Origin of the sequence: Actinomadura xylanilytica (genome assembly GCF_030283145.1) — a bacterium.
Lineage (GTDB): Bacteria > Actinomycetota > Actinomycetes > Streptosporangiales > Streptosporangiaceae > Spirillospora > Spirillospora xylanilytica.
On the sequence record NZ_JASNWE010000001.1, the window covers coordinates 912824 to 969356 of the forward strand.

Annotated in this window: 53 protein-coding genes (2 of these 53 cut by a window edge); 24 read left to right on the forward strand and 29 right to left on the reverse strand. The window is 73.0% G+C overall.

Annotated elements, in window-relative coordinates; all coding sequences use genetic code 11:
- Window positions 1–222 carry the end of a M4 family metallopeptidase gene (locus QP090_RS04310; RefSeq protein ID WP_329520003.1) on the forward strand. Its footprint begins 780 nt before the window's first position, so 222 of the gene's 1002 nt are visible here — the last part of the coding sequence; the start codon falls outside the window, past its left edge; its stop codon occupies window positions 220–222.
- A gap of 330 nt (window positions 223–552) precedes the next feature.
- Window positions 553–807, forward strand: coding sequence for a protealysin inhibitor emfourin (locus QP090_RS04315; RefSeq protein ID WP_285937134.1), 255 nt, complete (start codon window positions 553–555; stop codon window positions 805–807).
- A 306-nt stretch (window positions 808–1113) separates the two neighbouring features.
- On the opposite strand, the gene leuA is transcribed toward QP090_RS04315, so the two are convergent.
- Window positions 1114–2820 (reverse strand): 2-isopropylmalate synthase, encoded by a 1707-nt coding sequence (leuA, locus tag QP090_RS04320; RefSeq protein ID WP_285937135.1) that lies wholly within the window; start codon window positions 2818–2820, stop codon window positions 1114–1116.
- Between the two features lie 312 nt (window positions 2821–3132).
- The gene (gene ddaH, locus QP090_RS04325; RefSeq protein ID WP_285937136.1) at window positions 3133–3927 is read right to left on the reverse strand and encodes a dimethylargininase; all 795 of its coding nucleotides are present in this window, start codon (window positions 3925–3927) and stop codon (window positions 3133–3135) included.
- A 213-nt stretch (window positions 3928–4140) separates the two neighbouring features.
- Here ddaH and QP090_RS04330 point away from each other — a divergent pair, with 213 nt between their 5' ends.
- Window positions 4141–4950: a hypothetical protein gene (locus QP090_RS04330; protein WP_285937137.1), complete on the forward strand. Its 810-nt coding sequence runs from the start codon at window positions 4141–4143 to the stop codon at window positions 4948–4950.
- A 7-nt stretch (window positions 4951–4957) separates the two neighbouring features.
- On the opposite strand, the gene era is transcribed toward QP090_RS04330, so the two are convergent.
- Window positions 4958–5893, reverse strand: a complete 936-nt coding sequence (era, locus tag QP090_RS04335) for a GTPase Era (protein ID WP_285937138.1) — start codon at window positions 5891–5893, stop codon at window positions 4958–4960.
- A gap of 301 nt (window positions 5894–6194) precedes the next feature.
- Between era and QP090_RS04340 the strand changes: the two genes are divergently transcribed.
- The gene (locus tag QP090_RS04340; protein WP_285937139.1) at window positions 6195–6530 is read left to right on the forward strand and encodes a cytidine/deoxycytidylate deaminase family protein; all 336 of its coding nucleotides are present in this window, start codon (window positions 6195–6197) and stop codon (window positions 6528–6530) included.
- A 43-nt stretch (window positions 6531–6573) separates the two neighbouring features.
- On the opposite strand, the gene QP090_RS04345 is transcribed toward QP090_RS04340, so the two are convergent.
- The 5 genes from QP090_RS04345 to QP090_RS04365 form a co-directional block, all read right to left on the reverse strand.
- Entirely contained in the window at window positions 6574–7275 is a 702-nt protein-coding gene (locus QP090_RS04345; protein WP_285937140.1) for a hypothetical protein, read from the reverse strand.
- Window positions 7276–7350: 75 nt separating this feature from the next.
- Window positions 7351–8715 (reverse strand): hemolysin family protein, encoded by a 1365-nt coding sequence (locus QP090_RS04350; protein WP_285937141.1) that lies wholly within the window; start codon window positions 8713–8715, stop codon window positions 7351–7353.
- Window positions 8712–9182: an rRNA maturation RNase YbeY gene (gene ybeY / locus QP090_RS04355; protein WP_285937142.1), complete on the reverse strand. Its 471-nt coding sequence runs from the start codon at window positions 9180–9182 to the stop codon at window positions 8712–8714. Before ybeY ends, QP090_RS04350 begins: the two co-directional genes overlap by 4 nt.
- Window positions 9183–10238, reverse strand: coding sequence for a PhoH family protein (locus QP090_RS04360; RefSeq protein ID WP_285937144.1), 1056 nt, complete (start codon window positions 10236–10238; stop codon window positions 9183–9185).
- A 183-nt stretch (window positions 10239–10421) separates the two neighbouring features.
- A complete protein-coding gene (locus QP090_RS04365; RefSeq protein ID WP_285937145.1) occupies window positions 10422–10766 on the reverse strand; it encodes a histidine triad nucleotide-binding protein in 345 nt (114 codons plus the stop codon).
- Window positions 10767–11110: 344 nt separating this feature from the next.
- On the opposite strand from QP090_RS04365, the gene QP090_RS04370 reads away from it, so the two are divergent.
- Window positions 11111–11653 (forward strand): SigE family RNA polymerase sigma factor, encoded by a 543-nt coding sequence (locus tag QP090_RS04370; RefSeq protein WP_285938568.1) that lies wholly within the window; start codon window positions 11111–11113, stop codon window positions 11651–11653.
- Window positions 11650–12339, forward strand: coding sequence for a hypothetical protein (locus tag QP090_RS04375; RefSeq protein WP_285937147.1), 690 nt, complete (start codon window positions 11650–11652; stop codon window positions 12337–12339). The genes QP090_RS04370 and QP090_RS04375 overlap by 4 nt, the downstream gene beginning before the upstream one ends.
- An 18-nt stretch (window positions 12340–12357) precedes the next feature.
- Here the strand turns inward: QP090_RS04375 and QP090_RS04380 are convergent, their stop codons facing one another.
- The 3 genes from QP090_RS04380 to hrcA form a co-directional block, all read right to left on the reverse strand.
- Window positions 12358–13089 (reverse strand): 16S rRNA (uracil(1498)-N(3))-methyltransferase, encoded by a 732-nt coding sequence (locus tag QP090_RS04380; RefSeq protein ID WP_285937148.1) that lies wholly within the window; start codon window positions 13087–13089, stop codon window positions 12358–12360.
- 150 nt (window positions 13090–13239) lie between these two features.
- Window positions 13240–14376, reverse strand: coding sequence for a molecular chaperone DnaJ (gene dnaJ, locus QP090_RS04385; protein ID WP_285937149.1), 1137 nt, complete (start codon window positions 14374–14376; stop codon window positions 13240–13242).
- A complete protein-coding gene (gene hrcA, locus QP090_RS04390) occupies window positions 14377–15390 on the reverse strand; it encodes a heat-inducible transcriptional repressor HrcA (RefSeq protein ID WP_285937150.1) in 1014 nt (337 codons plus the stop codon).
- A 116-nt stretch (window positions 15391–15506) separates the two neighbouring features.
- Between hrcA and QP090_RS04395 the strand changes: the two genes are divergently transcribed.
- Together QP090_RS04395 and QP090_RS04400 are read left to right on the forward strand one after the other, a co-directional pair.
- Window positions 15507–16328 (forward strand): DUF3097 domain-containing protein, encoded by an 822-nt coding sequence (locus tag QP090_RS04395; protein WP_285937152.1) that lies wholly within the window; start codon window positions 15507–15509, stop codon window positions 16326–16328.
- Window positions 16329–16362: 34 nt separating this feature from the next.
- Window positions 16363–16962 carry a DUF4870 domain-containing protein gene (locus tag QP090_RS04400; RefSeq protein WP_285937153.1) on the forward strand — a complete coding sequence of 200 codons (600 nt, stop codon included), beginning with the start codon at window positions 16363–16365 and terminating at the stop codon, window positions 16960–16962.
- On the opposite strand, the gene hemW is transcribed toward QP090_RS04400, so the two are convergent.
- Both hemW and QP090_RS04410 read right to left on the reverse strand, forming a co-directional pair.
- Window positions 16955–18166 (reverse strand): radical SAM family heme chaperone HemW, encoded by a 1212-nt coding sequence (hemW, locus tag QP090_RS04405; RefSeq protein ID WP_285937154.1) that lies wholly within the window; start codon window positions 18164–18166, stop codon window positions 16955–16957. The two genes, QP090_RS04400 and hemW, sit on opposite strands and share 8 nt — an antisense overlap.
- Window positions 18167–18269: 103 nt before the next feature.
- Window positions 18270–18710 (reverse strand): antitoxin YezG family protein, encoded by a 441-nt coding sequence (locus tag QP090_RS04410; protein ID WP_285937156.1) that lies wholly within the window; start codon window positions 18708–18710, stop codon window positions 18270–18272.
- Between the two features lie 308 nt (window positions 18711–19018).
- On the opposite strand from QP090_RS04410, the gene QP090_RS04415 reads away from it, so the two are divergent.
- The 3 genes from QP090_RS04415 (at window position 19019) to QP090_RS04425 (ending at window position 22114) form a co-directional block, all read left to right on the forward strand.
- Complete coding sequence (locus QP090_RS04415) at window positions 19019–19939, forward strand: hypothetical protein (RefSeq protein ID WP_285937157.1); 921 nt, start codon at window positions 19019–19021, stop codon at window positions 19937–19939.
- 99 nt (window positions 19940–20038) lie between these two features.
- On the forward strand, window positions 20039–21463 hold the full coding sequence (locus QP090_RS04420; protein ID WP_285937158.1) for a hypothetical protein: 1425 nt from the start codon (window positions 20039–20041) through the stop codon (window positions 21461–21463).
- A 180-nt stretch (window positions 21464–21643) separates the two neighbouring features.
- Window positions 21644–22114, forward strand: coding sequence for a DUF4870 domain-containing protein (locus QP090_RS04425; protein ID WP_285937159.1), 471 nt, complete (start codon window positions 21644–21646; stop codon window positions 22112–22114).
- 72 nt (window positions 22115–22186) lie between these two features.
- Here the strand turns inward: QP090_RS04425 and lepA are convergent, their stop codons facing one another.
- Window positions 22187–24034, reverse strand: coding sequence for a translation elongation factor 4 (gene lepA, locus QP090_RS04430; protein WP_285937160.1), 1848 nt, complete (start codon window positions 24032–24034; stop codon window positions 22187–22189).
- 259 nt (window positions 24035–24293) lie between these two features.
- Here lepA and rpsT point away from each other — a divergent pair, with 259 nt between their 5' ends.
- Window positions 24294–24563, forward strand: coding sequence for a 30S ribosomal protein S20 (gene rpsT, locus QP090_RS04435; RefSeq protein WP_285937161.1), 270 nt, complete (start codon window positions 24294–24296; stop codon window positions 24561–24563).
- Between the two features lie 90 nt (window positions 24564–24653).
- Window positions 24654–25193, forward strand: a complete 540-nt coding sequence (locus QP090_RS04440) for an RNA 2'-phosphotransferase (protein WP_285938570.1) — start codon at window positions 24654–24656, stop codon at window positions 25191–25193.
- On the opposite strand, the gene QP090_RS04445 is transcribed toward QP090_RS04440, so the two are convergent.
- On the reverse strand, window positions 25138–25677 hold the full coding sequence (locus tag QP090_RS04445) for a hypothetical protein (protein ID WP_285937162.1): 540 nt from the start codon (window positions 25675–25677) through the stop codon (window positions 25138–25140). The two genes, QP090_RS04440 and QP090_RS04445, sit on opposite strands and share 56 nt — an antisense overlap.
- Window positions 25678–25746: 69 nt before the next feature.
- On the opposite strand from QP090_RS04445, the gene QP090_RS04450 reads away from it, so the two are divergent.
- Window positions 25747–26607 carry a LysR family transcriptional regulator gene (locus tag QP090_RS04450; protein WP_285937163.1) on the forward strand — a complete coding sequence of 287 codons (861 nt, stop codon included), beginning with the start codon at window positions 25747–25749 and terminating at the stop codon, window positions 26605–26607.
- 85 nt (window positions 26608–26692) lie between these two features.
- On the opposite strand, the gene holA is transcribed toward QP090_RS04450, so the two are convergent.
- The 6 genes from holA to hflX form a co-directional block, all read right to left on the reverse strand.
- Window positions 26693–27652 (reverse strand): DNA polymerase III subunit delta, encoded by a 960-nt coding sequence (gene holA, locus QP090_RS04455; protein ID WP_285937164.1) that lies wholly within the window; start codon window positions 27650–27652, stop codon window positions 26693–26695.
- Between the two features lie 40 nt (window positions 27653–27692).
- Window positions 27693–29636 (reverse strand): ComEC/Rec2 family competence protein, encoded by a 1944-nt coding sequence (locus tag QP090_RS04460; RefSeq protein WP_285937165.1) that lies wholly within the window; start codon window positions 29634–29636, stop codon window positions 27693–27695.
- A 644-nt stretch (window positions 29637–30280) separates the two neighbouring features.
- Window positions 30281–31114, reverse strand: coding sequence for a ComEA family DNA-binding protein (locus tag QP090_RS04465; protein ID WP_285937166.1), 834 nt, complete (start codon window positions 31112–31114; stop codon window positions 30281–30283).
- Window positions 31115–31216: 102 nt separating this feature from the next.
- A complete protein-coding gene (locus tag QP090_RS04470) occupies window positions 31217–32062 on the reverse strand; it encodes a DegV family protein (protein ID WP_285937167.1) in 846 nt (281 codons plus the stop codon).
- 120 nt (window positions 32063–32182) lie between these two features.
- A complete protein-coding gene (hutI, locus tag QP090_RS04475; protein ID WP_285937168.1) occupies window positions 32183–33397 on the reverse strand; it encodes an imidazolonepropionase in 1215 nt (404 codons plus the stop codon).
- Window positions 33398–33937: 540 nt separating this feature from the next.
- On the reverse strand, window positions 33938–35434 hold the full coding sequence (gene hflX, locus QP090_RS04480) for a GTPase HflX (protein ID WP_432763007.1): 1497 nt from the start codon (window positions 35432–35434) through the stop codon (window positions 33938–33940).
- Between the two features lie 232 nt (window positions 35435–35666).
- Here hflX and aceB point away from each other — a divergent pair, with 232 nt between their 5' ends.
- The 5 genes from aceB (at window position 35667) to QP090_RS04505 (ending at window position 42209) form a co-directional block, all read left to right on the forward strand.
- Entirely contained in the window at window positions 35667–37274 is a 1608-nt protein-coding gene (gene aceB / locus QP090_RS04485; protein ID WP_285937169.1) for a malate synthase A, read from the forward strand.
- Window positions 37275–37318: 44 nt separating this feature from the next.
- Window positions 37319–38767, forward strand: a complete 1449-nt coding sequence (locus QP090_RS04490) for an FAD-linked oxidase C-terminal domain-containing protein (RefSeq protein WP_285937170.1) — start codon at window positions 37319–37321, stop codon at window positions 38765–38767.
- Entirely contained in the window at window positions 38767–39978 is a 1212-nt protein-coding gene (locus QP090_RS04495) for an FAD-binding oxidoreductase (protein WP_285937171.1), read from the forward strand. Before QP090_RS04490 ends, QP090_RS04495 begins: the two co-directional genes overlap by 1 nt.
- Window positions 39978–41366 (forward strand): (Fe-S)-binding protein, encoded by a 1389-nt coding sequence (locus QP090_RS04500; protein WP_285937172.1) that lies wholly within the window; start codon window positions 39978–39980, stop codon window positions 41364–41366. Before QP090_RS04495 ends, QP090_RS04500 begins: the two co-directional genes overlap by 1 nt.
- A gap of 135 nt (window positions 41367–41501) precedes the next feature.
- A complete protein-coding gene (locus tag QP090_RS04505) occupies window positions 41502–42209 on the forward strand; it encodes a hypothetical protein (protein WP_285937173.1) in 708 nt (235 codons plus the stop codon).
- A gap of 288 nt (window positions 42210–42497) precedes the next feature.
- Here the strand turns inward: QP090_RS04505 and QP090_RS04510 are convergent, their stop codons facing one another.
- The 4 genes from QP090_RS04510 to QP090_RS04525 form a co-directional block, all read right to left on the reverse strand.
- Window positions 42498–44255: an ABC transporter family substrate-binding protein gene (locus QP090_RS04510; protein ID WP_285937174.1), complete on the reverse strand. Its 1758-nt coding sequence runs from the start codon at window positions 44253–44255 to the stop codon at window positions 42498–42500.
- Window positions 44252–45133, reverse strand: a complete 882-nt coding sequence (locus QP090_RS04515; RefSeq protein ID WP_285937175.1) for an ABC transporter permease — start codon at window positions 45131–45133, stop codon at window positions 44252–44254. Before QP090_RS04515 ends, QP090_RS04510 begins: the two co-directional genes overlap by 4 nt.
- A complete protein-coding gene (locus tag QP090_RS04520; RefSeq protein WP_285937176.1) occupies window positions 45130–46131 on the reverse strand; it encodes an ABC transporter permease in 1002 nt (333 codons plus the stop codon). Before QP090_RS04520 ends, QP090_RS04515 begins: the two co-directional genes overlap by 4 nt.
- An 85-nt stretch (window positions 46132–46216) precedes the next feature.
- On the reverse strand, window positions 46217–47191 hold the full coding sequence (locus tag QP090_RS04525) for a hypothetical protein (RefSeq protein ID WP_285937177.1): 975 nt from the start codon (window positions 47189–47191) through the stop codon (window positions 46217–46219).
- Between the two features lie 101 nt (window positions 47192–47292).
- Here QP090_RS04525 and QP090_RS04530 point away from each other — a divergent pair, with 101 nt between their 5' ends.
- Window positions 47293–47904 (forward strand): TetR/AcrR family transcriptional regulator, encoded by a 612-nt coding sequence (locus QP090_RS04530; RefSeq protein WP_285937178.1) that lies wholly within the window; start codon window positions 47293–47295, stop codon window positions 47902–47904.
- 503 nt (window positions 47905–48407) lie between these two features.
- Window positions 48408–50369 (forward strand): sensor histidine kinase, encoded by a 1962-nt coding sequence (locus tag QP090_RS04535; protein WP_285937179.1) that lies wholly within the window; start codon window positions 48408–48410, stop codon window positions 50367–50369.
- Between the two features lie 240 nt (window positions 50370–50609).
- Here the strand turns inward: QP090_RS04535 and dapF are convergent, their stop codons facing one another.
- Window positions 50610–51470: a diaminopimelate epimerase gene (dapF, locus tag QP090_RS04540; RefSeq protein WP_285937180.1), complete on the reverse strand. Its 861-nt coding sequence runs from the start codon at window positions 51468–51470 to the stop codon at window positions 50610–50612.
- Between the two features lie 27 nt (window positions 51471–51497).
- Window positions 51498–52439: a tRNA (adenosine(37)-N6)-dimethylallyltransferase MiaA gene (gene miaA, locus QP090_RS04545; protein ID WP_432763008.1), complete on the reverse strand. Its 942-nt coding sequence runs from the start codon at window positions 52437–52439 to the stop codon at window positions 51498–51500.
- A gap of 163 nt (window positions 52440–52602) precedes the next feature.
- On the opposite strand from miaA, the gene QP090_RS04550 reads away from it, so the two are divergent.
- Window positions 52603–52839 (forward strand): antitoxin, encoded by a 237-nt coding sequence (locus QP090_RS04550; protein ID WP_285937181.1) that lies wholly within the window; start codon window positions 52603–52605, stop codon window positions 52837–52839.
- Here the strand turns inward: QP090_RS04550 and QP090_RS04555 are convergent.
- On the reverse strand, window positions 52824–53564 hold the full coding sequence (locus QP090_RS04555; RefSeq protein WP_285937182.1) for a class III extradiol dioxygenase subunit B-like domain-containing protein: 741 nt from the start codon (window positions 53562–53564) through the stop codon (window positions 52824–52826). The two genes, QP090_RS04550 and QP090_RS04555, sit on opposite strands and share 16 nt — an antisense overlap.
- A gap of 58 nt (window positions 53565–53622) precedes the next feature.
- Window positions 53623–55161, reverse strand: coding sequence for a tRNA (N6-isopentenyl adenosine(37)-C2)-methylthiotransferase MiaB (miaB, locus tag QP090_RS04560; protein WP_285937183.1), 1539 nt, complete (start codon window positions 55159–55161; stop codon window positions 53623–53625).
- Window positions 55162–55463: 302 nt separating this feature from the next.
- On the opposite strand from miaB, the gene QP090_RS04565 reads away from it, so the two are divergent.
- Window positions 55464–56186 carry an amino acid ABC transporter ATP-binding protein gene (locus tag QP090_RS04565; protein ID WP_285938574.1) on the forward strand — a complete coding sequence of 241 codons (723 nt, stop codon included), beginning with the start codon at window positions 55464–55466 and terminating at the stop codon, window positions 56184–56186.
- 41 nt (window positions 56187–56227) lie between these two features.
- Window positions 56228–56533, forward strand: the 5' portion of a protein-coding gene (locus QP090_RS04570; protein WP_285937185.1) for a glutamate ABC transporter substrate-binding protein. Its footprint extends 564 nt past the window's final position; 306 of the gene's 870 nt are visible here — the first part of the coding sequence; its start codon is at window positions 56228–56230; its stop codon lies off the right edge, out of view.

The following is a 56533-nucleotide window of genomic DNA, read 5'->3' on the forward strand; positions in this document are numbered from 1 at the left end:
CACGCCTTCTACCTGGCCGCGACCGCGATCGGCGGCAACGCCTGGGAGAAGGCGGGCCGGGTCTGGTACGAGACCCTCACCGGCGGCTCGCTCTCGAAGAACATCGAGTTCACCGCCTTCGCGACCGCGACCGTCAAGACCGCCACCCGCATCTACGGCGCGAAGGGCACCGAGACGAGCGCGGTCCGCGAAGCCTGGGCGGGGGTGGGCCTCAAAGCCTGACCCGGCCCCGGAAGCCCGCCCCGCCGGAGAATGAGTGACACAGTGGCCAGACCGGAGCGGCGCGGCATCCGGCCCGACGACGAAGAAAGGCGACGCCATTCGGCGCCTCGGAGGCGGACCGCCTCCGAGGCGTGGTGGCGATGGGACCCGATGGCGGAGAGGGAAGGCGACGCCTCATGCGATGTAGGCGACATCCTGAGGGCGAGCGGGGAACACTGAGTGAGCCGACGCGGTGCCCTCGGGCGCCGGGAGGCGAGCGGGAACACGGCCCGGGGGCGGGCGGGAACACTTTGGCGCCGGTTGGGCGCCCCGAAGGTGAGCGGGTACAGAGTGAGGGTGACAGTGGTCCGCAGCGGCGGGTTCGCTGGGATCGAGAAGCGGGGCGAGTGCGACAGCACCAGCGATCCGGTGCTGGCCAGGCTCGTCGATCGGGTGGACCTGGGGTCGGTGCCTCCGCCCGGACGCATCCCCGACCAGTTCCTCTATCGGATCGACATCGACGGCAGTGAGACCGCCGTGGGTGAGGCCCAGCTCAACGGGCCGTTGCGGGAGCTCGTGCATTACGTGCTCGGCCGGGCTCGCTGAGGCCCCGCGGCCGAGATCGAGGTCCCGGCCGCGGGGCGGGATCAGAGGAGCCGGGCGGAGCCGTCGGACGGGAGCGTGGCCGCGCCCACGTCGGGGCTGTTCCGGTTGACGCGCGAAGGCCCCGGCCGTGAGGTCGTCACGGCCGGGGCCCGAGCAGCGGTCACCCGGATGGTTCACACCACGGTGACCGGGTCGATCGTCTTCGCGGCGTCGGAAGACACGGTCGGGACCGCGGGCCGAGAGGTTCGGCTCAGGACCCGCGGGTCGGTCGGCCTCGGGGCGTGGGCCGGGAGACTCCGATCGGGCTCAGGCGACGCGGGCCACGCGGTTCACCGCGGAGAGCATCGCCTTGAGGGAGGCGGTGACGATGTTGCCGTCGATGCCCGCGCCCCAGACCGAGATGCCGTTCACGTCGCACTCGACGTAGGCCGCGGCGCGGGCGTCGCCGCCGGCGCTCATGGCGTGCTCGGCGTAGTCGAGCACCCGGACCTGGATGCCCACCGTGGCGAGCGCCGCCTCGAACGCCGAGACCGGGCCGTTGCCCACGCCGGCGATCTCGCGGATCTCCCCGTCGATCCGGACGTCGCAGCTCAGCGCGTCCTTCTCGTCCACCCGGGAGGTCGCGCGGTGCGCCAGCAGCCCGGCGCGGGGGCCGTTGGCCAGGAACTCGGCCTCGAAGATCTCCCACATCCGCTCGGGCGTGACCTCGCCGCCGGCGCTGTCGGTGTGCTCCTGCACCACCCGGGAGAACTCGATCTGGAGCCGGCGCGGCAGCTCCAGGGAGTGCTCGGTCTTCATCACGTAGGCGACGCCGCCCTTGCCGGACTGGCTGTTGACCCGGATGACCGCCTCGTAGGAGCGGCCGACGTCCTTGGGGTCGATCGGCAGGTACGGGACCTCCCAGTGGAACCGCTCCACGGGCACGCCGGCCTCGCGCGCGTCCCGCTCCAGGTGGTCGAAGCCCTTGTTGATCGCGTCCTGGTGCGAGCCGGAGAAGGCGGTGTAGACCAGGTCGCCGCCATAGGGGTGCCGCTCGTGCACCGGCAGCTGGTTGCAGTACTCGACCGTCCGGCGGACCTCGTCGATGTCGGAGAAGTCGATCTGCGGGTCGACGCCCTGGGTGAACAGGTTCAGGCCCAGGGTGACCAGGCAGACGTTCCCGGTGCGCTCGCCGTTGCCGAACAGGCAGCCCTCGATCCGGTCGGCGCCCGCCATGTAGCCGAGCTCGGCGGCGGCGACCCCGGTGCCGCGGTCGTTGTGCGGGTGCAGCGACAGGATGACCGAGTCCCGGTAGGCCAGGTTGCGGTGCATCCACTCGATCTGGTCGGCGTACACGTTCGGGGTGGCCATCTCGACCGTGGCCGGCAGGTTGAGGATGACCTTCCGGTCGGGCGTCGGCCGCCACACGTCGTTGACGGCGTTGCAGACCTCGACGGCGTAGTCCAGCTCGGTGCCGGTGAACGACTCGGGCGAGTACTGGAAGTAGATCTCGGTGTCGCCCATGTCCTCGGCCAGCTTGGCGCACAGCTTGGCGCCCTCGACCGCGATCGCGGTGATGCCGTCGCGGTCCTGCCCGAAGACGACGCGCCGCTGGAGCGTGCTGGTGGAGTTGTACAGGTGCACGATGGCCTGCTTGGCGCCGCGCACCGACTCGAAGGTCCGCTCGATCAGCTCGGGCCGGGCCTGGGTCAGCACCTGGATCACCACGTCATCGGGGACCAGGCCCTCTTCGATGATCTGCCGGACGAAGTCGAAGTCGGTCTGGCTGGCCGCCGGGAAGCCGACCTCGATCTCCTTGTAGCCCATCCCGACCAGGAGCTGGAACATCCGCAGCTTGCGCTGCGGGTCCATCGGATCGATCAGCGCCTGGTTGCCGTCCCGCAGGTCCACCGCGCACCAGCGCGGGGCCTCGGTGATCACGGCGTCCGGCCAGGTGCGGTCGGCCAGCTTGACGGGTGCGAACGGGCTGTAGCGCTCGAAGGGCATGCCCGAGGTCTGCTGTTGCGGATACATCCGGTGGTTTCCCTCTGCTCGATCCTCCGGCCGACGCTCACGGCGTTGTCCCGCAGCGAGGGAGCCGACCTGTTACAGGCCCCCGCTGCGGCCACTAAGGAGGAGCAGCTCACGCAACACGCCTACCAAACTAACAGACGCCATCCGAGCTACGGAAACCGCGTCCCGCATGCTGAGACTCGTGGCCACTCACCCGTCCCATCAACACCCCTGGACCCCCAGGTCATTCCCCTGATCGCGAGGGCGAGCGGGTGCGGAGCCCCGGCGCCGGCCAGGGCCCGACGATCAACGCGGCCGCACCCGCGCGCCGGATCAGGGGACCAGCACCGAGAGGCAGGTGACGCAGCCCTCCAGCGCCTCGAACTCGCTGATGTCCACGCTCGTCACCCGCAGCCCGTCGGCCGCGAGCCGCCGCGCGGTGCGCGGCGCCGAGGCCGACAGCAGCACGTGGTCGGGCCCGAGCACCACTACGTGCGCGCCCGCTGGCTCGGGTGCGACCCGCAGCCCCGGCAGCGCGGACGTGTCGACCAGCTCGGGGACCCCGATCAGCGTCCCGTCCGGCAGTGCGGTCACCGCCGACTTCAGGTGCAGGCAGCCGCGGGTGCCGACCGGCACGACGCGCCGTCCGCCCAGCAGGGTCGCGAGCTGGCAGATCCCGTCGGCGTTGGTACGGGCTCCGTGCCCGACGTAGACGGTGTTCCCGGCCCGCAGCACGTCGCCGCCGTCGAGCGTCCCGGGCGTCTCGATCCGCGCGACCCGCAACCCGAGATCGCGCACCGCGCGCTCCACCCCCGCCACCTCGCCCCGGCGGCCGGCCTCACCGGACCGCGCGAGCACGGCCAGATCGCCGCACACCACCACGGTGTCCTCCACGAACACCCCGTCCGGCGACGGGCTGTCGGGCACCGCGCGGACCCGCCAGCCGGCGGACCGCAGCGCAGTGACGTATGCCCGGTGCTGCCGCGCGGCCAGCCCGGTGTCGACCGGACGGCGCTCGACGTGCGTGACGATCCCCTCGGCCAGGCGCGGCGCGGGGGCGCGGACCAGCGCCGTCCCGGCGTTCCGTAGGGTGCACATGATCTCGCTCCGCTCGGCGGGTGCGGGCATCGGCCGTCCTCCCTTCGACGAGTGCAGCACTCCGGCCGGCCTCGGGTCAGCGCACCGCCGAATCGGTGATGAGGCTCACAGCGGACACCGACACCCTCAAAAACCACGACACCGGACTCCGTCCATCAAAGCGGGCGTCGTTCCGCACCATCGACCAGCGCGCCCCGCCGTGGCCGCCCCGGCGAACCGGACGCGCCCCTCTACGCTGGATCCATGACTGGTGACCTCGGTTCCGTAGGTGAGGGTGCCCACCCGGAGCCGGCCCCGGTGGGCCCGCGTCCCGACTTCCTTCCGCACGTCGACCGGCACCCGCCGCCGCCCGCGTTCGCCCTGGCGGCCGTCCCGGAGCCGCGGCGCCGGGGCACCGGCTGGAGCATCGCGCTGATCGCGGCGGCGGCGGTCCAGCTCGTGTCGGCGTTCCTGCCGTGGGCGCAGGCCCTGGTGGTCGTCGACCTGTTCGGCCGTCCCCTCAGCCGCAACCTCGGCACCGTCGCCGGGATCGACGCCGACGACCTGGTGATCAGCGTGCCCGTGCTGGCGCTGGTGACCATCGCGATGACCTTCTGGGGCTTCGCCGACCCGCGCATCACCGCGCTCGGCGCCATCACCGGCACGCTGACGCTGCTGGCCTGCGGCCTGTTCGTGCTGCGCCTCGGCGACGTCCGCGACCACATGCCGGACGAGGGACTGGGCGTCGGCTACCAGATCGGCCTGCGGTACGGCTGGTACGTGGCGGTGGCGACGTCCCTGCTCGTCATCGGCTTGAGCCTGGCGCACCCCGTCACCAGCCGCCTGACCCGCCGCGGCGTCCCGGCGACGTCCCCCTACCTCGCGCCCCGTCCCGAGGCCGAGCCTGAGGGTCCTCCGGCCGAGCGGCCCGTCCCGGACGAGGCGCCCGCCGCGTCCGATCGCCCGTCCGGCGAGGCCGAGCCCGAACCGGCGCCGCCCTCGGCCGAGGGCGGGAGCCGGACCGGCGAGGAGGGCCGGTCGCAGCCCGAAGGCTGGACGCCGCCCGACGCCTGAGGCGGGATCAGTCGTAGAAGCCGAGGCGGCGGAGCTGCTTGGGGTCGCGCTGCCAGTCCTTGAGGACCTTGATCCGCAGGTCGAGGAAGACCTTGGTGCCGAGCAGGGCCTCGATCTGCTGCCGGGCGCGGGTGCCGACGTCGCGGAGCCGGGCGCCCTTGGTGCCGATGACGATGGCCTTCTGGCTGGGCCGTTCGACGAAGAGGTGGGCGTAGACGTCCATGAGGTCCTCGCGTCCCTCGCGGGGGGCCATCTCGTCGACCACGACGGCGATCGAGTGCGGCAGCTCGTCCCGGACGCCCTCCAGCGCCGCCTCGCGGATCAGCTCCGCCACCAGCGTCTGCTCGGGTTCGTCGGTGAGGTCGCCCTCGGGGTAGAGCGGCATGCCCTCGGGCAGGTGCGAGATCAGCAGGTCGCCGACGAGCCCGACCTGGAACCCGTCGCGCGCCGAGCAGGGCACGATGTCGGCGAACTCGCCCAGCCGGCCGACGGCCAGAAGCTGCTCGGCGACCTGCTCCGGGGGCGTGGTGTCGGTCTTGGTGACGATCGCGACGATCGGGGTCCCCTTGACCCCGGCGAGCTCGCGGGCGATGAACCGGTCGCCGGGCCCGACCGTCTGGTCGGCGGGGACGCAGAAGCCGATCGCGTCGACCTCGGTGAGGGTGGAGCGAACCAGGCTGTCGAGCCGCTCGCCGAGCAGCGTGCGGGGCTTGTGCAGGCCGGGGGTGTCGACGACGATCAGCTGGGCGTCGGGGCGGTGCACGATCCCGCGGATCGCCCGCCGGGTGGTCTGCGGCCGGCTGCTGGTGATCGCCACCTTGGTGCCGACCAGGGCGTTCATCAGGGTCGACTTGCCCACGTTGGGGCGTCCGATGAAGCAGGCGAACCCGGACCGGAAACCCTCGGGCGGTCGTTCGGTCGTCGTGTCTCCCAGCGCTGTCACCCCCCAATTGTCGCCTACCCGACCGATCACATCGGCCATCGGGCCAGCCGGACCGGAGCAGAGCGAGGACCGCCTGGCCCTTCGGCGGGGGTCTGGGGGTCGCCCCCAGGGAGAAACCGGCCAGCCGGACCGGAGCAGAGCGAGGACCGCCTGGCCCTTCGGCGGGGGTCTGGGGGTCGCCCCCAGGGAGAAACCGGCCAGCCGGACCGGAGCAGAGCAAGAACCCTGGCCCTTCGACGGGGGCCTGGGGGGCGCCCACCGCAGCGAAGCGAGGACCGCACGGGGGTTCTAGGCTGGGGGCGTGAGTGAGCTGAGCGGTGAGGACGAGAAGATCATTACGCTGGCGCGGTCCACGCGGGCGCGTACCGGGGCCGCCGAGGGGGCGGCCGTGCGGGACGAGACCGGGCGGACCTACTCGGCGACCAGCGTCGACCTGCCGTCGTTGAAGCTGACCGCCCTCCAGGTGGCGGTGGCCATGGCGGTGTCCAGTGGCGCCGAGGACCTGGAGGCCGCGGCCCTCGTCACGGGCGGTGACGGCGTCGCCGCGTCCGATGTGGCGGCCGTGCGCGACCTGGGTGCCAAGGCCCCGGTCTTCCTCGCCGCTCCCGACGGGACGCTCCGCTCGACCGTCGGCTGACCGCCGGACCCTCGCCGGGCCCGCCTGATCATGGCGCGCGGGGTCATGGCGCGCCGGCCTGTGGCGGGGTCGTCCCGCGCAGGGCGGCGAGCTTGGCGATGGCCTTCGCGGCGATCCCCTCGAAGCCGTGCGCGCCCCCGGCGCCGAGGGCGCCGGGCGCGGCGAGGACGAGCAGGTCGTCAGCCGTCCGCGCCATGATCATGTCGAGGGCGACCGGCTGCGGGCCCGGCCCGGACCAGTAGCGCACCGCGAACGCGTCGGGGACGGCCGCCGGACGCCGCAGCAGCGCCCGGCGCATGCCGATCCCCCGGTAGCCGAACGTGAACGTGAGCCGGGGGCAGCCCGCGACCGCCCTGCGGCCCCTGTCGACGGCCGCGGCGGCCTTCCCGGACGGCAGCCGGAACACGTGCTGGACCAGGGTCGCCTCGGGTTCCAGGCGGTAGAACGCGGCGTGCGCTTCGGGTGAGCCGCCGTCCCCGCCGAAGTCGCGGGCGCGGATGGCGCCGGTGATCCTCAGCAGGCGGGCGCAGTACGGGTCGTCCGGCCGGAGCCCGTCGAAAGGGTGCTGGTCTTCGGCGGGCAGGAACTCCGGCGGGACGTCGCGTCCGGTCAGGACGGCCGCCGCCAGGACCGCGGAACCCGCCCCTGTGCGCGGTGGGGCGCCGCCGCAGTCGGTGAGGGCCGGGCCGGCGACGCCCAGCGCCGCGCAGGCGGCGAACGCGACGTACCGGACGGTGCGCGGCATGAGATCCCCCCGAATCCCTCAACGCGCCAGAACGTTCCCGCCGGGTAATGAAATTAACCCTTCGCGCAAATGCGACTACCGGGCGTGCCCGGTGGCGCCGCGGCGTTCTCCGGAGGTGCGGTCCCCCGCCGCGCTCGCACCCGGCGGGCGCCCGCCGACCCGGCGCACCAGCACGGCGCCGATCCGGTTGCGGCGCCCGGCGATGCTCTCGGCCTTGAGCGACAGCCCCGGCGCGCCGTCCGCGCCGTCCGCGCCGACCTCGGCGGTGGAGCCCTCGATCGGCACCCGGCCGAGCGCGTGCGCCAGCAGCCCGCCCACGGTCTCGACCTCCTCGACATCGAGCTCGACGTCGAACAGCTCGGCCAGATCCTCCACCGGCAGCCGGGCGGTGACCCGGGCCGCGCCGTCCGGGAGCCACTCGACCCGCGGGGCCTCCACGTCGTACTCGTCGGCGATCTCTCCGACGATCTCCTCGAGGATGTCCTCGATGGTGACCAGCCCGGCGGTGCCGCCGTACTCGTCGATCACGATGGCCAGGTGGATCTGCCGGGCCTGCATCTCCCGCAGCAGCTCGTCGATCGGCTTGCTGTCGGGCACGTAGGTGGCCGGGCGCATCACCGACTCGACCGCCTCCACCGACTCGACCTCGCGGTGCTCGTGGCCGCGCCGGACGATGTCCTTGAGGTAGGCGATGCCGACCACGTCGTCCTCGTTCTCGCCGACCACCGGGATCCGCGAGAAGCCGCTGCGCAGGGCCAGCGACATGGCCTGCCGGAGCGTCTTACCGCGCTCGATGAACACGATGTCGGTGCGCGGCACCATCACCTCGCGGACGAGGGTGTCGCCCAGCTCGAACACCGAGTGGATCATCTGCCGCTCGTCCGGCTCGATCAGGCTGCGCTGCTCGGCGAGGTCGACCAGGTCGCGCAGCTCCGCCTCGGACGCGAACGGCCCCTCGCGGAACCCCCGGCCCGGCGTCAGCGCGTTGCCGAGCAGGATCAGCAGCCGGGGCAGCGGCCCGAACACCCGGGTCACCGGGTGGATCACCGCGGCGCCGGTCAGCGCGATCCGCTCGGCGTGCTGGAGGCCGAGGGTGCGGGGGCCGACCCCGATCGCGACGTAGCTGACCACGATCATCAGCACCGCGGCGACGACGTAGGCCCGCCAGGTCTCGTCCAGCCAGGAGATGCACAGATCGGCCACGATCACCGTGGCGACCAGCTCGCAGCCGATCCGCAGCAGCAGCACCATGTTGAGGTAGCGGGCCGGGTCGGCGACGACGTCGGCCAGCCGTCCGGCGCCGCGGCGCCCGTCGCGGACCAGCTCCTCCACCCGGACCCGCGACACCCGGGCCAGCGCGGTCTCGGTGCCGGCGAGCAGCCCGGCGAGGACGACCAGGCCCACCGCCAGGGCCGACAGCCATCCCTGAGCCGTGCTCATCGCCGGGCGGCGTGCCAGGAGTCGAGCAGCTCGGCCTGGAGGCCGAACATCTCCTTGTGCTCGTCGGGCTCGGCGTGGTCGTAGCCGAGCAGGTGCAGGATGCCGTGCGTGCAGAGCAGCTCGAGCTCGTCGCGGGTGCCGTGCCCCGCCGTCCGCGCCTGCCGCTCGGCGACCGCCGGGCACAGCACCACGTCGCCGAGCAGCCCAGGCTCGGCGTCGTCGTCGTCGGAGCCGCCCGGCATGTGGCCGGGCCGCAGCTCGTCCATCGGGAACGACAGCACGTCGGTCGGGCCCGGCTCGTCCATCCACTTCTCGTGCAGCTCGGTCATCGCGTCCTCGTCGACCAGCAGCACCGACAGCTCGGCCAGCGGGTGCACGCGCAGCCCGTCCAGCACGTGCCGGGCCAGGTCGCCGAGCCGCTTCTCCTCGACCGTGACCCCGGACTCGTTCAACACTTCGATGCTCATCTAACGCCCCCGCTTGCGGGACGCGCCGCGTCCCGCCGCCCCCTGCTCGATGCCCGCCACCTGCGACTCGTCGAACCGGCTGTAGGCGTCGACGATGTCGGTCACCAGCTTGTGCCGGACGACGTCGCGGCTGTTCAGCCGGCAGAAGTGGATGTCCTCGACGCCCTCCAGGATGTCCTGGACGACCCGCAGCCCGCTCTTGTTCCCGCTGGGCAGGTCGACCTGGGTGACGTCGCCGGTCACCACCACCTTGGAGCCGAAGCCGAGCCGGGTGAGGAACATCTTCATCTGCTCGGGCGAGGTGTTCTGCGCCTCGTCGAGGATGATGAACGAGTCGTTAAGGGTGCGCCCCCGCATGTAGGCCAGCGGCGCCACCTCGATGGTGCCGGCCGCCATCAGCCGCGGGATCGAGTCGGGGTCGACCATGTCGTGCAGCGCGTCGTACAGCGGGCGCAGGTAGGGGTCGATCTTCTCGTAGAGCGTGCCGGGCAGGAAGCCGAGCCGCTCGCCGGCCTCGACCGCCGGCCGGGTCAGGATGATGCGGTTGACCTTCTTGTCCTGGAGCGCCCGGACCGCCTTGGCCATGGCCAGGTAGGTCTTGCCGGTGCCGGCCGGGCCGATGCCGAACACGATCGTGTGCTTGTCGATCGCGTCGACGTACCGCTTCTGGTTGACCGTCTTCGGGCGGATCGTCCGGCCCCGTCCGGACAGCACGTCGAGGGTCAGCACCTCGGCCGGGCTCTCGCCGTCCCCGCCGCGCAGCATCGCCAGGCTCCGCTCGACCGCGTCGGGGGTGAGCTGGGTGCCGCTCCTGAGCAGGTCGACCAGCTCGGTGAAGAGCCGGGAGATCAGCTCGGACTCGGCCTCGGGGCCGGTCACGGTGATCTCGTTGCCGCGCACGTGGATGTCGCTGCGGAAGGCGTGCTCGATGACGTGCAGCAACTCATCCCGGGAGCCGAGGAGGCTCACCATCGAATGGTCGTCGGGCACCACGATCTTCATCTGGGCGCGCGGGCCACCCGGTCCGCCGCGCTTCGCCTGGGTTGATTCGACCATCAGCGGGCCTTGCGGCCTCTCCGACCTGCCTTCTGTGTGCTCCGGGTGTCCAGCCTCCGTCACATCCATGGTACTGGGCGCCCACGGCGGCACGCCGCCGCATTTCCGCCCGCCCGCCCCGGCCGCCGCCCGCGAAACGGCGGGCGGCCCCAGGGCCGGTGCGGGCGCCCGGTGCGGTGCGGGTCAGCCGGGCGGCCAGTTGAGGCCGCGCCCGGCGAGCACGTGCGCGTGCACGTGGAGCACCGTCTGGCCGGCCTGCGGGCCGGTGTTGAACACCACCCGGTAGCCCGGCTCGGCCGCCCCCTCGTCCGCCGCGACCTGGTGGGCCTCCCCGAGCACCTCGGCCAGCAGCCCGGCGTCGGTGGCGGCGAGCTCCGCGACGGACGGGTGGTGCTCCTTGGGGATGACCAGCACGTGCGTGGGGGCCTGCGGGTTGATGTCGCGGAACGCGAGGACGCGTTCGGTCTCCCGGACGACCTTGGCCGGCACGTCCCCGGAAACGATCTTGCAGAACAGGCAGTCCGTCATCGCTCTCCTCCCAGCGGCCGTGACCGCTCCGGAATCCTATCGAGACCTGGGCGGGACGCGGCCCGCCACGGCCGTGCCGCGGGCCCGAAATCGCTTGATCAACATCCGCTGGATACGCCTCGTCCCGCCCGCTCACTGGCTATGGTTGGCAACTCAGGCGTTCCCCCCGGCCCGTACAGGACGCGCGCCTCGCCTCGGCCGTCGGGGTTCGCCCCTTCGCGCCGCGCCGAAGGCACCGTCCGTCCGGACGGCTGGGGGGCGGCAAAGGCGGCGGACAGGTGACCGAGGCAAGACAGAAGATGCCCTTTCGTAAACCCGACGACGGGGGCGCGCGTCCCACTGATGTGACCGAGACCCTCGTGGCCAGGGGCGCGGCGGGCGCGGTGGCCGTCGCCTGGGACGCCGATCAGGCCGTGACCGCGCTCTACAGCGCCAACTACCGTTCGCTCGTGCGGCTCGCGGCGATGCTCGTCCGCGACTCCGGGACGGCCGAGGAGGTCGTCCAGGACGCGTTCGTGGCGATGCACGGCGGCTGGCGGCGGCTGCGCGACCCCGACAAGGCCCTGTCCTACCTGCGCCAGTCGGTGGTCAACCGCTCCCGGTCGGTGCTGCGGCACCGGGCCGTGGTCGAGAAGTACGCCCCCAAGGGCCTGCCCGACGCGCCCAGCGCCGAGGCCGGGGCCATCGGGGAACTGGAGCGGTCCGCGGTGATCGACGCGCTCGCGGGGCTCCCCGGCCGGCAGCGCGAGGCGCTCGTCCTGCGCTACTACGCCGATCTGTCCGAAGCGGAGATCGCCAACGCGATGGGCATCTCCCGCGGTGCCGTCAAGAGCCACACGGCACGCGGCATGACCGCGCTACGCAACGTCCTGGAGCAGTTCTCATGACCACCCACCCCGACGACGAGCACAGCGAGATCCTGCGCCGTGCCCTGCACGCGGAGGCGGACGAGGTCATCCCCGCGGGCGACGGCCTGGAACGCATCCGGGCCCGCATCGAGCAGAGCGAGCGGCGCCGGGTCGCCCGCTACTGGCTCACCCCCGGCTGGACGCGCCCGGTGCTGGCCGTCGCCGCCGCCGTGGCCATCGCCGGCATCGGCGTGTCCGCGCCGCAGACGATCAGCCTCATCCAGCAGTCGGTGGGCAACAACGGCCCGTCCGGCAAGAGCCACGACGACTCCACCGACGCCGACCGCACCGCCACCACGAGCGGGCCGGACGGTCAGCCGGTCCCCGCGTCCCCGGGCGAGCCCGGGTCCGGCACCCCGAGCGAGCCGCCGTCGTCGGAGCCGGCGACCGCGCCGGGATCGCCGCTGTGCGCCTCCTCGCCCGCCGCCGCGGGGGCGGGCGCCTCGCCGGGCCGCTCGGCCCCGATCCGGGAGCCGGGCGAAGGCGACACGGCCGCCGGCAAGCCCTGCGGGACCGGGCAGACCCCGCCGACGACGCCCTTGCCGTCGCCGACCACGACGACGCCGAAGCCGACCGACCCGGACCCGCCCACCGAGCCGCCGACGGAGGAGCCGCCGACCGAGACCCCGTCGGCCTCCGAGTCCAGCAGCGCGTCCAGCCCGTGACCCCGCCCCGGCGGGGTGTCACCAGCGGCCGGTGGCCGCCAGCAGGACCGACGCGGCGGCCACGCCCGCGGTCGAGGTGCGCAGCACCGTCGGGCCGAGCCGGGTGGCCCGGCCACCGGACGCGGCGAAACGGTCCAGCTCCTCGTCGGTGATGCCGCCCTCGGGGCCCACGACGAGCACGATCTCACCCGTGGCCGGGGGCTCGACGGCGCTGAGCGGCGCGTCGGCCTCCTCATGCAGGATCAGCGCGAGGGACGCGGCGGCGATCCGGCCGGCCACCGCGGGCGTGGCGGCCAGGTCGGCGACCTCGGGCAGCCGGGTGCGGCGGGCTTGCTTGGCCGCCTCGCGGGCGGTGTTGCGCCAGCGCGCGAGGGCCTTGTCGCGGCGTTCGGGCCGCCACTGCGTCACGCAGCGGGACGCGGCCCACGGCACGATCTCGTCGACGCCGACCTCGGTCATGGTCTCGACGGCCAGCTCACCCCGGTCGCCCTTCGGGAGGGCCTGGACGACCACCAGGCGCGGCTCCGGGGGCGGCTGGTGATGCCGGGCCAGCACGTCCAGCGTCAGGGCCGCGCGGCCCGTCTCGACGACGACGCACTCGGCCAGCAGCCCGGCCCCGTCGGTGAGGTCGACGCGCTCGCCCGAGCGCAGCCGCCGCACGGTGGCGGCGTGCCGCCCCTCGGCGCCGCCGAGGACGACGCGGTCGCCCTCCAGCTGGCCGCCGTCTGCGAGGAACACCGGCGGACTCATCGACCCCCCACGGACGGAACCGAGCCCCTTGAGCGGAGCCCGGAGCGGAAGCCCCCGGAACGGAATCCCTGAACGGCGGTCCCGTCGGGGCCTCCGTCACGGCGGGGGATCGCCGTGGCGGCCTTCCTGATAGGCCGCCACGGTGACTCTTCAGTGCTGGTTGAACACGTCCCAGATGCGGGACAGCTTGCCGCGCTGGCCCGGCGCGAACTTGCCCGGGGGCCGCTCCTCACCGCGCAGCTTGGCCAGTCGCCGCAGCAGATCCTCCTGCTCCTCGTCGAGCCGGTGCGGCGTCTCCACGTTCACGTGGATCATCAGGTCGCCGCGACCGCTCTCGTTGAGGTGCCGGACGCCCCGGCCGTACATCGTGATGACCTGGCCGGACTGCGTGCCGGGCTTGATGTCGATGCCCTCGGGGCCGTCGAGGCTCTCGATGGTGACGTTGGTGCCGAGCGCGGCGGCGGTCATCGGGATCTGCACGGTGCAGTGCAGGTCGTCGCCCTCCCGCTCGAAGATCGGGTGCGGCTTCTCGGCGATCTCCAGAAACAGGTCGCCGGGCGGGCCGCCGCCGGGGCCGATCTCGCCCTCGCCCGCGAGCTGGATGTGGATGCCGTTCTCCACCCCGGCGGGGATCTTGACCTTGACCGTCCGGCGGGTGCGGACCCGGCCGTCGCCCGAGCACTCGGGGCAGGGGTTGCGGATCACCGAGCCGAACCCGCCGCACTGCGGGCACGGGCGCGCGGTCATGACCTGGCCGAGGAACGAGCGCTGCACCTGCTGCACCTCGCCCCGCCCGTGGCAGGTGTCGCAGGTGTCGGGGTGAGTGCCCGGCGCGCAGCCGCTGCCCTCGCAGCTCGTGCAGGCGACCGCGGTGTCGATGGACAGCTCGCGGGTGGTACCGAACGCCGTCTCCTGGAGGTCGAGCTCGACCCGCAGGGTGGCGTTGCGCCCGCGCCGCGCCCGGGACCGGGGGCCGCGCGAGGCCGAGGTGCCGAAGAACGCGTCCATGATGTCGCTGAACGGGAACCCGGCCCCGGCGAAGCCGCCCGCGCCCCCACCCCCGCCGCCGGACGCGAACGGGTCGGCGCCGAGGTCGTACATCTCGCGCTTGCGGGGGTCGGAGAGCACCTCGTACGCCTGGGTGATCTCTTTGAACTTCTCCTGGGTCTCCGGGTCCGGGTTGACGTCCGGGTGGAGTTCGCGCGCGAGCCGGCGGTAGGCCTTCTTGACCTCGTCGGCGCCGGCGTCGCGCCGGACGCCGAGGGTCGCGTAGTAGTCGTTGGCCACTTACGACCCCGCCAGGATCTGTCCGACGTAGCGTGCCACTGCCCGTACCGCTCCCATCGTGCTGGGGTAATCCATGCGTGTCGGCCCGAGCACACCGAGCCGGGCCAGGGTGAGGTCGCCGACGCCGTAGTCGGCGGCGACGACCGAGGTCGACCGGAGTCCCTCATCGGGGTTCTCGGTACCGATCCGAACCGTAACTGTAGAGGAGTCGCCGGTCTCACCGAGCAGCCGCATCAGCACCACCTGTTCCTCCAGGGCCTCCAGCACGCCGCGCAGGCTCAGGGAGAAGTCCATCGCGGCCAGGTTGGCCGCGCCGGCGAAAACGATCTTCTCTTCGTGCTTCTCGACGAGCGTCTCCAGCAGCACCGACAGCACCGCCGCGGCGAGCGGGCGCTCGTCCGCACCGACCTGGTCGGGCAGGTCGGCGACCGCGACCGGGACCTCGCCCAGCCCGCATCCGTCGAGGCATGTGTTGAGCAACGCCCGCAGGTGCCCGATCGATTCCTCGGAGACCGTGCCGTGGGTCTCGATGACCCGCTGCTCGACCCGCCCGGTGTTGGTGATCAGGACCAGCAGGAGCCGTTCGGAGGCGACCGGGACCAGCTCGACATGCCGCACCGACGAGCGGGTCAGCGACGGGTACTGCACCACGGCGACCTGCCGGGTGAGCTGGGCGAGCAGCCGGACGGTGCGGCCGACGACGTCGTCGAGGTCGTAGGCGCCGCTCAGGAACGTCTCGATCGCGCGGCGCTCGGCGCCGGAGAGCGGCTTGATGTTGGACAGCCGGTCGACGAACAGCCGGTAGCCCTTGTCGGTAGGGACGCGGCCGGCGCTGGTGTGCGGCTGGGCGATGTAGCCCTGCTCCTCCAGCACCGCCATGTCGTTGCGGATCGTCGCCGACGACACGCCGAGATTGTGCCGGTCCACCAAGGCCTTGGAGCCCACCGGCTCGTTGGTGGAGACGAAGTCCTCGACAATGGCGCGCAGGACCGCGAGTTTCCGGTCGTCGAGCACGTGGTCACCTCCCTGCCCCCGTACTGGCACTCCGTACTTCCGAGTGCCAAGTGTACGGCCAGGCGGGGGCACTCCGGGGGTGCCGGACGGCCTCGCTCTCGTTAGAGTGCCCAACCGTGCGGAGCAAGGACTACGGTGACGACATTCTGGCGGGAGACTGGCGACTACCCCGCAAAGGCCAGATACCGGAGATCCCGGCCGAACCCGGCCTGGTGGCGGAGGACCCCGGAAGCGGCTTCTGCGGCGCGGTCGTCGGCTGCGACAAGTTCGGGGTCACGCTGGAGGACCGGTTCCGCAAGCGCCGGGTCTTCCCGCTCGACAAGTCGGGCTTCCTGATCGACGGACGGCCCGTCACGCTGGTCCGGCCGGACGCGGCCCCGCGCGCGCCCGCCCGCTCGGCCTCCGGGTCGATCGCGGTGCGCGGCCTGCGCGCCCAGGTGGCCAAGGAGAGCCGCATCTACGTGGAGGGCGTCCACGACGCCGAGCTGGTCGAGAAGATCTGGGGCCACGACCTGCGGGTCGAGGGCGTCGTCGTGGAGTACCTGGAGGGCGTGGACGACCTCCCCGCGATCGTCGAGGAGTTCGGCCCCGGCGAGGGCAGGCGCCTCGGCGTGCTGGTCGACCACCTGGTGGAGGGCTCCAAGGAGAGCCGGATCGCCGCGCAGGTCTCGTCCCCCCACGTGCTGATCACCGGCCACCCGTTCATCGACATCTGGGAGGCGGTCAAGCCCGCCGCCGTCGCGATTCCCGCCTGGCCGCGGGTCCCGCGCGGCGTATCGTGGAAGGAGGGTGTGCTCACCGCGCTGGGTTGGGGAGACAACGTGGGCGCCGCCTGGAAGCGGATCCTCGGGTCCGTCGACTCCTTCACCGACCTGGAGCCGGCCCTGCTCGGCCGCGTCGAGGAACTGATCGACTTCGTGACCGTCCCCGATCCCTAGATCCCCGCCGCCGCCCTGGACGAGGAGCAACGCGATGACGCACGGGCCACCCGAGGACCAGCCTGGCCGGGAACGGCCGGAGTACGAGCAGCCCGGGTACGGGCAACCTGGATACGGCCAGTCCGGATACGGACAGCCTGGATATGGGCCCGAGTACGGACAGCCCGGGTACGGACACCCGCCGGAGTACGGGCAGGCCCCCGGGTACGGGCAGCCGGGGTACGGGCAGGCGCCCGGGTACGGCGGACAGATGCAGCCCTACGGACCCGGGGCGTACGGGGCGTACGCCCCGGTGACGCAGGACGAGCGGACCTGGGCGCTGCTGACCCATCTCGGGCAGCTGGTCCTGTGGTTCGTCTCGCTCGGTTTCCTGGCCCCGCTGCTGGTCTTCCTGATCAAGAAGGACGAGTCGCCGTTCCTGCGCCACCACGGCGCGCAGGGCCTCAACTTCACCATCACCCAGATCATCTACTCGGTGATCAACATCGCGCTGATGTTCGTGCTGATCGGCTTCCTGACCGCGATCGCGCTCGGCATCACGCAGATCGTGTTCCTGATCATCGCGGCGGTGGCGGGCAACCGGGGCGACTGGTACAGGTTCCCGGCGTTCATGGCCTGGCCGATGGTCAAGTGAGGTCGCGGACGACGGCGTCGGCGAGGAGCCGGCCGCGGGTGGTGAGGACGGCCCTGCCGCGTTCGCGGTAGGGCCCGGCCTCGATCAGCCCGTCGCCGATCGCGCGGGCCACCGCCGCGTCGTCCAGCAGCGCGGCCGGGCAGCCGTCGGCGAGGCGCAGCTCCAGCATGATCCGTTCGATCCGGCGGTCGGCGTCGTCCAGGACCTCGCGCGCGTGCGCGGGTGTGACGCCCTCGGCCAGCCGGGCCGCGTAGGCGGCGGGATGCTTGACGTTCCACCAGCGGGTACCGCCGACGTGGCTGTGCGCGCCGGGCCCGACGCCCCACCAGTCGGCGCCGGTCCAGTAGAGGAGGTTGTGGCGGCAGGCCGCGCCGGGGCCGGTGGCCCAGTTGGAGATCTCGTACCAGCGCAGGCCATGAGCGCTCAGCATCTCGTCGGCCATCAGGTAGCGGTCGGCCATCGCGTCGTCGTCGGGGGTGGCCAGCTCGCCGCGGCGGACGCGGGCGGCCAGCCGGGTGCCCTCCTCGACGATCAGCGCGTACGCCGACACGTGGTCGGGGCCGGTGGAGAGCGCCGCCTCCAGGGAGAGCCGCCAGTCCTCGTCGCTCTCCCCCGGCGTCCCGTAGATCAGGTCGAGGTTGACGTGCTCGAAGCCGGCCTTCCGGGTCCAGTCCACGACGAGCGGGACGCGCCCGGGGGTGTGCGTGCGGTCGAGGACCTTCAGGACGTGCTCGCGGGCGCTCTGCATGCCGTACGAGACGCGGGTGAACCCGGCCTCGCGCAGGCCCTCCAGGTACGCCTGGTCGACCGACTCGGGGTTGGCCTCGGTGGTGACCTCGGCGCCCGGCGCCAGCCCGAACTCGGCGTCGACGGCCGCGAGGATCCGGCCGAGGTCGTCCGGCGGCAGCAGCGTCGGGGTTCCGCCGCCGACGAACACGGTCTCGACCGGCAGGTCGGCGTCGCCGAGCACCCGCCGCGCCATCCGCACCTCGGCGATCGCGGTGTCGGCATAGGAGTCGCGGCTCGCGCCCGGGCCCAGCTCGGTCGCGGTGTAGGTGTTGAAGTCGCAGTAGCCGCAGCGGGTCACGCAGAACGGGACGTGGACGTAGAAGGCGAACGGGCGGGTGCCCAGCCCCTCCGTGGCGCCGCGGGGCAGCGCGCCGTCGGCGGGAACGGGGTCACCATCGGGAAGGGTCGCGGGCACCCCTCAAGTCTGCCGTGCCCGGACCCGTGCCCAAGCCAGGCGTGTCCCGGGGCACGGGTTCGGGTTCGGGTTCGGGTTCGGCCCTATGGACCTCGTCGCCGCGTCAGGCGTCGCGGAGCTTGGCGCGCAGCCAGGCCGGGATGTGATCGTCGGAGCGCGGGAAGCGGTCGAGGTCGATGACATAGGCGGCCGGGTCGAGCGCCGGGGTGAAGTCGGGCTCGCCGTCGTAGTCGAACTCGGCGCTGAACCGGCCGGACCTCTCGATGTCGAGGCGGGCGGTGAACCACGCGCCCTTCCCCCGGCGGTACATGACGCGGCGCAGCTCGTCCATCTTGCCGATGGCGTGCCCCGGGGGGAAGGCCTGCCGCATCCCGCCCTCGGAGTCGACGACCTCGAACGAGGCGCTGTCGATGCCGACCGTCGCCCGGAACTCGAAGCCGAGCCGTTCCCAGCCGAACGGCGCGGCGGAGCGCAGCGCGCGGACGGCCCCGTCCACCGTTTCCCGCTCTTTCGGGGAACGCAGAACCTGCTCGGAGTGGGTCACGCTCGAACCTCCGGAACCGTCGCGGCCGCTGCCCTCCGACCGTACCGACATAGCGGCCCGGACCAAGCAGCGGCGCCCGTGTCGCGGCGAACCACCGCGACGCCTCTGGGGACCATACGTGACGATCTTGGCTGATCGCCGCGCAGATCCCCCGTCGTCCCGGCGGCCGGCCGAGCGTCCGGCCGCCCGCCCGGACGGACCATCGCCCGTTCGCCCCGTCCGACCGTCGCGCCCCGGTACGTCCCGGTGCGTCCGGTGTGTTCGCAGCGCCCGCGCTGTGGCCGGCGGGGGCGGATAGGCTCGGCCGAATGCGGGACGAGGGGGATGTGGGGGCGGCCGTGTACGGGCGGGTGCCCGCGCGCGTGGTGCTGCGCGGCGAACCGGGTGGCTGGCACTACGTGATCGTCGACAAGGCGTCCACCGAGGAGCGGCACGGGCTCGCCGGACCGGGGGTCCGCTGGCGGACCGGCGGCGGGAACGACCCCGAACCCCCGTGGTGGCGCCGCAGGCTCGCCGACGCGGCCGAGGCCATGCGCGAGACGATCGCCTGGCGGCTCACCGACCGGACCTTCGCCGAGCTGGGCGTGGAGGCCGACATCGCCTGGTTCGCGGTGGACGACCCGGTCTCCTGGGAGGGGCTGGTCACGCTCCGCGACCCCGACCCGGCGCGCTTCCCGGGCCGGGCGGCGCCGTTCCTGATCACCCTGGAGCCCGGACGCGGCGCCCTGCTCCCGGACGCCAGCCTGCTGTTCTCCACGCGGGCCCCGGACGTGTGGGCGACCCTCGCCGCGGTCGCCGAGCGATGTGCGACCGCCCCGCCCACCCCGTCGCCGGTGTGCGGCTGGGCGGGGCACCAGGGGGTGCGGGTCGGCCGGGGGCGGCTCGCGCTGTCCACCGAACGCGGCGCGGACGGCGTCGAGCGGCTCGGCGAGATCTTCGGCACCCGCGGCCCCGGTTGGGGCGGCTCCCCCGAGCTGCGGGTCCGGCTCGACGGCATCGACCTCCTGGACGAGACGGCGGCCGACGTGGTCGCGCTCTTCCGCGAGCTCGGGCATGAGGTGGTCCGGCGAGGCCGGACGGTCCGGCTGCCCGCGCTCGGCCTCATGCTCTCCGAACCCGAACCCGAGCCCACCGCGGACGGGGACGCCGTCCTCGAGGAACGCTTCACCGGGGTGTCGCTCCAGCCGCCGTCCGACGACGCCCCCGCCCCTCGCTGGGCCCGAGGCTGAACGCGGGACGGCTCTCAACCGTCCCGACACTCACGAGGGACCGGTTCTTCACCCGAACGCGACCGCGTCCCTCTAGGTTCGCCGCTCATGAGATGCCGCGTGCGTTACGCCGCCTCCGGCCTCACCGGTGCCCTCGCCGGTGCACTCCTCTACTCCGTCCCCGCCTCCGCAGCCTCCCCGGTCCCCGCAACCCCTGCTGCCTCCGCCAGCACTCTCACCCTCGACCGGGGCGGCCCCGCCCGCTCCCTGTCCTACTCGGCCGGACGGGACGGCGAGGCCGTCATCGCCTTCACCGTCGCCGCGCCCGGCGTCTCCTGGGCTCGTAAGGGAGCCGAGTCCGCAGTGGTGTCGCTGGCCGTGGACGGGCGTCACGTGACCGATCTGGTGGTCCCCTCGTCCGACCCGACACCGCGCAGCCTCGGGCTGGGGCGTCTGCGCCGTGGGAAGCACAAGGTGACTCTGCGCTTCGCCCAAGGCAGCGCCCCGGCCGCACGTCGCGTCGTCCTTACCCGGCCGCAGGTGCGGATGCCGCAGGCGGACCAGCTCGCGCTACGGCACGCGCCCATCGTCGTCGGACGCACCGGCTGGCCGTTCGGCGACCCGTACCAGAACGCGCGCACCGACACCCCGCTGATCGCCTGGCATGAGATCCGGCCCGCCGGCCAGGGCGGGGCCGGCGCCCCTGGCCACCGCGTGCTGGAGTACTCGCTGGTATGGAGCAATGAGGACGGCGGCACCGACACTCCCGCCTTGATGGCCCGCTGGGGACGCACGACCGACATCGAGTGGGTGTACCGCGTCGAGGTGGACGCGTCCGGACGGCGCGTCGCGGACACCAGCGTGTACCAGGCGCCGCAGCATCTGACGCTGAAGTTCACCGGCCGCTACAAGGGCGACCACCCCGTCCTCCAGACCTGCACCGACAACAACAACATGTGCGACGTCGTCAGCCCGGACGCGCCGCTGCGATTCCTGCCGGACGCGTCCGGGACCCGGCCCGCCTCGCGCGCCCGCGAGGTGGTGATGGACCGCGAGCCGTGGACCTACCGGGTCATGGCCCAGGAGATGGTGCGCGAGGCGAAGATCGAGAAGCCGTCCGACCCCGGCACTCGGGAGGTCGGCGACCAGCGCGCCTACCTGTTCATCGAGTTCGCCAAGCGGACCGGCGACGCCGCGGGCGGCGGGTCGGTGCCCGGAGTGACGCTGGGCGTGCGGCTCCGGCGCGATCCGTCCCGCGTCTACCGTTCCGACCACGGTGAACGCACCTGGTCGATCGACCGGGACGGCGCGGTCGCCACCACGGTCGAGTTGCCCGAGGGCACCACCGCCGGCGACATCGCGAGCATCGAGGCCGTCCGGCAGCCGGTGGGGCTCGGCGACAACGGCGCCCCCGCGACGGTCACGTCGGTCGGCCGCGGGTTCTTCCTGCGCGGCGCGTACCTTCCGCAGCGGTCGTTCGTCCAGTGGAAGGGATCGGTGACGCTCACCGCCGCGTCCCCCGTCTCCGTCCTCTGGCGGCCCTGACCCGCCACCGCCGTCCGGGATCGCGGCGTGCCGTCACTGCCCGGCCATTCCCCTGGGCAACTCATTTCGGGACGGCACGCCGCAAACAATCTGAAAGCGGGAACCATCGAACTTCGGGCGCGTCCAAAGAGTCGTACACTTCGCCAACAACTCCAGCCGACACCGGAGAGGACACCCGCCATGGCCTACGGGCCTCCCCCGTCACCCGGCCAGGGCCGGCAGCCCGCCTGGCAGCAGTCCGCCTGGCAGCAGCCCGGGCCTCCGCCCCCTCCTCCGGACCCGCAGGGCCGCGGCACCGCGCAGATGCCCGGCCACTTCGGCCCGGTCAGCCACGACGACACGACCTGGTCGCTGATGGCCTACCTCGGCCAGTTCCTGGTCGGCGCGATCGCCCCGGCGATCGTCTACCTCGGGAAGGCCCGCTCGCCGTTCGTCCGGCGGCACGCCGCGCAGGGGCTCAACATCGGCATCGGCGCGTTCGTCGTCTGGGTCGTCGCCGGGCTGCTCTCGCTCGCCGTGAGCCTTCTCATCTGGGTGCCGATCCTCTACACGGCCGCGGTCATGTTCTTCCTGGTGCACGCGGCCAGAGCGGCCAACCGCGGCGAGTTCCGCAGCACTCCCAAGATCATCGCCTGGCCGCTGGTGAAGTGACCCCCGGGCGCGAGTCCGGGGGGATGCGGGTCCGGCGCGGTGCAGACCGTCACCGCGCCGGCCCGTGCACCGCTACTTCCGGCCCTTGTCGCCCGGGGCCTCGCTGCCGGTGGACAAGGCGGCGACGAACGCCTCCTGCGGGACGTCGACCCGGCCGATCGTCTTCATCCGCTTCTTGCCCTCCTTCTGCTTCTCCAGCAGCTTGCGCTTACGGGAGATGTCGCCGCCGTAGCACTTGGCGAGGACGTCCTTGCGGATGGCGCGGATGTTCTCACGGGCGATGATGCGGGCCCCGATCGCCGCCTGGATCGGCACCTCGTACTGCTGCCGCGGGATGAGCTCCTTGAGCTTGGCCGTCATCCGCAGCCCGTACTCGCGGGACTTCTCCTTGTGCACGATCTGGCTGAACGCGTCGACCGACTCGCCCTGCAAGAGGATGTCGACCTTCACCAGGTCGGACTCCTGCTCGCCGCTCGGCTCGTAGTCGAGCGAGGCGTAGCCGCGGGTGCGCGACTTGAGCTGGTCGAAGAAGTCGAAGATGATCTCGGCGAGCGGCAGCGTGTAGCGGATCTCGACCCGGTCCTCCGACAGGTAGTCCATGCCGAGCAGCACGCCGCGGCGGCCCTGGCACAGCTCCATGATCGCGCCGATGTGCTCGCTCGGGGACAGCAGAGTGGCCCGGACGATCGGCTCGTACACGGTGTCGATCTTGCCCTCGGGGAACTCGCTGGGGTTGGTGACGACGTGCTCGGTGCCGTCCTCCATGACCACCCGGTAGACCACGTTGGGCGCGGTGGAGATCAGCGACAGGTCGAACTCGCGCTCCAGCCGCTCGCGGACGATCTCCATGTGCAGCAGCCCGAGGAACCCGCAGCGGAACCCGAACCCGAGCGCCACCGACGTCTCGGGCTCGTACACCAGCGCGGCGTCGTTGAGCCGCAGCTTGTCGAGCGCGTCGCGCAGCTCGGGGTACTGGTCGCCGTCCACCGGATAGAGGCCGGAGAACACCATCGGCTTGGGGTCCTGGTAGCCGCCGAGGGCCACCGGCGCGGGCCGGGCCGAGGTGGTGACGGTGTCGCCGACGCGCGCCTGGCGCACGTCCTTCACCCCGGTGATCAGATAGCCGACCTCGCCGACGCCGAGGCCCGCAGCGGGCTTGGGCTCCGGGGAGATCACCCCGACCTCCAGGGTGTCGTGCGCCGACCCGGTCGACATCATCATGCTCTTGTCGCGGCGGGACAGGTGCCCGTCGATGATCCGCACGTACGTCACCACGCCGCGGTAGGTGTCGTACACCGAGTCGAAGATCAGCGCGCGGGCCGGGCCGTCGGGGTCGCCGACCGGCGCCGGCACCACCTCGACGATCCGGTGGAGCAGCTCGGTGACGCCCTCGCCGGTCTTGCCGGACACCCGCAGCACGTCGGACGGTTCGCAGCCGATGATCCCGGCCAGCTCCGCGGCGTACTTGTCCGGCTGCGCCGCGGGCAGGTCGATCTTGTTGAGCACCGGGATGATGTCCAGGTCGGCCTCGATCGCCAGATAGAGGTTGGCCAGCGTCTGCGCCTCGATCCCCTGCGCCGCGTCCACCAGCAGCACCGCGCCCTCGCAGGCGGCCAGCGACCGGGACACCTCGTAGGAGAAGTCCACGTGGCCCGGGGTGTCGATCAGGTTGAGCACGTACCCGCGGCCGTCCGCGCCGGTCCACGGCAGCCGGACCGCCTGGCTCTTGATGGTGATGCCGCGCTCGCGCTCGATGTCCATCCGGTCGAGGTACTGGGCGCGCATCTGGCGGTCCTCGACCACCCCGGTCAGCTGCAACATCCGGTCGGCGAGCGTCGACTTGCCATGGTCGATGTGCGCGATGATGCAGAAGTTGCGGATGATCGCGGGGTCGGTCTTGTTGGGCTCTGGCGCTGGCACCGGGGTCCGTTCACAAACTCGCAGGTGGACAGGGAAATGACGGATCTTGCCGTATCCCATGTTCCCATGGCGGCCGGGATGCTCCGTGCACCGGTCCGGGCGCCGGTTTGGGGCCGGGCGGCGGGATTGGTAAGCTGTGCGTCTGCGTGTGGCGTACCGTCGTGCCTCGGGGCATCGACCGCCCCGTTAAACCGTTCGTTGGAGCCTGCCCCGCGCTGAGGGCAGGCGAGGATCGCAACCAAGGCTGAGGCACTACGACGTGGCTAACATCAAGTCCCAGATCAAGCGGAACAAGCAGAACGAGAAGGCTCGGCTGCGCAACAAGGCCGTGAAGTCCGAGCTGAAGACGGCGATCCGCCAGTTCCGCGAGGCCGCTGAGGCGGGCAATGTCGACGACGCCGTCGCCGCGCAGCGGAACGCCGCCCGCAAGCTCGACAAGGCGGTCAGCAAGGGCGTCATCCACAAGAACCAGGCGGCCAACCGCAAGTCGGCGATCGCCAAGCGCGCCGCCGCACTTCAGGCCGGCTGAGACCAACGCGTTTCCGCGACGGAGCCGCTGTCCCTCGGGGCCGCGGCTCCGTCGCGTTGCCCGCGTCCGGTCCGGGGTGACGCGGTGAGCATGGACCGGCGCCGCCTGGTGAAGATCTCCAAGTATCTCGCCAAGCACCTGCGGCACCGGCCGGAGCGGATCGGCCTCACCCTCGACGGCGGCGGCTGGGCCGACGTCGACGAGCTGCTGCGCCGCGCCGCCGCGCACGGCTTCCCCTTCACCCGCGCCGAGCTCGAGCACGTCGTCGCCCGCAACGACAAGCGGCGGTACGCCTTCGACGCCGCGGGCCTCCGGATCCGCGCCAGCCAGGGCCATTCCGTGGCCGTCGAGCTGGACCTCCCGCCGAGCCCGCCCCCGCCGCTCCTCTATCACGGCACCGTCCAGGAGGCGCTGGAGGCGATCCACCGCGACGGCCTGCGCCGCATGGACCGTCACGCCGTCCACCTGTCCCCCGACCGGGAGACGGCGCGGCGCGTCGGCGCCCGCCGCGGACGCCCCGTCGTGCTCGTCGTGGACGCCGCCGGGATGGCCGCCGCGGGGCACCGGTTCCAGGTCAGCGCGAACGGCGTGTGGCTGGTGGACGCGGTGCCGGCCGAATATCTGCGCTGATCAGCTCCCCGGCCTCCGCCCACGTCCGGGGTTTGCGCACCCAGTCCGGCGCCGGACGCTTCTGCGGGCCGAAGAGGTACCGGTACGGGACGATCTCCCGGATCGCCCGGTGCACGTCCACCCGGTCGTCGATCATGTGGGTGATGCCGAGCCCGGCGCAGTGCCCGGCCTTCTCCGCCCGCTTGCGGCAGAACCGCACGTTGCCGCGCGGGATCCCGGTCCGCGCGTAGAAGTCGTGGTGGTCGAGCCAGGCCAGCGTCCGCCGCCGCACCCGGTCCCCGCACTTGGAGATGATCCAGGCCCGCCCGCCGAACGCCGCGACGAGCTCGGGGAGGACCTCGTACACGCCCTCCGTGGCCGGCGAGCGGAGCGCCTCCTCCTCGTCGCCGTCCAGGAAGACGGTGTCGGCGCCGCCGTGCACGAGCGGCCCGCCGTGGATGACCCGCCCGAAATCGACGCCGAGCCGGAGCTGGTCGATGTTCATGTGTTCAGGCTGACGTCCCCGCTGCTCAAACTGAACTATGCATCGACCCGTGGGCTATAGTCCACGCCTATGGATCTGGCCAGGGTGTCCACCGACGCGCTGGCCTCGTTCGCCGTCTTCGCCGACCACCTCAACTTCACCCGGGCCGCCGCGGAACTGCACATCTCCCAGCCGGCCCTGCACGTCAAGGTGCAGAAGCTCGCCGCCGCACTGGGCCGTCCGCTGTACCGGCGCGAGGGCCGCCGGCTGGGGCTCACCCCCGAGGGCGAGGCCGTGGCCCGCTTCGCCCGCGAGCTCGACGGCCGCGTCGCCGCGTTCCTCGCCGAGATCCACGGCACCTCCCCGTCCCGCGTACCCGTCCTGGCCGCCGGTGAGGGCGCCTACCTCTACCTGCTCGGCGACGTCGTCCGGGCCGTCCCCCGGCCCCGTCTGATCAACGGCGACCGAGCCAAGACGCTGACCGCCGTCCGCACCGGCCGCGCCGACCTCGGCGTCGCGGTCCTCGACGTCCTGCCCGCCGACCTGCACGCGGTACCGCTGGCCGCGTACCCACAGGTCCTGGTGATGCCCGAGGACCACCCGTTGGCCGCCCGCCCGCACCTGAGGCTCACCGACCTGTCCGGTTCGTCCCTGGTGGTGCCCCCGCCCTGGGGCCCGCACCGAATCACCCTGGAACGCGCCCTGCGCGCGGCCCAGGTCCCCTGGTCGGTGGCGGTGGAGGCCGCGGGCTGGCCTCTGCTGCTGCACTTCGTGTCACTGGGCGTGGGGCTCGCGGTCGTCAACGGCTGCGTCCGCCCTCCCCCCGGCCTCGTCCAGAGGACGATCACCGACCTCCCCCTCGTCCAGTACCACGCCCTCCACCTCCCCGACCGCACCGGCGACCCTCTGGTACGGAACCTCCTCGCCACAGTCCGCGCCCAACTCCCCTGACCCGGCCGGCCCCACATCGGCAGCACCCGACACCACAGCCAACGGTCGGCGGATCACGCGGGTGGTCAGCGGATCGAGCCTCCGGTCAGCGGGCTGCGCGGGCGGTGACGATGTCGGCGACGGTCTTCTCCAGCGCGTAGGCGGTGTCAGCGGCGCCGCCCTTGACCTGGGCGTCCGCTTCGGCCACCGCGGTGATCGCGCGGGCGACGCCCTCGCCGGACCAGCCGCGGAGCTGGCGCTGCACCCGGTCGACCTTCCATGGCGGCATGCCGAGGTCCTTGGCCAGGGACGCGCCGCGGGCGCCACGTGGGGCACCGCCCACCTTGGCCAGGCCGCGGACCCCCTGGGCGAGCGCGCTGACGATCAGTACCGGTGCGACGCCGGTCGCGAGCGCCCATCTCAGCTGTTCGAGGGCTTCGGCGAGCTGGCCCTCGATCGCCTTGTCCGCGACGGCGAAACCGCTGACCTCGGCGCGTCCACGGTAGTAGCGGGCGACCGCGGCGTCGTCCACCTTGCCGCCGGTGTCGGCGACGAGCTGGCTGCACGCGGCGGCCAGCTCGCGCAGGTCGTTGCCGACCGCGTCGAGCAGCCCGCGGGCGCCGTCGGTGGAGATCTTGCCGCCGTGCCGCCGGATCTCGGCGCGGACGAAGTCGATCCGCTCCCCCATCTTGGTGACCTTGGGGCAGGCGATCTTGCGGGCGCCCAGCTTGCCCAGGCCGTCCACCAGCGCCTTGCCCTTGGCCCCGCCGTGGTGCACCGCGACCAGCGCGACGTCGGCGGCGGGCGTCCGGGCGTACCTGAGCACTTCGGCCGAGAGGTCCTTGCCGAGGTCCTGCGCGGCCCGCAGCACCAGGACCTTGCCGCCGCCGAACAGCGACGGCGAGGTCAGCTCGGAGATCCGGCCGGGCTCCAGTCCGCCGGGGGCCAGGTCGATCACCTCCGTCTCGGGGTCGTCGGCGCGCGCGGACGCGGCGATGTCGGCGATCGCCCGGTCCACGAGCAGCTCTTCGTCTCCGACGATCAGGGTGATGGGATCGGCTGGCACTCCTGAAGCATGCCACGCCGCGCCCCCTGATCGCGCCGTCTCATCGGCGGGGGACGACGGACAGGCCGCCCGTCGTGCGGACCACCGCGACGTCGCCCTCCTGGTCGGTGCGGTGGACACGCGATCCGAGACTTCGCAGGCGGTCGACCGTCGACGGCGCGGGGTGGCCGTAGTCGTTGTCGCGGCCGACGGAGATGAGCGCGACCGAGGCGTGCGCGGCGGCGAGGAAGGCCGGATCCTGGCTGCGGGAGCCGTGGTGCGGCACTTTGATCACCTGGACGGCGGGCACGCTGCCGGCCAGCGCCCGCTGCGCGTCGGCCTCGACGTCGCCCGCGAGCAGTGCGCTGAATCCCGGACGGCGGGCGACCAGCACCACGCTGGCGTCGTTCACCGTGGTCCCGTCGTCGCCGGGGGCCAGGCGTGGGCCCGCCGACAGCGGGCCCAGCACCGAGAGGGTCAGGTCGCCGACGCTCCAGCGCTGGCCGGTGAGCGCCTGCCGGACGACCAGGCCGGAGGTGAACCTGGCCTCGCGGCCGGGGCCGCGCGGGGTGGTCAGGACGGCGTGGACGGCTCGATGGCTCCTGACGCCGGCGACTCCGTCGACGTGATCCGCATGGGGATGGGTGAGGACCAGTAACGGCACGTCCCGGATGGCGAGCCGTTCCAGGCAGCCCTCGACGAGCCGTGGATCGGGACCGGTGTCCACCACGACCGCGCGGCCCGGACCGGCCGCCAGGGCGAGAGCGTCCCCCTGGCCGACATCGCAGGCGACCAGTGCCCAGCCGGGTGGTGGCCATCCGGGAGCGAGCAGCCGCAATCCGACGACCGCGATCAGGACACCGGCCATCGCCGCCACCGCGACCAGGCGCAACCGTCGGCTGCGCAGGATGAGGACCGCCACGACAGCGGCGGCGAGCAGCGCCACGGCCCCGAGCCCGCCGCCCTTCCAGGGGATGGTGGCGTACGGGAGCCTGGCCGCCGTGCGAGCGATCCACACGACCCACGCCACGGCCAGCCCCGCGGGCCACACCACCAGCCGGGCCAGCGGGAGCGAGACCAGCGCGGTCACGGCGCCCAGCGCGCCGAGCAGGGTGGCCGGGGCCACTGCGGGTGCGGCCAGCAGGTTGGCGGCCACCGACACCACGCCCACCTCGCCGGACAGCATCACCAGAACGGGCGCGACGGCGACCTGAGCGGCAGCCGCGACCGCCAGGGCGTCGGCCAAGGGGCCGGGCAATCGGCGGCGCAGCCGCTCCTGCCATGGTGGCGCGAGGACCAGCAGCCCTCCTGTCGCCAGGACCGACAGCGCGAATCCGTAGGAGCGGGCGAGCGTCGGGTCGATCAGCACCAGCAGCAGCACGGCCGCGGCCAGCGCGGGCAGCCCCTGGCGCCGCCGGCCGGTAAACAGCGCCAGCAGGCCGATCAACCCCATCACCGTGGCCCGCAGGACGCTGGGTTCGGGACGCGCCACCACGACGAAGGCGAGCACTGCGAGCACGGCCACCGGAGGGGCCCGCCGCCGTCCCAGGCCGGCGAACCGGCACAACCCCAGCACCGCGCCGATGACGATCGCCAGATTCGCGCCGGACACGACCAGCAGGTGGGTGAGCCCGGCGGTGCGGAAGACCTCGGCGAGATCCGGATCGATCCGGGACGTGTCGCCCACGACCATGCCGGGCAGCACTCCGCGCTGATCGGCGGGAAGCCGGTCCACCGACCGGCGCAGCCGCGCGCGAACCGTCTCGGCGGCGCGCTGGAGGGGCGAGGGCGGCCCGAGGACGGACGGTGGCCCGCGCACGACCACCACGGCGGCCAGGAGGTCGGCGCTCCGGGGTGTGCCGAATCTCCCGTTGAGGCGGGCCCGCTGGCTGGGCAGCAGTTCGAGCCAGCGCCGGTCGGACGCGATCAGCAGCACCGGCACACGGACCTCGGTCCGCCGTCCCGGCTCGAGCACGGCCTCCACGCGCGCCCGGATGAGGATCACCGGTCCCGCCCGTCCCCGCTTCGTCTGGGGATCCCCCGTGACGACGGCCTCGGCCGACGCGCGATGCCCGGCACGAGCGAGCTCACGGACCGGCCCCGACTCCACGGCGGAGGCACGGAACCCCACCCCCGCCGCCGACGCCGCCGCGCAGGCGACGACCGTCCCGAGCAGGAGCCGCGACGGCGAGGGCCGCCCACCCCCGCGCCCTTCGCGCCGGTCACGAGTCCCCGGCGATCGCGCGCCCTGGTGTCCCGGTTCACACTCACCCGGCTCGGAGCGCCCCGACTCGTCTGGACTCGGCTCGAACACCCCCTGCCCCTGCTCAGGCAGAGCCGACTCAGGTGCGTGCCGCTCGGGTGGGCCGGGCTCGGGTGGGCCGGGCTCGGGTCGGTCTGACTCGGGTGGTGGTGGGTGATGCGGGCCCTGTCGGGAGGGGCGGCGCTGGAGGCGGACGGGGCGGCGGGCGAAGAGGAGGAGGACTGCTGCTATGGCACCGGCGGCGGCGATGGCGAAGGCCACTGCGGCGCCTGCGCCGATGGCGGCGGCTGCAGCCAGCCAGACGGCCGATGCCGGGCCGATCAGTCTCAGGTCATGTCCGGGGTCGTGGTCGTGGTCGTGGTCGTAATCGGAGGTGCGAGGACCGGTCATACCCGCACCATGGACTTCAGGTCGGCAAAGCGGCGGCTGCCTATGCCGCTGACCTCCTGGAGTTGGTCGACGGAGCGGAAGGCGCCGTGCTGGGTTCGGTAGTCGACGATGCGCTGGGCGAGGACGGGACCGACCCCAGGGAGCTGGTCGAGCTGTGCGGCGCTCGCGTTGTTGAGGTCCACGGGCGTGCCCGCGGCGGCGCCCGGGCCCGCTGACGCGGCGCCGGCTCCGGCGCCGGGGGGCTGGACGGTGCCCGGAGGCGGGCGGATGCCCACGGGGATCTGCTCACCATCGACGACCTTGCGGGCGAGGTTGAGCGAGCCCGTTCCGGTGCCCGGCCGGACGCCGCCGGCCGCTTTGATCGCTTCGGCGACCCGTGCCCCGCCGGGCAGGGAGATCACACCGGGATGCCTGACCTTGCCCAGCACGTGCACGACGACCGTGCCCCCGGCCTGAGAGGCGGCCGGGGAGGTGGACGCGCGGAGGGAGGCCGCGGGGCTGAGGGACACCATGGGCGAGGCGGTCATCGCGACCGGCGCGACCGGCTGCGGCCGGGGGCGCGCGAGCCACAGGTAGCCGACCGCGACGACTGCGGCGATCACCGCGACGAGCATGAGGGCGCGCGCTCCGCTCCAGCCCGGATCGAATCGCGACCGTGGGATCTCGATGCCGGGCGGCTCGGGTCCCGAGCGCAGCCGGGCCATGGGAGGCGTGGGGTCGTCGGCCGTGCCCCCGTCGAGCGGACCGGGCGGCCTCGGGCGCCCGGAGAGCCGGTCCATGAGCGGTCGCAGCCGGTCGGCACCGATGTCGTGACGCTGGGTGAACCTCATACCGTCCGACGCTAGGCGGGCGCGATCCGCTCCGACAGTACCCGCGAGAAATGTGGATAACTCTGCTACGTCGCAGGTCAGAGAGCTAGGCGGGTGCGGGAGTCAGGGTTGCGGGGCGATCACGACGCCGAGCATGCCGGGTCCGACGTGGGCGCCGATGACCGGGCCGACCTCGCCCACGTAGACGTCGACGACGTGCGGGATCCGAGCGCGCAGGCGGACGGCGAGGGACTCGGCGCGGGCGGCGGCGGCCAGGTGCTGGACGCCGAGGTCGACTCTGCGGTCCCCCGCCTCGGCGACCGCGATCTCCTCCAGCCGGGCGAGCGCCCGCGCGGACGTGCGGACCTTCTCCAGGGGCGCGATCCGGCCGTCCGCGATGCCGAGCAGCGGCTTGACCATGAGCGCGGACCCGAGGAGCGTGGCGGCGGCGCCGATCCGCCCGCCGCGGCGCAGGTGTTCGAGGGTGTCGACGTAGAAGAGCGACCGTGACCGGTCGGCCCGGCGGGTCGCGGCCTCCGCGGCCTCATCCGCGCCGGCGCCGCGCAGCACGGCCGCGGCGGCCGACAGGGCGGCGAAGCCGAGGCCGAGGCCGATCGTGCCGGTGTCGACGACGCGTACCGGCACCGGTGCCGCTTCCGCGGCGAGCCGGGCGGCCTGGGCGGTGCCCGACATCGCGGCCGACAGGTGGACCGACACCACAGCAGCCGCGCCCGCGTCCGCCAGCGCCCGGTAGACGCCGGCGAACCGTTCGGGCGCGGGGCGGGAGGTCGTGACGGGGCGCCGGTCCTTCAGTGCCCGCGCGGCCTCGCCGGTGGTGACGTCGCCCTCGTCCCGGACGGTGCCGCCCACCGCGATCTGCATGGGCACGACGGTGAGGCCGTGCCGTCCGGCCAGTTCGGCGGGAAGGTAGGAGGTGGAATCGGTGACGACCGCGACCACACTGCCCATGAGGGGGAGATTACTCCTCCGTCCCGGTCACGGAGTGACCATGACGTATCGGCATGTAACGCCCTCATGACGCCCTCGCCGGCCCACCGGCGCGGCGAGCCGATGGGCCGGCGGAGACGGTCAGGGCTGGACGGGGACGCCGCCGCGCCACACGCGCAGGGCGCGGAGGCCGAAGGCCCAGGCGAACGCACCTTCGTGGTCGGCGTCCCACAGGACGATGTCGGCGAGCATGCCCGGCGCCAGGGAGCCTCGGTCGCCGACGCGGAGGGCGGCGGCGCCGCCGAGGGTCGCGGCGCGCAGGGCCTCGGTGACGCTGAGCCCGAACATCGCGACCGACAGGCCGATGACCAGCGGCATCGAGGTGATGCCGCACTGGCCCGGGTTGTGGTCGGTGCCGAGGGCGACGGTGACGCCGCGGTCGAGCATCGCGCGGACCGGTGCGGGTGGGCGGGCGCTGTTGAGGGCGCTGCCGGGGCAGACGGTCGCGGTGACGCCGGCGTGCGCCAGCGCCTTGATGTCGTCGTCGTTGGCCTGGGTGAGCAGGTCGGCGGAGGCGCAGCCCACCTCGGCGGCGACCTGGGCCGCGCCGATGCGCTCGTTGGCGCAGGCGTGCATGCGGGCCTTGAGCCCGGCGCGCTTGCCGGTGAGCAGCAGGGCGCGGGCCTCCTCGGCGGTGAAGTGGCCCTCGTCGCAGTACACGTCGATGCTGTCGGCGCCCGCGGCGGCGGCGTCGCCGGCCCAGGTGCGGACGGCCTCGATGTAGTCGCGGCGGCGGCCGAAGAACTCGGGCGGCAGGATGTGCGCGGCGAGGAAGGTGGCGTGGATGCGCGGCATCGAGGGCTCGCCCTCGAGGGAGCGCAGCAGCCGGATGTCGGCGAGTTCGCCGTCGCGGGTGAGGTGGTAGCCGGTCTTGGCCTCGACGGTGGTGGTGCCCGCGAGAATCCACTGGCGGAGCCGTTCGCGGACGCCGTTGCACAGCGTCCAGGGGTCGGTGCCGCGGGTGACGGTCACGGTGGAGTTGACCCCGCCGCCCGCCGCGGTGATCGCCGAGTGCGACGAACCGGAGGTGCGCATGGCGAGCTCGGCCCAGCGGTTGCCGGCGTAGACCGGGTGCGAGTGGGCGTCGATGAGGCCCGGGGTGACCAGGCCGCCGCCGAGGTTCTCCACGTGGTCGACGTCGACGATGTCATCGATGATGCCGGGGACGCTCTGGGGCAGGTCCGACGCGGGCCCGGCCCAGACGATCCGATCGTCGTGGATGAGAACGGCGGCGTTGCTGCATACGTCGGTGCCCGTCCAGAGCCTGCCGATGTTCGTCAACAGCCGAACCGTCATCTGGTCACCGACCTGGGTGGAACAACGCGCCGTACGGCGCTGTACCGGACGCCATGGAGAAGGCCACCTGCTCTCGATCCGAAACGCCGACTGGGTGCCGGCGATTCATCGTTGAAGGGGCGGGTGATCGGCTGATCACCACGAGCAACGAGACCGGAGATATCGGTTTCGTCACGGTAGTGCACTGGAGGCCCGGCCGACAACCTCTGACCGACGAACGCGCCTCCTCCTGGGATAGTTCCGGAGCCCTGGACCACGGGGCTCCGGGCGGGTCGCGCGCCGGCCCCGACCGGCGGGCAGGACGAATTGCGCAGATCACTCATTAATCCGCGCACCCTCTGGTCGTAGCGCATCGACGCCATCACCCCGCCCTTAGCTATACGACCGTACGGAATCCCAGGGAGCCGTCAAGCGGAATGGGGAACCTGTCACCGTTCGGCGGCCACTATGGGACCGCATTTTGCAATTCGGCCAGTCCGGAACCCGGTCCGGGAACGTCGTGGGGGCCGTCCGGCGGACGGCCCCCACGGCGCGGGCGGATCAGGTGGCCGGGGCCAGATCCTCGTACGGGTGCAGCTCGTCCGCCAGACCGGCCGGAACCCGGGCGTGCAGCGCGGTGCCCTCGGGGGTGTGCTCCTGCTTGAGCACCTCGCCCCACTCGTGGACGCGCGCGACCAGGTCGCCGCGCTCGTAGGGGACCAGCGCGCGGACCTCGCACTCGAGGCCGGGGAGCCGCGCGTCGATGGCGGCGCGCAGTTCCTCGATGCCGGATCCGGTGCGGGCCGAGACCACCACGCTGTTCGGCTCGCGCCGCTGTAGCCGCGCGATGGACAGGTCGTCGGCCGCGTCGGCCTTGTTGATGACGATCATCTCGGGGATCCGGTCGGCCCCGATCTCGCGGAACACCTCGCGGACCGCGTCGATCTGCGCCTCGGGGTCGGCGTCGGAGCCGTCGACGACGTGCAGGACCAGCCCCGCGTCGGTGACCTCCTCCAGCGTGGAGCGGAACGCCTCGACGAGCTGGTGCGGCAGGTGCCGGACGAAGCCGACGGTGTCGGCCAGCGTGTAGGTGCGCCCGCCCGGGGTCTCGGCCCGGCGCACGGTCGGGTCGAGCGTGGCGAACAGCGCGTCGTCCACCAGCACGCCGGCGCCGGTGAGCCGGTTGAGCAGGGACGACTTGCCCGCGTTGGTGTAGCCGGCGATGGCCACCGCCGGGACGGCGTTGCGCCGCCGCTCGCCCCGCTTGGTGTCGCGCGACTTGGACATCTCGGCGATCTGGCGGCGCAGCTTGGCCATCCTGGTACGGATCCGGCGCCGGTCCAGCTCGATCTTGGTCTCACCGGGCCCGCGCCCGCCGATGCCGACGCCGCCGGCGGCGCGCCCGCCGACCTGGCGGGACAGGTTGCCGCCCCAGCCGCGCAGCCGCGGCATCAGGTAGTCGAGCTGGGCCAGCTCGACCTGTGCCTTGCCCTCGCGGCTCTTGGCGTGCTGGGCGAAGATGTCGAGGATCAGCGCGGTCCGGTCGATCACCTTGACCTGGACGGTCTCCTCCAGGTGCCGCAGCTGGCCGGGGGCCAGCTCGCCGTCGCAGATGACGGTGTCGGCGCCGGTGGCGATGACCACGTCGCGCAGCTCGGCGGCCTTGCCCGAGCCGATGTAGGTGGCGGGGTCGGGACGGCTGCGGCGCTGGACGAGCCCTTCGAGAACCTCGGATCCGGCGGTCTCGGCGAGGAGGGCCAGCTCGCGCAGCGAGTTCTCGGCCGTCTCGGCCGTGCCCTCGGTCCAGACGCCGACGAGGACGACCCGTTCGAGCCGCAGGGAGCGGTACTCGACCTCGGTGACGTCGGTGAGTTCGGTGGACAGCCCGGCGACGCGGCGCAGTGCCCGGCGTTCCTCGAGATCGAGTTCCCCGGTCATGGGCTCGTCCTCGGCGGGTTCGCGGGACCCGGGCGGCCCGTGCGGGTCGCGGGCCTCTCGGGCCTGGCGGCGGAGTTCCAGCTCGTCCGGACTGTGGTCTGCGGAGAAAGGTTGAGTCATATGTCCTCTGATAAACGCCGCGGGGCGGCTGTCTCTTCCCGCGATCGTCTCACGCCCGTCGGCGCTGGTCACTCCGATTATCCGCCGGTCTCGGGGGCATGCCCGTGACGGGCTCGGCGGCCCGGGTACCGGCCGCACCTCGTGGGACGGGCCCCTTTGACCGGGCCGAGCATCGCCGAGTAGCGTTCTCCACATAACAGAAGTCGAATTTCGCTATACGAAAGGCGCGCAGATGGCTGCACTCGAAGGCATCGAGGTCACCGGTCCCCTCCAGGACCGGTACGACGAGATCCTGACGCCCGAGGCGCTCAGCCTCCTCGCCGCCCTCCAGCGCGAGCTCGGCGCCCGGCGCACGGAACTGCTCGCGGCCCGCGCCGCGCGCCAGGAGCGGCTGTCCGCGGGCGGGACGCTGGACTTTCTCCCGGAGACCGCCACCGTCCGGGCGGACGAGACCTGGCGGGTCGCCCCGCCGGCGCCGGGCCTGGAGGACCGCCGGGTCGAGATCACCGGCCCGACCGACCGGAAGATGACGATCAACGCGCTCAACTCGGGCGCCAAGGTGTGGCTGGCCGACTTCGAGGACGCCAACACCCCGCTGTGGAACAACATGGTCGAGGGGCAGCTCAACCTGCGGGACGCCCTCGACCGCACGATCGACTTCACCGACCCCAAGAGCGGCAAGTCCTACGCGCTCAAGGAGGACGGCGAGCTGGCCACCATCGTGGTCCGCCCGCGCGGCTGGCACATGGAGGAGAAGCACGTCCTCATCGACGGCGCGCCGATGTCGGGGTCGCTGTTCGACTTCGGCCTGTACCTGTTCCACAGCGCGCGGCGGCAGCTCGAGAAGGGCAGGGGCCCCTACTTCTACCTGCCGAAGATGGAGAGCCACCTCGAGGCGCGGCTGTGGAACGACGCGTTCAACCTCGCCCAGGACGTCCTGGAGATCCCGCGCGGCACGATCCGCGCGACGGTGCTGATCGAGACGATCCCGGCCGCGTTCGAGATGGAGGAGATCCTCTTCGAGCTGCGCGACCACTCCGCGGGGCTGAACGCGGGCCGCTGGGACTACCTGTTCTCGGTGATCAAGAAGTTCCGGGACCGGGGCCGCGACTTCGTGCTGCCCGAGCGGAACGCGATCACCATGACCGCCCCGTTCATGCGCGCCTACACCGAGCTGCTGGTGCGCACCTGCCACAAGCGCGGCGCGCACGCGATCGGCGGCATGGCCGCGTTCATCCCGTCCCGCCGGGACGAGGCGGTCAACAAGGTCGCGCTGGAGAAGGTGCGGGCCGACAAGACCCGCGAGTCCGGCGACGGGTTCGACGGGTCCTGGGTCGCCCACCCGGACCTGGTGCCGATCTGCCGCGAGGTGTTCGACGGCGTGCTCGGCGACCGTCCGAACCAGCGCGAGCGGCTCCGCGAGGACGTCACGGTGTCGGCCGCCGACCTGCTCAACGTCAAGGCCACGCCGGGCGACATCACCGAGGCGGGCCTGCGCGGCAACGTGGACGTGGCGCTGCGCTACCTGGCCACCTGGCTGGACGGTGCGGGCGCGGTCGCGATCCACAACCTCATGGAGGACGCGGCCACCGCGGAGATCTCGCGGTCCCAGGTGTGGCAGTGGATCAACAACGGGGTGGAGTTGAAGGACGGCCGGAAGGTCACCAAGGAGTTCGTCGAGCGGATCCTGGACGAGGAGCTGGCCGGCATCCGCGCCGACCTCGGGCCGGCGTTCAACGAGCCGCGCTACGACCAGGCCGTGACGCTCTTCAAGGAGGTCACGCTGGCGGACGAGTACTCCGAGTTCCTGACGACCCCGGCGTACGAGCAGATGCCGTGACGCGGTAGGGACCGGCCCCGGCGCCGGCTCTCGGAAGGTGGGAGATGAGCGAAGGACTCGCACGGCTGGCCGGACGGTTCGGCCGGCTGCTGGGACCCGATTCCGTGATCACCGATCCGGTGCGACTGCGCACCTACGAGTGCGACGGCCTCACCAGCCACCGGGCGTCGCCGGGGCTGGTCGTCCTGCCGGACACGGCGGAGCAGATCGCGCAGATCGTCCGCGACTGCGCGGCGGCGGGCGTCCCGTACGTGGCGCGCGGGTCCGGGACGGGGCTGTCGGGCGGCGCCCTGCCCCGCACCGACGGGGTCCTGATCGTCACGTCCCGGATGCGCCGGATCCTGGAGATCGACATCCCGAACCGGCGCGCGGTCGTCGAGCCTGGCGTGATCAACCTGGACGTGACGCGGGCCGTCCGCGCGGACGGCTACCACTTCGCGCCCGACCCCTCCAGCCAGCAGATCTGCTCGGTCGGCGGCAACGTGGCCGAGAACTCCGGCGGCGCGCACTGCCTCAAGTACGGCTTCACCGCGCATCACGTGCTGTCCTGCGAGGTCGTCACGCCGGACGGCGAGATCGTGGAGCTGGCCGCGGACGGGCCGGGCTACGACCTGCTCGGCGTCTTCGTCGGCGCGGAGGGCACGCTCGGCATCGCCACCAAGATCACGGTGCGGCTCACCCGGTCGCCCGAGGCGGTGCGGACGCTGCTGGCCGCGTTCGGCTCGATCGAGGCGGGCGGCGGCGCGGTCTCGGCGATCATCGGCGCCGGGGTGCTGCCGGCCGCGATCGAGATGATGGACGCGCTGTCCATCGAGGCCGCCGAGGCCGCGGTGCGCTGCGAGTACCCGCCCGGCGCGGGCGCGGTGCTCATCGTGGAGCTGGACGGCCCCGAGAGTGAGGTGGCGCACCAGTTCGCCGAGGTCGAGCGGCTGTGCCGGGACGCCGGCGCGTTCGAGATCCGGGTGGCCGCGGACGACGCTGAGCGCGCGCTGATCTGGACCGGCCGCAAGTCGGCGTTCGCCGCCATGGGCCGGATCAGCCCGGCCTACCTGGTGCAGGACGGCGTGATCCCGCGCACCTCGCTGCCCCGGGTGCTGGCGAGCATCGACGCGCTGTCGGCGGCGTCGGGGGTGCGGGTCGCCAACGTGTTCCACGCGGGCGACGGCAACCTGCATCCGCTCGTGCTCTTCGACGACGCCGAGCCGGGCGCGGCCGAGCGCGCCGAGGAGGTCTCCGGCAAGATCCTCGACCTGTGCATCGAGCACGGCGGGTCGATCACCGGGGAGCACGGGGTCGGGGTCGACAAGTCGCGCTACATGCCCCGCATGTTCACCGAGACCGATCTGGACACCATGCAGATGGTCCGCTGCGGATTCGACCCGGCGGGGCTCTGCAACCCCGGCAAGGTGTTCCCCACACCGCGTCTGTGCGGCGAGGTCCCGGGCGTGCGCAAGGGGCCCCACCCGTACGAGGGAAAGGCGGACCTGTTCTGATGCGCCCTCTGGACGCCCTGGCGGAGGTCTGCGGCGATGTGCGGCCCGGCGCGCCCGAGGAGGGCGTGCTCGGCGTCGTCCCGGGCCTGGTGGCCGCGCCCGCGACGGCGGCGGAGGCGGCCGGGGTGATGCGGGTCGCCGCCGAGCACGGGCTGGCGGTCGTCCCGCGCGGCGCGGAGACCCGGCTCGACTGGGGGACGCCGCCGGACCGCTGCGATCTGCTGGTCGACACGCACCGGCTGGCCCGGATCGTCGAGCACGCCTCCGGTGACCTGGTGGTCACGGCCGAGGCGGGGCTGGCGCTGGACGAGCTGGCCGCCGCGCTCGCGGCGCGCGGCCAGCGGCTCGCCCTCGACCGTCCGCTGCCCGGGTCGACGGTCGGCGGGACGATCGCGGCGGCGGCGGCCGGGCCGCTGCGGCTGCTGTACGGGTCGCCGCGCGATCTGGTGATCGGGCTGACCGTGGTCCGCGCGGACGGCGAGGTCGCCCGGTCCGGCGGCAAGGTCGTCAAGAACGTCGCGGGGTACGACCTGGGGCGGCTGTTCTGCGGCTCGTCCGGCACGCTGGGGCTGATCGTGGAGGCCACGTTCCGCCTGCACCCGGTGCCGGCCGCCCACGCGTACGTCACCTGCCCGGTCACCGGGGCCGCGCAGGCGCACGAGGCCGTCCAGTCGCTGTTGCACTCGCCCATCGCACCCAGTGCGATCGAGGTCCTCGCTCCCACACCGCCCTCCTGCACGGTGGGTGTCCTGCTGGAGGGCGTCCCGGAGGGCGTGACGGCACGCACCGCCCAAGCGACGGCTCTGCTCGGCCCAGACGCACAGGTCTGCGAAGAGCCGCCTGAAGGGTGGGGCCTCTACCCGGACGGCACCACTCTCCTCGACGTCACCGCTCCCCCCACCTCGCTCACGCACCTCCTGACCGAAATCGGTGCGGACGCCTTGACGGCCACATGGAGCGCCATCGGACGCGGCTACGTCGGTCTTCCCGCTGAGACCGCACCGGACAAGGCTGCGGCCATCATCGCCGGGCTGCGGGAGGGCCTCGCCAGACACCGCGGCTCTGCGGTGGTCTGCTACGCCCCTGCGGACGTGCGCGCCGCGATCGACTTCTGGGGGCCGGTGCCTGCCGCGAAACTGATGCGCCAGGTCAAGGACCAGTTCGACCCGGGGCACCGCCTGTCCCCCGGCCGTTTCGTGGGAGGGATCTGATGACCGCGCCGGACGAGTCCCCCGAGCAGCCGGCTTCCTCGGCAGAGGCCCCCGAACTGCTCCCCCAGTTGCTCGGTGAGTGCGTGCACTGCGGGTTCTGCCTGCCGACCTGTCCCACGTACGTGCTCTGGGGCGAGGAGATGGACTCCCCGCGCGGACGCATCCACCTCATGCAGCAGCACGCCGACGGCGCTCCGCTCAATGGCGCGATGGTCGAGCACTTCGACCGCTGCCTGGGCTGCATGGCGTGCGTGACGTCCTGCCCGTCCGGCGTGCAGTACGACCGGCTGATCGAGATGACCCGGGCGGAGGTCGAACAGGAGCATCCGCGTTCGCCCAGGGAACGGGTCATCCGCGAGGCCGTCTTCCGGACGTTCCCGTACCCGAGGCGCCTGCGGGCGCTTCGCGCTCCCCTGCGCGCGTACCAGTGGACCGGGCTTGACCGCCTCGTCCGGCGCACCGGCCTCTTGGAGCGCATCTCTCCGTCCCTCGCCGCCATGGAACGGCTCGCGCCGCCGCTGGGACGTGCGCCCCGGCTACCGGAACGGGTCGCGGCGCGAGGTGGCCGCAGGGCCACGGTGGGGATGCTCACCGGATGCGTCCAGCGCGAGTTCTTCCCCGGTGTCAACGCGGCCACCGCCCGCGTGCTGGCCCTTGAGGGCTGCGACGTCGTCATCCCCAAGTCGCAGGGCTGCTGCGGCGCGCTTTCCCTGCACGCCGGACGAGAGGACGAGGCCCGCGCGTTCGCGCGCCGCACCGTCGAGGCGTTCGAGGCCGTCGACGTGATCGTGGTGAACTCGGCGGGCTGCGGGTCGGCGATGAAGGAGTACCGGACGCTGCTGGGCGGCGACCCCGCGTGGGCGCGCCGGGCCGAGGCACTGTCCGCGAAGACCCGTGACCTGGCCGAGTTCCTGGTGGAGCTGGGGCCCCGCGCGGAACGGCGGCCGCTTCCGGTCAGCGTCGCCTACCACGACGCCTGCCATCTGTCCCACGCGCAGGGGATCCGGAGCCAGCCCCGGGCGCTGCTGGCCGGGATCCCCGAGCTGACCGTGCGTGAGGTCGACGGCCCCGAGCTGTGCTGCGGGTCCGCCGGGACCTACAACGTGCTCCAGCCGGAGGCCGCGTCCGAGCTGGGCGACCTCAAGGCCGCCGGCGTCCGCGCGACGGGCGCCGAAGTGCTCGTGGCGGCCAACCCCGGCTGCTCGATGCAGATCGCCACGGCGCTCGGCAGGCAGGGCGCCACCATCGCCGTCGCGCACACGGCGGAGGTCCTGGACGCCTCGCTGCGGGGCCTCGGCGCCGCCGCGCTGACCCGCCGGAGAGCCCCGGGCGGCAGCACGGACGGCAGCGGTCCGTCAGGCCCTCGGCAGCGCTTCGTAAGGCCCTGACCTGCCATTTCCGTCCTTTTCCCCTTGGGGGACACCCCTGCACCACCGATCCGGGCGTCATGTATTGTGTCGAGCCCCGCAGGCAGGGCGCGCTTACTGAGCCTGGAGAGGCCCGAGGGAGCACGGAGAGCGACCATGTCCAACAGCCACCGTTCACATCGCCGCCGCAAGAAGCACAGCGCGGGCAGGCTCGGCCTGGCCGGCGCCCTCACCGGGGTCCTCGGGATCGCGGCGGTGGCCGGCGGCATCATGGTGGTCCGGCACACCTCGGACGGCGGCGGGTCCACCCCGCCGTCCCTGACGAGTCAGGTCGGTGGGACGGGCGGCCTCTCGGTGGCCGCCGCCCCCAAGGGCGGCCCCGCGCAGAGCTTCACCACCCCCGAGGGCTACGGCTACGACCTCTCCGCCGTCAAGACCGGCACCGACGCGCGCCCGCTGAGCGGCAGCACCCCGCCGCCGTCCGGGTCGAGCTACGCCTACGCCGACTACGTGCTGACCAACAACCAGCGGCGGCCCGTACTGCTCGACTTCCCCTCCGACCTGTTCGTGCCGCTCTCCCAGGTGCCGGGTTCGGCCCGCGAGCGCTGCATGCCGCAGCCGGGCATCCCCGAGCACATGTGCACCCTGCCCAACCACAGCGAGGTCACCGCCCGCCTGAACGGCTCCAAGGCGCCCATCGAGGAGGACGGCGAGAAGCTCATGCCCGCCGGCGCGTCCTACCTGGTGCGGATCGCCGCCGACCTGCCGGTCAAGGACGGCCTCGACGCCGCCGACCTCAAGCTCTACGTGTGGGACGCCCGCTTCACCAGCGACCGCAAGGGCGTCGAGATCGCCTTCCCCTGACCCGCAGGCTCCTAGGCCGTATTTCAGAACCCCGGCCCGGCGTCCTCGCCTGGCGGCTGTGTTTTCAACGCCCGGCCCGGCGTCCTCGCCTAGGGCTCGGACGCCGACCGTGCTTGGGCGAGCGCGACATCGCTTCGCGATCTGGCCGGTGGGGCTCGCCTCCGGCTTCGCCCCACCGGCCAGATAACGCGCTCGCCGACGGCCGAGGCACTTTGAGACAGGCCCTAGCTGGCTGCCGTCCCCGGCTGCCGTGCCCCGCGTGAACTTCCCGGAGTCGGCGGCGCAGGGTCAGCCCCTGGTGAAGCCGATGTTCTCGTAGCCGGGCTGGTAGAAGCCGCAGGCTCCCAGGTTGGCCAGGCCACGCCGGGTGGCGACGAGCTGCGGGCGCTGGTAGAGCGGCAGGACGGTCGCATGCCGCCAGATGAGACCGTCCGCGGCGTTGACCAGGCGCCGGGCCCGCACCGGGTCGGGTTCGGCGATGGCGCGGTCCAGCGCGGCGTCGATGGCGGCCGTCCCCGATCGCGAGTAGTTCTGCCGGATCCGGCCGCCGCTCGGCCGGGCGAAGACCGACCGCAGCGGCGACACCGGGAACGAGGTGCCCAGCCAGGAGAACGGCACGATGTCGAAGTCGCCGGGCGTGACGTACCGGGCGAGCAGGTCGTCCCCCGGTACCGGGCGGATGTCGAGCCGGACGCCGATCCGCTCCAGCAGCGCCCGGGACAGCTCGCCCTCCCGCTTGCCGCCGGGCACCCCGGCGGGCACCACGAACCGGAGCGCCAGCGTCCGCCCGCCCTTCTCCCGGTACCTGCCGTGCGGTGGCCAGCCCGCTTCGTCCAGCATCCGCCGCGCCCGTGCCGGGTCGTAACCGCCGTACTCACCGGAGTTGTCGCGGTAGCCCTCCTGGGTGTTGACGTAGAAGTGGTTGCCGAGGGGCTCCGCGGTCAGCCCGAGACCGGTCAGATCGGACCGGACGAGGGTCCGCCGGTCGATGCCCAGCATGACGGCCCGCCGCACGCGCACGTCTGAGAGCACGGGCCCGGCGGCGTTGAACGTGAAATGCCGCCAGTCCGGCCCGCCCGCCCTGCGGACGACCGTGCCCGGAGCACGCTCGGCCCGCCGCAGTGCACCCGCGTCGACGCCGACGTCCATCAGGTCGATCTCGCCGTTGGCGAACGCGCCGGGCACCGCGCCGCTGTCCAGGGCGCGGTAGACGATGCGGTCGAGTTTGGCGGCCCGTCCCCACCAGGCCGGGTCGCGGACGGCGGTGACGGTCTCGGCGGTCCGGTCGATCCGCTGCACTTTGAAGGGCCCGGCGGTGACCGGCATCCGATCGAGCCAGCCCGTGTTGAACGCCGCGGGGTCGGAGGTGGCCGCGGCCGGGTAGAGCGGGCTGAACAGGCTCCGCCAGTCCGCGTAGGTCCCGGCGAACGTCACCCTCACCTCTTGGTCGTCCGCCCCCCGCTCGACCCGCCGGATCTGCCGGTAGCCGACGTCGGTGGACACCTGGTAGCGCGGGTCCCGTCCCGACAGGGCGTGCGCCTGGGCGGCCAGGTCGCGGTAGCCGATGGGCCTGCCGTCCGACCACCGCGCCCGGGGGTTCATCCGGTACGTGACGACCTGGTTCGCCCCCGTCCGGGTCGCCCGTGCCGACAGCAGGTAGTCCGGCACGGGATGCGGTACGGCCTTCTCGTCCGCGCGCATGAGGTACGGCAGCAGCCCTTGGACGACGCGGTCGACCACACCCGTGCCTCCATTGACGTGGAAGAAGTTCCACTGCGTGGGGAACTCGGGCAGCGGCCACCGGAGCGTCCCGCCACTGCGGACGCGTTCGCGCGGCGTGGGGTTGACGTCGTAGGCGGGGAGCCGTCCGGACGGGCCGGTCCCGGCCTCGCCCGTAGAGGCCGCGCCGCTGCAACCGCCACCCGCGGCCGCCGCCGCGCACAGGACCGCGGCCACGACCAACGGTCGGCGGCGCGTTCTCACCGGCCGGACGCACGGGTCCATCTCGTCGATTCCCTTCAGCAGTTCGCGGACCCGGACGTTCACCGGGCGTCCGCCGGATCGAGCGCGTCGCGCAGCCCGTCGCCGAGCAGGTTCACCGCCAGCACGATCAGCGCCAGCATCCCGGCGGCGAACCCGAACGGCCACGGGTGGGTGGTCGCCGTGCCGCCGCCGTCGGCGACAAGCGTGCCGAGGGAGACGTCGGGCGGCCGGACGCCGAGGCCGAGGTGGGCCAGCCCGCTCTCGGCGACGATCGCGGCTCCGACGTTGAGGCTCGCGTCCGCCACCAGTAGCGACGCCAGGTGCGGCAGCAGATGCCGGACGATCACGTGCGGCGCGGTCGCCCCGAGGAACCGCGCCGCCAGCACGAACTCCCGTTCGCGCAGCGAGAGCGTCATCGCCCGGACGGAGCGGGCAGTGACGGTCCACATGAACGCCGCCAGCAGCACGACCAGCGCGGGGCCGCCGGAGCCGAGGGCCGGGGACAGCACGGCGGCGACCAGGACCGGCGGCAGCACGAGCAGCAGATCGGCGCCGCCCATCAGGACGCGGTCGCCCCAGCCGCCCGCGTACCCCGCGACCATCCCCACCACGGCGGCCGGGCCGGTGGCCAGCGCCGCGACGCCGAGGCCGATGAACAGCGACCTCCGCATGCCGCGCAGGACGAGCGCGAAGACGTCCCGTCCGCTCTGCGTGGTCCCGAACCAGTGCCCGGACGACGGCGGCTCCCAGAACGCCGCGATGTCGGTGTCGGCCCAGCCCCACGGCGACGCCAGCGGCCCGGCGAAGGCCAGCGCGACGAGCGCGGCGAGCAGTGCGAGCCCGGCCACGGCACGTCTGCTGCCGAGCACCCGCGTGGGCAGGCCGCCCCTTGTGGCGCTCAGCGGCGGACTCGTCACGACGTCGCGCGGCGGGCTCGTCATGGGGCCGCCGTCGTGGGCGCCGCCGCGACCTCGGCCGTTCGGGTCCGCGGGTCCAGGACACCGCGCACCACGTCCGACACCAGCCCGGCCAGCAGGACCGTCCCGGCGGCGAGGGAGCCCACCGCCGCCACCGCGTTGACGTCGCCATGACCGATGGACTCGACCAGCCACTCGCCCAGCCCGTGCCACCCGAAGACCTTCTCGGTGAAGGCGGCGCCGACCAGCATCAGGCCGAACGCGTAGGCGGAGTAGGCGGTCATCGGGACGAGCGCGACGCGCAGCCCGTGCCTCAGCAGCACCCTCCGCCGCCGCAGTCCTTTGGCCCGCGCCGTGCGCATGTGCTCGGCGCTCAGCACGTCGAGCATCAATCCGCGCTGGTAGCGGCAGTAGAGGGCGACCTGGGAGAGCGCGATCGTGACCGTCGGCAGCAGCAGATGCCGCACCCGGTCGGCCGGCCCGCCCGCGCCCGGCGAGGACTCCCCGGTCCACTCGAAGATCCGCATGCCGGTGACGTCGTTGACCTTGCCCGCCGCGAACTGGAGCAGCACCGCCAGGACGAACACCGGGACGGCCGGCAGCAGCGCCGAACCGGCCACGATGGCGCGGTCGGCGGCCCGGCCGCGCCGCGCCGCCGCGTACGCGCCGAGCAGGACGCCCAGCGCGCAGCCGAGGACCGTCCCGGGGAGCAGCAGTCGGACGCTGACCCCTGCGCGGCGGCGCAGTTCCGCGCCGACCGGGCCGTCCTGCCGGGTGTGGCCGAGGTCGCCGTGCACGACGCCCGCCGCCCACGTCCGGTAGCGGACGGCGAGGGGGACGCGGTCGTCGAGGTTGAGGCGGCGCAGTTCGGCGTGCACGACCGCCTCGGGCGGCCGGGGCGTCCGCGTCTCGAATCCGGCGCGGGGCCGGAGCGCGGTCGCGGCGAGCACGTAGGTGAGGCTGGCGCCCAGCACGGCGAGCACCGCGGAGTACGCGAGCCGCCGCGCCAGGAACACCGCCATGTCCCCTCCCGCGAGCGACGAGCGATCACGGAATGCTACTGAGTCATGACGTTCCGCGCCGGGGGATCGCCAAAAGCGTCCGCCCTCAGGCGAGGACGGGACGGCGCTCGTCCGCTGGAGCCTTCTGCGCCCGGCCTCGGACGGCGCCGGCGGCCAGCAGGGCCAGGCCCGCGACGGCCCAGGCCGTCAGGACGAGCAGCGGCCCGGCCGGCGTCGCGCCGTCGTAGAAAGCGACCGACCGCAGCAGGGTCGCGGACGCGCCGGGCGGGAGGTACTGGCCGATGAGCCCCCACGGCTGCGGCAGCAGCTCGGGGGCCGATGTCGCGCCGGACAGCGGGTTGCCCACCAGCAGGAAGGTGAGGGCGCCCACGCCGGGCCCGGCCCGGCCGAGCACCGCGGCCAGGCCGGCGACGGTGCCGCTGACCGCGAGGATGGTCAGCGCCATCACCCCGGCGACGCCGAGGTAGGGCCCCTCCAGGACCGACAGCCACCCCTGCGCCAGGGCGGTCACGGCCAGCCCGCCGAGGACCGCGAAGGTCGCCAGGCCGGCCGCGCGCCAGGCGATCGCGGGGACGGCGTAGGAGAACAGCACCGCGGCGGCGAGCGCGGACATGACCAGTGGCAGCGCGAGGGCGCCGAACCCCGAGCCGCGCGGGTCGTCGGGATCGGTGGCCACCACGTCCTGGACGGGGGCCGCCGGGGCGCCGCCGAGCGTGGCGGCCATCTGCCCGAGGAGCTGGGCGACGACCGGCGAGGCCGCCGAGGCGACGAGGACCCGCGGACCCGAGGGCGTGGTGACGATCGCGCCGTAGGCGGCGCGGCCGGTGAGGTCCGCGCGGGCGGCGGCCTCGTCCGCCCGGATGGTGATCTCGAACGCGCCGGGACGCTCCCGGTCGAGCCGGCTCGCGACCGCCTCGGCCTGCGGGCCGGCGACGGCGATCGGGACGTCGCGGGGCGCGACCCTGGCGGCGGGCCAGCCGAACGCGATGATCATCAGGAGCTGTAGGACCACGGCGCCGAGGGCCACGCCCACGGCGCGCCCGGCGGATGAGGACCGCACGACCGCCTCCAAAAAACGAATGTCCGTTCTCTTTACCTGCGGCCAGAGTCCCACCGGCCTGCCGAGTTGTCAAGAACGGACGTTCGTTTTATATTGACCGGATGCCACGAGTCAGCGAAGAGCACCTGGAGCGCCGCCGCCGGCAGATCCTGGACGCGGCCCGGTCCTGCTTCGTCCGCCGTGGCCTGCACGAGACCTCGATGCAGGACATCTTCGCCGAGAGCGGCCTGTCGGCCGGTGCCGTCTACCGCTACTTCAAGAGCAAGAACGAGATCATCGAGGCCGTCGCCTCGACCGTGATCAGCGACCTGCACACCTTCCTCGCCGACCTGGTGAACCGCGACCCCATCCCCACGCTCGACACGGTCGTCGGGCTGGTCACCGACAAGATGGTCTCGCTCTCCGGGCCGGACGGCCCGTTGCGGCTCGCGCCCCAGGCGTGGGCGCTGGCGCTCTACGACCCCCGCCTCGGCCACTACGTCGAGGAGAACGTCCGCAATCTGCGCGGGACGTGGATCGCCTACGCCCGGCGGCTCACCGAGGCCGGCCTGCTGCCCGCCGGCACCGACGCCGACGCGGCGGGCAAGCTGCTGTTCGGGCTGCTGCCCGGGTTCCTGCTCCAGCGGCTCATCCTCGGCGACGTCGACCCGGACGACTTCCGGCGCGGGATCCAGGCCCTCGCCCGCGCAAGCATGACCAGCCTCGCGACCTGACCGGCCCCACGAGCAGGCCGGCCCCAGGGCCCACGGCCCGATCGGCCCGGCCCGGACGGCTTCGTTGTTCGATCAGGCTCACGCGCTGAGCCGATGGCGGCCCGCCCGGTGTGCTCCGGGCGGGCCGCCGCCATCTCCACGACGCCCCGCGGTGCTCCGAATCCGCCCCTGTAGAGGATTCGAGGCCCTCGCGCCCCACGTCATCCGCCCGTTCCCCGCCCCGTCCCGCCCCGCCGCGCGCCGCTCCGCCCCCGGGCAAGTGTCGGCGGGCCGGAGTCCCTGCGTCCTGAGGCGATCGCCCCTGGGTCCTCAGGACAGCGAACGGGACGCGCCCCCATTCCCGCAGGCCCGAAAACGCCCGCGGCGCGCCGGGAACGGCACACTAGTACTCCCGTCTCTTCCGCCCACTTCGGACAGCTTGAGAGGCCGAATCCGGTTGTGCCCCTGGGTCTCCGCCACCTGGACGTTTTAACATTCCATTACTTTTGATTCGGGGAGAGCTCATGGAGACGGCGGAGCACGAGCGCAGGGCGGGCCGGGCATCCTCACTGGTCGCCCTGGCGGCGGTCGCGGCCGTCGCCGCCTCGCTGCTGCTCGGTCTCTGGCTGCCCGCGGGGCGGCGGATGGTGTGGTGGCATCCGGAGATCGTGATCGCGGTGTTCTGGTCACCCGTCGCCGCACTGCTGCTGCGCCACCGGCCCGGCCTGAGGGTCGGCCGGCTGATGCTGGCGGCGGGCTCCAGCGCGGCCGTCTACGTGCTGGTCCTCAACCTCGGCCCCTGGTTCGACCTGCGCGGCTGGCCCGGCGCGGGCCTCCTCACCTGGCTCGGGACCTGGCTGTGGGCGGTCGACACGTTCGCGCTCACCCTGGTCCTGCCGCTGATCTTCCCGGACGGGCGGCTGGTCTCCCGCCGGTTCCTGCCGGTGCTGGCGGTGGCGCTGGCCGTGCCGGTGATCGTCTGCGTGCACCTGACGGTCGATCCCGGGGCGCGCCGGTTCCACAACGGCGTCTCGGTCTATCCGTTCCAGGACATCCCGCTCGCAATCAGCGCGACGATCCTCGGCACCCTGGCCCTCGGGCTGCTGTCGGTGTTCGTCCGGTTCCTGCGGTCCCCGCCGGACGTGCGCAGGCAGATCGCCTGGGTCATCTACCCCGGCGTGCTCGCCCAGGCGATCATCTACTTCGGCGAGACCACCCCGATCGGGGACCCGCTGCGCAACATCACCATCGCCGCGGTGCCGGTGTGCATCGCGATCGCCATCACCCGGTACCGGCTGTACGACATCGACGTGGTGGTCGGCCGGACCCTCGTCTACGCCGGGCTCATCGCGGTGCTCAGCGGCGTGTACTTCGCGCTGGCGGGCGCGGCCGGCCTGGTGATCCCCGGCGACGGCCCGCTCGCCGGGCTGGCCGGGGCCGTCGGGGCGGGCGCGGTGTTCGAGCCCACCCGGCGGCGCTTGCAGAGCGGCGTGGACGGGCTGCTGCACAGCGAGCGCGACCCGTACCGGATCGCCGACAAGCTCAACCGGCGCCTGCAGACCGCCGCCGACCCGTCCGCCGCGCTGGCCGTCGCCGCCGAGGTCGCGCGGGCCGCACTGCACGCCACCGGCGTGGTGATCGAGGTGCTGGACCGGGAGGGCCGCACCGCGTCCGCCGAGGACGGCGTGCTCGGCGACGGGCCGCACCTGGTCCCGCTGGTCTGGCACGGCGAGCCGGTGGGACGGCTGCTGTTCGGCGTCACCCGCACCCCCGACGCCCGACTGTCGGGCATCCTGGCCCGCAACCTCGCCGAGCTGGCCAACGCCGCGCGGCTCGCCGCCGACGTCCAGCGGTCGCGCGAGCGGATCCTGCGCACCCGCGAGGAGGAGCGGCGCCGGCTCCGCCGCGACCTGCACGACGGTCTCGGCCCCACCCTGGCCAGCCTCGCGATGACGGTCGACGCCGCCCGCATCACGTTGCAGACCGACCCGGCCGCCGCGGACGCGCTGCTGGAGCGCCTGCGCACCACCATGGGGCAGACCATCGGCGGCATCCGCGAGCTGGTGTACGGGCTGCGTCCGCCCGCGCTGGACGAGCTGGGCCTCGCCGGGGCGATCGAGGCGCTCGGCGGGGTGGTCGCCACCGAGGACGGCCCCCGGGTGGACGTGCAGGTCGACGGCGACCTCGCCGACCTGCCCGCGGCGGCGGAGGTCGCGGCGTACCGCATCGTCCAGGAGGCCCTCACCAACGTGCACCGCCACGCGAAGGCGGGGAAGGCCGTCGTGCGGCTCCATCTCAACGGGGACCTGCACGTGACCGTCGGCGACGACGGCGTGGGGGTGCCCGCCGGGGTCCGCTCGGGGATCGGCATGTCGTCCATGCGGGAACGCGCGGCCGAACTCGGCGGATCGTGCACCGTGGGACCGGGGCCGGAGGGTGGCACCCTCGTCCGCGCCAGGCTGCCGCTCAACGGGGCGCCCGCCTGAACCCGCGTCTCTCAGGTGTGAGGGCCGGTGACCGCCCCCCGCCAAGAAGGTCCGCCACCGGCCCCCGGGCACCGTACGGTTCCGGGGCTCCCATCCCAGTTCCGTGCGGGCCATTCACCAGAGGGTGTGCACTTCAGAAGGTATGCGCCGGGCGGTCCCGGGAGTGAGGGGCAGCTGTCCCGTTCGACCCGGGACCCTTCCGCATGGTCACTCGACACGGCGGCCCGACCGGAACGGCGGCTACAGCCAGCCGGGGTAGGTCTCCCCCTCGGCGACGAGCACGGCGGGGCCTTTGAGGTGGCTCGTCTTCCCGTCGAAGGTGACCGTCGCCCGTCCGCCGGGAACGTCCACGGTCCACTCGCCCCGTGGCAGCGGACCGCCATCGGCACGCGGTCCGCCGTCCGGTCCGGCCGCCGGGCCGATGGTCGCGGCGACCGCCGCCGCGACGATGCCGGTGCCGCACGAACGGGTCTCGCCCGAGCCCCGTTCGTACACCCGCATCTCCAGGTGGTGGTCCCCCAGGACGCGGAAGAACTCGACGTTGACGCCCTCGGGGAACACCGCCGCGTCGAAGCGCGGCGCCCTGCACAGGTCGAGATCCGCGACCGGCGCGTCGATCACGCAGGCCAGGTGCGGGTTGCCCATCGAGACGCGCACGCCGGAGAAGGCCGTCTCCGACAGCGACGCCTCGCCGCGCCCCTGCACCTCGGGCGGGCCCATGTCGACGCTCACGTCGCCGTCCCCGTCGAGGGTGACCCGGCGCAGCCCCGCCCGCGTGGCCACGTCCCACTCGCCGGGCATCGCCAGCCCGGCGTCGACGAGGTAGCGGGCGAAGACCCGCGTCCCGTTGCCGCACATCTCCGCGATGCCGCCGTCGGCGTTGCGGTAGTCCATGAACCACTCGGCGCCGCCCGCGAGCGCCTCCACCGCCGGGTCGCCGGCGGCCTCGGTCCGGACGACGCGCAGCACCCCGTCCGCGCCGATCCCGGCCCGCCGGTCGCACAGCCGCGCCACGGCGGCCGGCGTCAGGTCCAGTGTCCCGTCCGGGTCGGGCAGGATCACGAAGTCGTTCTCGGTTCCGTGCCCCTTCACAAAGCGCATGTCACGATCGTATTGCGCGCCGGCCGGTCACCGCGTCAGGGCCAGCGCGCGATCGGCCAGGCCGGGTGCGTCGCAGGGAAGCCAGGCCACGCGCGGATCCCGGCGGAACCAGGACTCCTGCCGGCGGGCGAAGCGCCGGGTGGCCCTGATCGTCTCCTCCTTCGCCCGCTCCTCGGTCCACTCCCCCGCCAGGAACCGCAGGACCTGCGCGTAGCCGAGGGCGCGGGGGGCCGTCACGCCGTCGCGGAGCCCCGCGGCCTCCAGCGCGCGAACCTCGTCGACCAGGCCCGCGTCCCACATCCGCCCGACCCGCAGCGCGATCCGCTCGTCCAGCTCGGGGCGCGGCACGCTCAGCCCGATCTGCACGACCGCGCCGTACCGGTAGCGGTACTCGGGCATCGTCGCGCTGAACGGACGGCCGGAGATCTCGATCACCTCCAGGGCCCGGACGATGCGCCGGCCGTTGCCGGGCAGGATCGCGTCGGCCGCCGCCGGGTCCCGCGCGCGCAGCCGCGCGTGCAGGGCGCCTGCACCGGCCTCGGCCAGCTCGTCCTCCAGCCGCGCCCGCACGGCCGGATCGGTGCCGGGGAACTCCAGCTGGTCGAGCGCCGCCCGGACGTAGAGCCCGGATCCGCCGACCAGGACGGGCGTCCGGCCCCGGCCGCGGATCTCGGCGACCGCCTCGGCGGCCAGCCGCTGGTACTCGGCGACGCTCGCGGTCTCCCGCACGTCCCAGATGTCGAGGAGGTGGTGCGGGACGCCGCGCATCTCGTCGGCGGCGAGCTTGGCGGTGCCGATGTCCATGCCGCGGTAGAGCTGCATGGAGTCGGCGTTGACCGCCTCGCCGCCCAGGCGCAGGGCCAGCTCCACGGCGAGATCGGACTTGCCCGCGGCGGTCGCGCCGACCACGGCGATCACGTCCGGCCCGGTCACACGCCCGGTCGCCGGGCCGGCCGTCAGCCCGGTCACGGCCGCCTCACCGGCTCGGACGCGGGAGCGGTTCGGGCGTCATCGGGCACATCCATAACGGTCACAGGCTTAATTCTCGCAACATAACGGGTAGGGATCGTATGTACGGGCGTCGGACGGGATCCGGACGACGCCGAGCAGATGAGACATCGGGGGGAACCATATGTCCATCGTCGACAAGGTCAAGGAAATGCTCGGCCAGCACGGTGACAAGGCCAAGCATGGCATGGACAAGGCCGGGGACATGTTCGACCAGAAGACCGGCGGCAAGCACTCCGACAAGGTCGACAAGGCCCAGGAGAAGGGCCGGGACTTCATCGACAAGAACAACCGCGGCGGCCAAGGCGGTGACGGAGGCCCCGGCCCCACGGGCTCCGGTGGCGGTCAGCCCACCTCCTGACCCCTCTCCGGACGCCGCCAGCTCGCGACCAGGTAGCCGACGCCATACGGCTCCTCGCGCGCGAGGAGCCCGGCTTCGAACCGGTTTGCGCCCGCGGCGGCGCCGGCGAGGACCTGCCACGCCGCCCGCCCGGCCACCTGGAGCTGACGGGAAACCTCCGGATCCAGACCGGCTAGGGCGGCGGTGTCGGCACGCCCGAGAGCCTCCGCCACTGCGTCCTCGTACCCGGCCGCACGTTCGTCCAGGGACCCGGGGGCCTTTTCGGACAGGCACGCCGTCCCGTCGCCCATGACCAGCAGTGCGACGCGCGGAGCGCATCCGGCCAGCTCGCGCCCCAGCCTCAGGCACTCGTCAGGGGTCGCGTCGAACGCCACAGACTGGTAGCGCACGCCTTCAGGCGGCGCCTCCGAGGTTCCCTGGCCGAAGAGTGTCCCGTCACGGGTGAGGAGCCAGTGGCCGATCGTCAGCGAGAGCGGCAGATCAGGCCCGCTCCCCCACACGAGGTCAAGCCCGTAAGGGCGCAGCGTGGCGGTCGCCTCGCCACCGTACGCGCGCGTCTCCGGACCGCCCCCGACCACGACGACCGCGTCCGGACGCGAGGCGCCCAGCCGCCGGACCGCCTCGTCGCAGGCGGCGCGCATGGCGTCGAGCTCGGGCGCGGCCTCCCCGGCGGCTTCGGGCACGAGGACGGGCGGGTGCGGGCACACCGCCGCCGAGATCAGCACGCAGAGCCTCCCTGGGACCGGGCCCTCTCCGGACCGGGTGTCCCGATCATGCCGGAGTTCAGCCGCCGGCGGAGCAGCCCGGCTCCACCGGCGGCGCCGGGGCGGGCCGGCCGACGGACGGCATGCCGAGCGGGACGCCCGCTTCCTTCGCCCTGCCCTGCCGGGCCTCCCACGCGTCGCCCGCGCGGGTGCGGCGGACCGCCACCGCGGGCTTGTCGGCGACCAGGTGATGGGGCGCGGCGTAGGTGATCTCCGTCGTGACCATGTCCCCCGGGCGCACCGGCTCGTCCGGCGCCCTGAAATGGACCAGGCGGTTGTCGGGGGCGCGGCCGGACATCCGCCGGGTCGCGTCGTCCTTACGCCCCTCCCCCTCGGCGACCAGGACCTCCAGGGTGCGTCCGAGCTGCTTCTTGTTCTCCGCCCAGGAGATCTCCTCCTGGAGGGCGACCAGCCGCTCGTAGCGCTCCTGCACGACCGCCTTGGGCACCTGGCCGTCCATCGTCGCGGCCGGCGTGCCGGGGCGCTTGGAGTACTGGAAGGTGAACGCGCTGGAGAAGCGCGCCTCCCGGACGACGTGCAGGGTCTGCTCGAAGTCCTCCTCGGTCTCGCCGGGGAAGCCCACGATGATGTCGGTGGTGATCGCCGCGTCCGGGATCGCGGCCCGGACCTTCTCGATGATCCCGAGATAGCGCTCCTGCCGGTACGAGCGGCGCATCGCCTTCAGCACCGGGTCGGCCCCGGACTGGAGCGGCATGTGCAGCGACGGCGTCACGTTCGGCGTCTCGGCCATCGCGGCGATCACGTCGTCGGTGAAGTCCTTCGGATGCGGCGAGGTGAACCGGACCCGCTCCAACCCCTCGACCGCGCCGCAGGCGCGCAGCAGCCCGGCGAACGCCGACTGGCCGCCCGCGGTCATCGCGCGGACCTCGTCCGGCGCCGCGGCCAGGGCCCCGAAGCCCGACCCGTAGGCGTTGACGTTCTGGCCGAGGAGCGTGATCTCCAGGACGCCGTCGGCGACCAGCGCCTCGACCTCGGCGAGGATCTCGCCGGGCCGGCGGTCGCGCTCCTTGCCGCGCAGCGCGGGGACGATGCAGAACGTGCAGGTGTTGTTGCAGCCCACCGAGATCGACACCCACGCCGCGTAGGGCGACTCGCGGCGCGTCGGCAGCGTGGAGGGGAAGGTCACCAGGGACTCTTCGATCTCGACCTGCGCCTCCTGCTGGACGCGCGAGCGCTCCAGCAGGACGGGCAGGGAGCCGATGTTGTGGGTCCCGAAGACCACGTCCACCCATGGCGCCCGCTCGACGATCGTGTCGCGGTCCTTCTGGGCGAGGCAGCCGCCCACCGCGATCTGCATCCCCGGGTGGCCGTCCTTGACCGGGCGCAGGTGGCCGAGGTTGCCGTAAAGCTTGTTGTCGGCGTTCTCCCGTACGGCGCAGGTGTTGAACACCACCACATCGGGCTCGGCGTCGCCCGCGCGGATATACCCGGCCGACTCCAACAGGCCCGACAGGCGCTCGGAATCGTGGACGTTCATCTGGCACCCGTAGGTACGAATCTCGTACGTGCGGGGGCCGGTCTCTGTAGGCGCACTCATGACAATCACCAAGGGTACGCGTCGGGACAGGTCCCCCGTGCGCGATCAGATCGCCCTGGCTAGGGGGCTCGCGGCCGGTCCGCCGCCGCACCGGGAACGGGCCTCCGCACCCGCCGTCCGCCCTGCCGCGGACCCGCCCGCCGACGTGGGGATTCGTGATCGTATCGGTACCACACGGAGGGTTGCCCGGCTATACGAATGACGTAAAGTCCGGGCCCATGACGGACAGCGAAGGCGGGCCCAAGCTCACCAAGGGCGGCGGCGGGCCCCAGGAGGACGACCCGGGCGGCGGGCCCCTCGTTGTGGTCGAGAACGTCAACAAGCACTTCGGCGAACTGCATGTTCTCAAGGACATCAACCTCACGGTGGACCGCGGCGAGGTCGTCGTGGTGATCGGCCCGTCCGGCGGCGGCAAGTCGACGCTGTGCCGGTCGATCAACCGGCTGGAGCCGATCGACGCCGGCACGATCCTGGTGGACGGCAAGGAACTGCCCAAGGAGGGCAGGGACCTGGCCAGGCTCCGCGCCGACGTGGGCATGGTGTTCCAGTCGTTCAACCTGTTCGCGCACAAGACGATCCTCGAGAACGTCACGCTCGGCCCGATCAAGGTCCGCAAGCAGGGCCGGGCCGAGTCGGAGAAGCACGCCATGGAGCTGCTCGACCGGGTCGGGATCGCCAACCAGGCGCAGAAGTACCCCGCCCAGCTCTCCGGCGGGCAGCAGCAACGCGCCGCGATCGCCCGCTCGCTCGCGATGCGGCCCAAGGTCATGCTCTTCGACGAGCCCACCTCGGCGCTCGACCCAGAGATGATCAACGAAGTGCTGGACGTCATGACCGGGCTGGCCCGGGACGGCATGACCATGGTCGTGGTCACCCATGAGATGGGCTTCGCGCGCAAGGCCGCGCAGAAGGTCGTGTTCATGGCCGACGGCCAGGTCGTCGAGGAGAACACCCCCGAGGAGTTCTTCACCAACGCGCGAACCGACCGCGCCAAGGACTTCCTTTCCAAGATCCTCACGCACTGAGCCGTCGGGGCTCCGGCACGAAAGCAGAGGTAGACGAGAGCATGCGAGCACGTCGATACACCGCCGCGATCGGCGCGGCGGTCGCGCTGTCGCTGGCGCTGACCGCCTGTGGCAGCGATGCGGAGAAGACCAACGCCAAGAGCGTCGTCCAGAAGGCCAAGGACGACAAGAAGCTCACCATCGGCATCAAGTTCGACCAGCCCTCGCTCGGCCTGAAGAAGCCCGACGGCACCTTCGAGGGCTTCGACGTCGACACCGCCCGGTACATCGCCAAGGACCTGGGCGTGCCCGAGAGCGGCATCACCTTCAAGGAGACGACCTCCGCCAACCGCGAGTCGTTCCTCGGC

Bases quoted from the DNA above. Each gene is read 5' to 3' on its own strand.
- leuA (WP_285937135.1), bottom strand. From the start codon at position 2,820: ATGTATCCGCAACAGCAGACCTCGGGCATGCCCTTCGAGCGCTACAGC.
- ddaH (WP_285937136.1), bottom strand. From the start codon at position 3,927: ATGCCCGCACCCGCCGAGCGGAGCGAGATCATGTGCACCCTACGGAAC.
- QP090_RS04330 (WP_285937137.1), top strand. From the start codon at position 4,141: ATGACTGGTGACCTCGGTTCCGTAGGTGAGGGTGCCCACCCGGAGCCG.
- QP090_RS04345 (WP_285937140.1), bottom strand. From the start codon at position 7,275: ATGCCGCGCACCGTCCGGTACGTCGCGTTCGCCGCCTGCGCGGCGCTG.
- QP090_RS04350 (WP_285937141.1), bottom strand. From the start codon at position 8,715: ATGAGCACGGCTCAGGGATGGCTGTCGGCCCTGGCGGTGGGCCTGGTC.
- ybeY (WP_285937142.1), bottom strand. From the start codon at position 9,182: ATGAGCATCGAAGTGTTGAACGAGTCCGGGGTCACGGTCGAGGAGAAG.
- QP090_RS04360 (WP_285937144.1), bottom strand. From the start codon at position 10,238: ATGGTCGAATCAACCCAGGCGAAGCGCGGCGGACCGGGTGGCCCGCGC.
- QP090_RS04365 (WP_285937145.1), bottom strand. From the start codon at position 10,766: ATGACGGACTGCCTGTTCTGCAAGATCGTTTCCGGGGACGTGCCGGCC.
- QP090_RS04375 (WP_285937147.1), top strand. From the start codon at position 11,650: ATGACCACCCACCCCGACGACGAGCACAGCGAGATCCTGCGCCGTGCC.
- QP090_RS04380 (WP_285937148.1), bottom strand. From the start codon at position 13,089: ATGAGTCCGCCGGTGTTCCTCGCAGACGGCGGCCAGCTGGAGGGCGAC.
- QP090_RS04400 (WP_285937153.1), top strand. From the start codon at position 16,363: ATGACGCACGGGCCACCCGAGGACCAGCCTGGCCGGGAACGGCCGGAG.
- QP090_RS04415 (WP_285937157.1), top strand. From the start codon at position 19,019: ATGCGGGACGAGGGGGATGTGGGGGCGGCCGTGTACGGGCGGGTGCCC.
- QP090_RS04425 (WP_285937159.1), top strand. From the start codon at position 21,644: ATGGCCTACGGGCCTCCCCCGTCACCCGGCCAGGGCCGGCAGCCCGCC.
- QP090_RS04440 (WP_285938570.1), top strand. From the start codon at position 24,654: ATGGACCGGCGCCGCCTGGTGAAGATCTCCAAGTATCTCGCCAAGCAC.
- QP090_RS04445 (WP_285937162.1), bottom strand. From the start codon at position 25,677: ATGAACATCGACCAGCTCCGGCTCGGCGTCGATTTCGGGCGGGTCATC.
- QP090_RS04450 (WP_285937163.1), top strand. From the start codon at position 25,747: ATGGATCTGGCCAGGGTGTCCACCGACGCGCTGGCCTCGTTCGCCGTC.
- QP090_RS04465 (WP_285937166.1), bottom strand. From the start codon at position 31,114: ATGAGGTTCACCCAGCGTCACGACATCGGTGCCGACCGGCTGCGACCG.
- QP090_RS04470 (WP_285937167.1), bottom strand. From the start codon at position 32,062: ATGGGCAGTGTGGTCGCGGTCGTCACCGATTCCACCTCCTACCTTCCC.
- hutI (WP_285937168.1), bottom strand. From the start codon at position 33,397: ATGACGGTTCGGCTGTTGACGAACATCGGCAGGCTCTGGACGGGCACC.
- hflX (WP_432763007.1), bottom strand. From the start codon at position 35,434: ATGACTCAACCTTTCTCCGCAGACCACAGTCCGGACGAGCTGGAACTC.
- aceB (WP_285937169.1), top strand. From the start codon at position 35,667: ATGGCTGCACTCGAAGGCATCGAGGTCACCGGTCCCCTCCAGGACCGG.
- QP090_RS04490 (WP_285937170.1), top strand. From the start codon at position 37,319: ATGAGCGAAGGACTCGCACGGCTGGCCGGACGGTTCGGCCGGCTGCTG.
- QP090_RS04495 (WP_285937171.1), top strand. From the start codon at position 38,767: ATGCGCCCTCTGGACGCCCTGGCGGAGGTCTGCGGCGATGTGCGGCCC.
- QP090_RS04500 (WP_285937172.1), top strand. From the start codon at position 39,978: ATGACCGCGCCGGACGAGTCCCCCGAGCAGCCGGCTTCCTCGGCAGAG.
- QP090_RS04505 (WP_285937173.1), top strand. From the start codon at position 41,502: ATGTCCAACAGCCACCGTTCACATCGCCGCCGCAAGAAGCACAGCGCG.
- QP090_RS04515 (WP_285937175.1), bottom strand. From the start codon at position 45,133: ATGACGAGCCCGCCGCGCGACGTCGTGACGAGTCCGCCGCTGAGCGCC.
- QP090_RS04520 (WP_285937176.1), bottom strand. From the start codon at position 46,131: ATGGCGGTGTTCCTGGCGCGGCGGCTCGCGTACTCCGCGGTGCTCGCC.
- QP090_RS04530 (WP_285937178.1), top strand. From the start codon at position 47,293: ATGCCACGAGTCAGCGAAGAGCACCTGGAGCGCCGCCGCCGGCAGATC.
- QP090_RS04535 (WP_285937179.1), top strand. From the start codon at position 48,408: ATGGAGACGGCGGAGCACGAGCGCAGGGCGGGCCGGGCATCCTCACTG.
- dapF (WP_285937180.1), bottom strand. From the start codon at position 51,470: ATGCGCTTTGTGAAGGGGCACGGAACCGAGAACGACTTCGTGATCCTG.
- QP090_RS04550 (WP_285937181.1), top strand. From the start codon at position 52,603: ATGTCCATCGTCGACAAGGTCAAGGAAATGCTCGGCCAGCACGGTGAC.
- miaB (WP_285937183.1), bottom strand. From the start codon at position 55,161: ATGAGTGCGCCTACAGAGACCGGCCCCCGCACGTACGAGATTCGTACC.